This is a genomic window from Lysinibacillus sp. BSL11 (assembly GCF_052928325.1).
The window spans coordinates 1-57671 of record NZ_JAVGCX010000004.1 but is presented as its reverse complement, the minus strand read 5'-3'; the positions used below and the strand labels follow the sequence as shown (position 1 = coordinate 57671).

Sequence of the window (57671 nt, the reverse complement as noted above, 5' to 3'; positions counted from 1 at the left end):
CTTCTTTGAAAACAGGGGCATCATCTACACTTTTGCGAATCCAAAGTCCAATCAGTACAACAACTGCTGAGAACCAAAATGCTACACGCCAACCCCAATCCATAAATTGCTCAGGGCTTAAGTTTTTAGATAAAAGTAAAAGGATAATTGTAGCTATTAAATTTCCCAGTGGCACACCCGCCTGTGGCCAACTTGCCCAATAACCACGACGATTGTTTGGGCTGTGCTCAGATACTAAAATAACAGCACCACCCCATTCTCCACCAAAAGCAAATCCTTGAATTAAACGTAAAGTAACAAGTAAGATAGGAGCCCAATAACCAATACTATTGAATGTGGGAATACATCCCATTAAGAAAGTCGTTATTCCAACGATGATCAAGCTAATTTGTAATAAATTTTTACGTCCGATTTTATCACCATAATGACCAAAAACAAGTCCACCGATAGGTCTGGCTAGAAATCCTACTGCATAGAGTGCAAATGCAGCTAAGATGCCATCAATAGCATTCCCTGTTTTCTGGAAAAACAATTCTCCAAAAACGAGAGCAGATGCAGTACCATATAAGAAAAATTCATACCATTCAGCTACAGATCCAATCATTGATGCAGCAACAACTTTTTTTAGTTGCTTATTGTCTGTTTTCTCCATATACACTCCCCCATAAAGGCCGATTCAAATTATTATGACTGAACGTACCAAATTACTTTTGTTTGCACATATTGCTCAAGTGCTTCCAAGCCATTGTCTTTACCACCAAAACCTGATTGTTTAAAGCCTCCAAACGGGGTAGTGATATCGCCCTCGCTAAAGCCATTCACAGAAACAGTTCCTGCTTTTATCTCACGTGCCACACGCATCGTTCGCTGAACGTTTTGGCTATAAAAAGATGCAGCCAGACCATAGGTAGTGTTATTGGCAAGTTCAATGGCCTCTTCTTCCGTTTCAAATGTACTAACTGCTAAAATCGGACCAAATACTTCATTTTGGAACAAGGTCATGTTAGCGGTTACATTGTCAAATATAGTGGGTTCAATGTACCAACCACTGCCCATCTCACAGTGAATATTACCACCAGTAACTAAGCGACCACCTTCTTGAATAGTAATGTCGAGGAATGATTTTACTTTATTAAAGTGCGCTTCTTCAATCATGGGACCAATGGCGACCGACTCATCCATTGGATTTCCTACTTTCCAGCTCTTTAAGCCTTCCTTTAGTTTTTCTAATAACACCTCTTTAATAGATTCATGTACAATCAATCGAGAACCACAGCTACAGTTTTCACTCATATTCCAGAAAGCGGCTGATAAAATATGTGGAACTGCCGCATCCAAATCTGCATCTTCAAACAATACTTGTGGACTCTTACCACCGCACTCTAAAATGATTTCTTTAAGATTACTTTCTGCTGAATATTTTAAGAAATATCTACCCACTTCTGTTGAACCAGTGAACGAGACAACATCCACATCCATATGTCTTCCCAAAGGTTCACCTACTTTTTCTCCCAAACCACACACCAAACTTAATGCTCCTTTAGGCACCCCCGCTTCATAAGCAAGTTCAATCATACGGAATGCGCTAAGTGACGTTAATTCCGCCGGTTTTACAATCACAGAATTACCTACTGCCAAAGCAGGTGCTACTTTCCAAGCAAACATTTGCGCGGGGAAATTCCAAGGTAATACTGCACCAACTACGCCAATGGGCTCAGTGACAATCAAACCCAGAGCATCTTTACCTGTAGGAGCAACTTTGCCAAAGACTTTATCAATGGCTTCAGCATACCAATAAAATGTATCAATGGTTGCTGGCATATCAGTATTCAAACATTCTGTAATAGGTTTACCTGCATCTACGCAATCCAAGGCGGCCAATTCTTCACTGTGTTTTTCTAGTAATTGTGCCCATCTAATCATTACTTTTTTTCTCTCACTCGGGGATAATTTACTCCAAGTACCTGTTTCAAATGTTTCTCTAGCTACCTTAACAGCCGCCTCTACATCCTGTGAATTACCATCGGCTATATAGCCAATTATGCTGTTGTCGATTGGAGTACGATTTTCTATTTTACAGTCTGTAGTCGAAAAACCATCAATTAAGTTACCAGCCCAAAGCTTCCCTTCTTTAGCAAGGGCAAAGATTTGTTCTTTTGATACGGTCATTTTATCTTTCCTCCAATTTATTTATTAAAAAAAGCCAAAAACTCCTCTTTTTCCTCTTCTGACAAATCAGATAAAGGTAGGCGCACTGTACCAACTTTGATTTCACCTTTCAGGCAACCTAACTTGGCCTTTTGGTTGTAGTTACCAGATTCCATCGAGTGGATAGCAGGATAGATATCCCTCATGATTTGCCGTGCTTTGTCCCAATCCCCTGCTATGGAAGCATTGAACATAGCTACTTGCTCCTCTGGGAACACATTACCTGCTCCAGCAATCCAACTTTTTGCGCCCCAAAAGAAAAAGTCAATTGGCTGATCGTCACAACCACAAATCACTTCAAAATTCTCAAATGGAGTTTGTAGCAAACGTAATGCACGGCTAAAATCACCACTACTCTCTTTAATAGCAACAATATTCTGATTTTTAGACAAATGCACCACCGTTTCATACTCAATTTCAATGCCGATACGAGCAGGGAAATTGTACATGATAATAGGTAAATCAGTTGAAGCCGCCACTGTTTCGTAATGGGCAATCAAACCACTTTGGTCAGGCAAGCTATAAGGTGTGGGTGATAACATTAAACCTTCATACCCTAAATCTTTAGCCTGTTTGGCACGGTTAACTGCCCCATCAGTTGATAAATCATTAATACCTGCAATTAAGGATATTCGACCTTTAGCAACTTCCGACACCGTTCTTAAAACGGTTTCACGTTCCACTTCATTCAAGGCGTAATATTCACCAGTTGTGCCACACACCACTAAACCATTAACACCTTTGTCAATAAATGTGTTTGTCAATTGCTTTAAAGTTTCTAAATCTAGGCTTAAATCCTGTTTAAATGGAGTCACTATAGGAACCAAAATACCATGAAAATTCATCTTCATTCTCCTTTATTATTTAATAGAATACTTGATTCAACAAATACAATATTGAAGTACAGCTTCAATTATTGAAGATAATAGCACACCGAATTTTCTATGTAAACTAAATTTTCCGAATATTTTTAAATGAAATCTTCTTTTATTTATATATTACACATATTTATTTAAGTGACACTTAAACTCGAATGATCAATCTTTATTGATGATTTAGATTGATTTACACCCAAATTTTGTAACCGTTCTGAAATTAAAGCTTTTGTGTTATCCTTATCAACGTGGCTTCTTCTATTTGGTGAAATATGTAGATAAACGAACACTGCAATAAGAATCATGAGAAGGTAACTACTATTGTATGGTTACTTTAGGGTCTAATTAGTTCTCGGAGTTATTGTGACTAGTCAAATTACAAAATAATAAAATAACCCTTAACATACACCTATGAAATAAATTTACTTAATGAATTTCACCCAAAGATATTTTTCTTGAATAGTAAATAGAACTAATATTTGTACAGGAGTGGAGAACAGTGACTGATATAATTGGAGCAAAAATAAAAAGTTTACGAAAAGAACGGAAGTTAACATTAAAACAAATAGCTGATCAAACGAATCTTTCAATTAGCTTTTTGTCCCAGGTTGAACGATCAAAATCATCCATAACGCTAGAATCATTGAAAAAAATATCTGAAGCACTTGGTGTTAATCCGAGCTATTTTTTTTCAGAGTCTGATGAAAAAATCGCACCTACAGTTATGCGTAATATTATTAGTAAAACGAACACCATGAATAACCAATTTTTTTATAGAGATTTAGCAGGAAACATTGAAAATCCACTCTTTAATCCCATCTTAGTATTATTGAATCCAGGTGCAAATCGAGAGGATTCTTATTCTCATTCTGGCCAAGAATTTCTTTATGTTTTGGAAGGCATACTAACCATTGTCATTGACAAAGAGGAGCATGATTTACATCCTTATGATTGTGTTTTCTTAGATTCAGCCACCCCTCATAATTGGATAAATAAAACAGATTCAATTGTAAAGTTCCTTTGTATTTCAAGTATTCCGATATAATGTTTAGCAGGTTCGTAATACACTTTGCTTGATTAAAAAAATACTCACAGCGCATTGCACACTGTGAGTATTTTTCATGTATACAGTTAATTGCAGACAGTTAGTAATAGGCAAATTCACAATTAAAGTGAATTTGCTCTTTTATTATGCATACTCATCCCTTCGAAACATATCTTGAATTGACTGAATATTCTATATCGAGGGAGGTTTTTAATGGAAGCAAAAAATTTTAGGCCACGTAATGTGATTTTTATGACGGTTGTTGTAGGTGTTTCATTGTTAATTGGCCAAGCTATTTATGTCTTGTTTATTGATGTACCTTTTCCATAAGAAAGATTTATATCTTTAACTGACTAAGTAAATATTTTTCATTATTGATTATTTCTTGATGATTCGGTTTCCATTTTTGTGCCTCTAGATTATGCTGAAAGGCATTTTCAAATAACCGTAACTCCCTGTACAAAAGGCTTAATTGTAGATGTGGAATCCATGTTGAATAAGCACGCTTTTGGATAGTCATTGTATCGGCAGGAGCTTGTTGCAAGGCTTGAGAGTACCAGTAAATAGCCTCTTTATGTTTTAATTGCTCCATAAAAAATTGGCCCATTCGGCAACATGCTTCTGACTTTGGTCGATCATATAAGAAAGATTGCAAAACAGCTTGCTGTGCTTGTTGATCATCATGTAAACGTCGATAGCATTCCCCTACATGTAAACAAGCCTCAATGCGATTATCTGTAGTGCCTAAGTTGCTATCCAAAAATAGGTTGTATTGATTAATAGCTTCTAGGTAACGGTGATGTAATTTTAGTTCATTCGCATAATGAAATGTCTCAATTGCTGAAAGAGAATGTCCATTCTTTATTAATCCCTCATAAATATTTATATTGCGATGAATATCTTTCGTTAACGGTAAATGTGTGACAGCAATATCACTATGATAGAGCTGCCCTGACACCCTTAAATTCTCATGAACAGCACCCTCCCATTGAAAATGATTCGCCCTTTTTACTAGACGAAACTTTCGTTCACTACACTCCACTTCCCCATCACAATCAAGCGTCAAATAATAATCCATTGTTACAGCATCAATAGAGGGAAATAACGATTGCTTTAGTTGGCTGAACTTGTGCTGATTTTCCTTTGTCATAACATCATCAGCATCAAGCCATAAAATATAGTCTTTTGTTGCCTGCTGAAAGGAAAAATTTCTAGCTTTAGCAAAATGATCACACCAGGAAAAGTCATAAATTCGAGAGGTAAAATTTTGGACAATCTCTTTTGTACGATCAGTTGAACCAGTATCAATAATATTAATCTCATCCACGAGGTGCTGAACCGAATCTAAGCATCTTTCAATCGTACATTGTGCATTTCTAACAATCATACATAAACTAATCGTTAACATCTGTCCCCTCCTTAGCGATGGTTTAATTTGTGCTAATGCAGTATTTTATCGAAAAAATTTTTCGATTATCACCTAACTCTGTAAATTTATAATTAAAATAAAAAAACGAACGCGATTTACGTTCGTTTTTTCTAGCAATTGAAATTGAATCAAGATAAATATTGCTCACGCCATGTTAATTGTTCTTCGTCTGTAAGTTGTTGCTCTAAATGATAATCCCATTGATTGAGTAATGTATTCCAAACTCGTACAAATACTATATCCTGTTCCTTATCATAAAGAACAAACTCTAAACATGGGCTATCATTTATTTGCTGAGCTGCTGTTTGAACAATTTTTGCGATGACTTTCTGAGAGCTCCCTTCCTCTTCTTCATCCGATTCCTGTAAAGCTGCAATCACCATGGACTCCTCAAATTGTTCCTGTTGTTCTGCCTCTTTGTCAATATAACGATAAAGCTCTGGCAATTCATCATATTCATCATTCCTCGTATCGATAGTGAGAAACGATTGATGGCAGGGACTAAAGTAAAGCGTAGAGGTTTCTTCCTCTAGTTCTTCTTCAAAAATACCTCGTTCTAGCTGCTTCTGTCCTTTTTCAGTTAGCCTATAGAAATCATCTTCATTCTTCACAAGGTTTACTCGAATCATTAAAGAAACCAAGTCTTCAATAAATAATGAGTCTACCAGCAATAGCTCGCTCAATTCCTGTGCATTGCTAAAATCCGCCTCTTGAATACTAAGCAGAAGCATTGTCATTAAGACATCCATTGTTGAACGACGAACAGGCTCATAGGTCACATCAACTGTTCGAATGGGAATACACCATTCAGCCATTTTGACAATCTTAATATTACGATTCTGCTGAAGCTCACGCATTAGTCGTTGTTGTAATTTTGACAATCTATATCACCAATCCTTCATGATTACGTAAGCCATCGTAGGATTTTACTGTTTTTAATAAATTCGCATACATCTCTCTTGTTTCTTGATGTTTTGCACGTTTTGCAAACATTTCTGCACTTCCAACAAGCAGTAGTAACTCACGTGCACGAGATAGCGCGACATTTAAACGACGATAATCTCTGGCAAAGCCAATATCCCCGCCCTTGGGTGTATTACGAACCATGCTCACTAAAATGACATCCATTTCCATCCCTTGGAATTTATCAACAGTCCCTGTTCTAAATTGCAGATGTGGTAGCTGTAATTCTTGCTGAAGAAGGCGATTAATTTTCTTTACTTGCTCACCGTAGAAACTGATGACACCAACGCTTTTTTGAGCATCCTGCGGCATACGCCCTGCTTCTTTTGCTGCCTTCACCGCTTCATTGAGATCTAGTAAAATACGTCGAATTGTGAGCAATTCTCCTTCATTAAAACGACTCGTTCCGCCTTTTACTTGCTCCTCTAAATAAGGTTTTTCTGTTGGAATATCAATCCACAGTAAATGGTCATCACGTTTTATAAACTGCCCTTCTAAGCCGTGATCTCTTGCTGCATCCGAATCTGGTAAGCCACATTGCAAGCCATTTTCTTCTTCCGCATAAAATGGTGTGATACTTTGCATGATTTTCTCATGCATGCGGTATTGCAATGCTAGCATTTGCTTATGCGTTGGTGGCAAATTATTAAATAAACGCTCAAATAATGATTCACGCAACAGATTTTTTAATTCCTGTGCGCCTTCAAAGTTTGGATTTTCTTCTAGCATTGCCTTCAATGTTTCCTCCAGCGTATCATCCCCAAGTAATGGTGGTAGCTGATGATGATCACCTACTAAAATAACTTTTTTCCCCTTTAGCATTGGTAAGAGCAATTCTGGTGGTGTTGCCTTTGAAACTTCATCAATAATAACCACATCAAAGGTCGGATAATTTTCCATAAACTCCTTACTGGCAGAAGCTACGCATGTTGTACCAATAACGTTCGCATGACGTACATACAGTTTTCGAATTTCATCTAAATCATACTCTGTTGCGTTTTGTAATTTTTCACGCCATTGTTCTTGTAGTTTTTTGTGAAGAGGTAGCTGTTTTTCCTGACGTTGGAATGCTTCGATTGCTTGCTTTGCAGTTTGAATAGCTTCCTTCACCTCTTCAGCAGTTCGTTCTGGCATAGATTGTAAAAGCTTTGTATAGGTAGCTAGTTGCTTTTCTTTCTTCAATCCAGCTATATTAATATCTTTTATCTGTTCTTCTATAAGCGTTAGCTGCTGTTCTACTTCCTGCATGTTTGTTTGGACAGTCTGTAAAGAGGCTTGTTTAGGAACGAGTTGTACTTTAGCCTGCTCCACTGCCTCAAGCTGCTGCTTTGCTTGTAGAAGAGACTCTCTAGCTTGGGAGGCAAGAATTTTTAAATAGTCTACAGATTCTTCTGGTTCTTCAGTAATCTGAAAGGCGTTTGCTAATTGTTGTAACCGCTCTGTATGCTGTAAAAATGGTTGGAGCTGCCGCTGGTAACTTTGCACATCAAAGCTAGTTATTGCACACTCCTGATGAATTAAAGTTACAAGATTTTTACGAAAAGTTTCGTATTCCTGATCTTTATGCTCTTGCTGTTGCTTTAGTGCTATCCCCTTTTGCCAAACAAAATCACGACGCATATATAACCCGAGCAAATAACTTTCAATAACATCACTTGCGGGTGCTTGACCATCTTGAAAAGCCGTGTTTAATTGTGCGAATACACCAGTAAGGTTTTGCAAAGAAAACGATTGTACTGGTTGTAGTCTACTTTTAGCAAGGGCACGCTCCTTGACTTCATGCGTGACCAAAGCCTCTAGCTTCACAATTGCTTTTTGTAAACGAGCATTAATCGTTGACCATGCCTCTAAATCTTTCGCATCCTCTAAATGCTGCAAGCGACCTATTTGTTGCGAAAGTACATGAGAAGGGCGAATTTGATAATGTTGTAAAAAACGCTGAATAAGGTCAAATGAGGTTAAGGTGTATATATATTTTTGCGCTTCCTTCATGATTACTAGACGATTGCTTTCGATTTCATATTTCTGCTGTATCTCTTCAAATTGCTGTGTTAACTGGTGCTTTTGTTCTTGTAGTTCTTTATATTGAGCAGCAGCCTCTAGATGTTTCACTTTTTCAGTAGTTTTCTGAATCGTACCCTGTAGTTTCTCGACTGAAGGGTAATCAGCAAGTGTCTGTTCAAGCTGCTGTACAATTGGCTCAATTTGTGCGAGCTGTTTTTCATAATGCTCTTTTTGAGTCTCACATGTTTGTTGCTCTGTTTTAGCAACCTTCAATTCTTTTTTTAATGCTTGAATCTCCTGCTGTAAAATGGGTTCTTCAATAGCTGCCTGCTCTTTTGCAGCCATTTCCTGTGTTAATTGCTCAAGCCATTGCTCTAATTTCTCTAGCTCATCTTTTGCTTTTACAAGGTTTGCTTCTAGCTCTTGCTGACGTTCTGGAAATATTGTAATTGCTTCTTCAATCGCAGCAAGTGTCTGCGCACGCCACTGAAGCGCCACATTTTCCTCTATAAATTTTTTACCCTCTTCCTCAATACTTTCCGTTCTACCATAGCGTAAAATTCGAATTTCTTGATTGGACAGTAAGCGTCCTAATGCATTATCTACAGCTAAATTAGACTGTGAGGCAACAAGTGTTTTTAAGCCTGCTTTAACATTTTGCTGACAAATCTCTGAAATGACAGTTGTTTTCCCCGTACCAGGTGGACCCTGAATGACATACAAATCCTCAACTGATAGTGCACCTAAAACGGCTCGTCGTTGATATTCATTTAAATTATTATGAAATTCAATATCTTCGCGTAGCTTGGATGCACGAACTGTAGGGCGTCTCTCAAACAGTATTGTTTCTAAATTAGGGTTTACTGCCTCACCCTTTTCTAGCTTTGTAAAACCATTACGTAGTCGTCGAATTTGGCTTAATGTTGCAAAATTACTAAAGCTCGCTTGTTTTGAACGAAGATTCAGTCCGTCCTTACGAGCCAAATCCTGTATAAAAGGCTTTACATCAATTTCTACCGTTTGCTTTCCTGCATTAGCCTTTATAACCTGTCCTATTTCGCCTCGAATTCCTTGAATGCTAACACTTAACCCCTCTAGCTTTTTCCATTCTTTACTCTTTATGTAGGGACATACAATAGTTAAGCGTGTAAAGTCTTCATTGAAATAGCTTTGCTTAAATTCTGTATGAATATCATCAATGGTTGCATCTCGTTCTTGTATTTTTAAATAGCCTTCCCAGCTGGCTATACGTTTTTTTACATACTCTGTACGTTCTTCTGCAATCGGTAGCTGTCTTATTTTGGTGTGCAGCTCAAGTGGAATACCTGCTCCATTATTAGGCTTTGTCACAAATTGTAATGCGGCTGCTAAGCGACGATTTGTGTTAATAGGTCCACGCATATGGACAAATCGAATATTGGTTGCCAGCAATCCTTCCACCTTTAGCACACAATCCATAATAACCGTTTTCTCAGCAAGAAGATCGCTTAATTTTTCATTGTCCTCCGCATTAAAATAGATGGATAAAAAGGTTTCACCAACTGTTTTTGCTTTTCGTTTTTCAATATAGACAGTAAAAGATCTTTGTAACGCAAAAAAGGCATGCTCGTTTGCTGAGCATTCCTCTACCGCTTCCTTCGCCTTATTGGTCAAAATAAGATTACAGCGTTGTTTTTCTAGTAAAGCGATGTCCTGCATGAGCAGCCCTCCTTCCTGAGTCACTAAAGTTTTATTTTATCACATACTAAAACAATACTTACAAAGAAAAATCCCCTGCACAGTGATTTCTTACCACCGTACAAGGGCTATCTTAATGTTGGTCAATTGTTTCTTTGGGCAAGTTCTTGCTCATTTCACAGTATTGAACAAATACACGAGCTAATTCACGTAAACGACTATGAACGTCTGCGTCTACAATATTATTATCTGCATCAAAATGTGATGTATGTGTATACACATAGTTTGGCGTAACAAGCGCTCGGAAGTAGTCTAAAATAGGTTTTAGCTGATTTTCGACTACAAGGTGATGCTGATATGTGCCTCCATTTGCAACAATGGATACGGGCTTATAGCGCATTGTTTTAGGGTGTAAGAAGTCAAAGGCATTTTTCAAAACGCCTGGAATAGACGCTTGGAAAATAGGCGTTGCAATAATGTAAGCGTCTGCCTCCTCAAATTGTTGAATCATTTTTTTCATATCATCATTTAATGGAGAACCATCCACAATTTGATGCTTATATTGACTAAAATGCATCATTTCTAACTCGAAACTAGCATCTAATTCTTTAATATATTGCTCCACTTGCTCTAAAATAGCACCAGTTTTACGACCAAACATCGTGCCATCTACGAGTAAAATTTTCATCTTTACTTTGCCTCCACATTCATCTTCTACAATAATATTGTAACAAATGAAAAGTGGCTCGGAAAGGATTGTCATGACAATTGATATAAATTCAGTCTTTAGACGGAACGAGAATTTAATCCCTAAATTAATTATCCTGATCACGTTGTCGGAAATGGACTTCCTTATCAATGACCGTTTCCTCAAGTTTATATTTATCTCGATTAATGACAACCTCCCGATTAACTTTCTCGCCTTCATTCAGCTTATCCCAATTAAATAATGTTTCTCTTGAAATGTCCTCTTCTGGTACTTCCGGATAATCTAATGTTGCTAACTCATCTGATGGATAAATAGTGACTGGCTGTTGTTTACCATATAGGGCAATAATAATCATAGCCTTTGCCACTTGTGTAGCTTCAATTGCTCTAGAACGTTTTAAAGGTCCAATTAATAAAGGCTGTGCAAGCTTTAATAATTTTTCTCCTGCCTTTTCTCCTAATCGAAATTCATCACGGTTCCCTACTAAGAGTGAGGGGCGAATAATGGAAAGTCTTTGTAAGCCTAGTTCCTCTAAATCACGCTCAAGTTTGCCTTTAACTCGATTATAGTAAAATGGAGAATTCTCATTAGCTCCCATTGCCGTAATCACAAGAAAATGAGGGATTCCCCGTTTTTTTGCTAAAGATGCAATTGCTAACGGGTATTCAAAATCTACCTTTTCAAACATTTCACGAGAGCCTGCCTTTTTAATGGTTGTACCTAAGCAACAATACAATTCATGAGCAAATCCTATATCGTTTTCTTCTATTCTATCAAAATCACGAATTTTCACTTCTAACTTTGGATGCATATAAGTTAGCTTTCTTCGTGCAATAACTGTTACTGAAATATACTCATCATTTTCACATAATTGTTCAACTAGAGCGGAGCCGGTTAAACCAGTCGCCCCTACAACAATCGCTGCACGCATACTCATTTTTTCTCCCGTCCTTCTACTTATTGATAGTATATCAATTACGGCTCACTCTAAAAGCTCGCCTTCAAATTCTTGACACCCTGCGTTGACCTTATCTTGACACATCGGAGTTAAGCAAAACATGCCATCATCTCCATTTGTAAAGAGATTTTTCTGAACCAAGATAAAGACCTTCCAGTTGTTATGTATATTTCTACAATTCGCCTTTCTATATATATCGACCATTTTTTGGTGATTAAAACTGTTTAAAGATAGCTATTTTAGAAGATTCCTCTAGAGACATTCATGAGCAAATCCTAAATTTTACACATACTTGCTCTTTCTTCGCCATAATTTAAAGAGACAGAGGAAAGGATGGGATACATTTGCAAAACGAAACACACGCAATTGAACCAAAAAAAACGATTGTTTTCATTATTGAAAGCTGTATTGATAAAGGGCTGTATCCTTTTGAACGGGTTTCAACATTAGCTAAACTACTTTCGAATGAGAAGGTTTTTATCTTTGTAAAGACTCCTTCAAATGACGGAATCCAAATTTTAATGAATGAAGGAGTTTCTCCTATTCTATTTGATCACTTTAACGAATTACCTAAGCAAATCAAAGGACTTCAACCTGATTTAATTGTTAGAGATGGGCGAAATTCTGAAGGCTGGCAAGTAGAAGAATTACGACCTTTCTGCAAAACAATTATTCATTTTGATGATTTTGGTGAAGGTGGCCAAGCCTGTGATTGTGTACTACTAGCACTCTATCAAGAAGTGAAAGATTATTTACCAGCACATTATATTGGTGGAAGCTTTGTTTTTGCCCTGCCAGATGCTTATCAGCATTTCGATAATATATCTGATAGTAAAACACCTGAAAATCCGCCTCATATCGTTGTCGCTTTCGAGGATGGGGACGAGCATAATTTAACGTATCGAACACTTCGACACCTAACTCAACTACAAATACCACTACAAATTACAGTTATGATTGACGAAAGCTATCGCCATGCAACGGATGACTTGCAAATGATGGTACTTAGTCGTCGCAATACTGCTATTCTTCGAGATAAAAATGCACTCCTCAAACTACTACCTAAAGCAGATGTCATTATTTGTAATGCTAACTATACACCTTATAAGATTGCCTCTTTTGGCGTGCCATGCATTACACTTGCGCAAACTGAAGCTGAGCTTTTACATGCTTTCCCTCGTGAGCATAATGGCTTTATCCATCTAGGACTTGGTCGAAAAATGAAGCAATCACAAATCCAAAATGCTGTCATGGAATTTCTTTTACACGAAGCTCGCAGTGAACGAGCAGTGAGAAAACAGCGACAACTCAATCTTGCTGATAATAATGAAACACTTCAAGCATTACTCTTAGATTTTGCTTATGATCGTCATAATATCGCTTCTACTTAGTGCTACTTCCAAGATGATTATGATACAATATATAAGAATTTTTCACTCCAACACCTCTTACAGAAGTTGGACATAAGTAAATTCAACAAGTACCCGATTGATTTTAAAGAATAAGCGGTGGGGGATTCTTAAAACCTCCATCGCTTTTACACGCATTCACTATAAAAATAGTCTCAAAAGGAGTAGTCTTCATGCCAACAAAAAGTGATATTGAATACCAAATTAGAGAGTTAAAAATGGACTATATGAATTTACAAGGTGATATAGAAAAGTTGGAGTCTACTGGGCACAACGATCAGGTAGCTAAGGCAGAGCAACGTCTTGCGAATATGGAAGCTCAATTAGCAGAACTTAACAAGCAGCTTGCAGAACTATAAAATGTAAACAAGAAAGATAGTTGGAGGAACAGAAATGGCAATATTAACAGTAGAAAATTTAGGTCATTCTTTCGGTGATCGTACACTCTTTAAAGATGTATCGTTTCGCTTAGTGGAAGGTGATCATATTGGACTTGTAGGAGCTAATGGTGTTGGTAAGTCTACATTAATGGGCATCATTACAGGTCAAACGATCCACGATACAGGAAAAGTTGAGTGGTTGCCTGGTACGCACTATGGTTATCTAGACCAACATACCGTACTAACGGCTGGTAGAACAATGCGTGAAGTGTTACGCGATGCCTTTTTACCATTATATAAAAAAGAAGAAGAGCTGAATGAAATTACAGGCAAGATGGCAGACGCAACGCCTGAAGAATTAGAAGTACTTTTAGAACAAATGGCAGAAGTACAAGATGCATTAGATGCAGGAGATTTTTATACATTAGATATGAAAATTGAAGAGGTGGCACGTGGACTTGGACTTGATGCCATTGGCTTAGAGCGTGATGTAGCTGCTCTTTCTGGTGGACAGCGCACAAAGGTACTCCTCGCTAAGCTTTTATTAGAAAAACCTAAAGTACTTTTACTAGATGAGCCGACGAACTATCTTGATGAGGAACATATTACTTGGTTGAAAATTTATTTAAAGAACTATCCATATGCTTTCCTTCTAATCTCACATGATACAGAATTTATGAACGAAACAGTGGATGTCATCTTCCAATTGGAATTTTCAAAATTAACTCGTTATACTGCAACATACGAAAAATTCCTTGAGCTTGCTGAAATCAATAAACGTCAGCATATTGAAGCCTATGAAAAGCAACAGGAATTCATCAAGAAGCAAGAAGATTTTATAGCTAAAAACAAGGCACGTTACTCCACTACTGGTCGTGCAAAATCACGTGCTAAGCAACTTGATCGTTTAGAGCGAATTGATCGCCCAGAAACAGCTGTAAAACCAGAATTCGGTTTTAAAGAAGCCCGTTCATCTAGCCGCTACGTTGTAGAGGCTGAGAACTTAGTGATTGGTTACGATAAAGACAAGCCATTACTTCCTCCACTATCTTTTGCGATTGAACGAGGAGAAAAAATTGCTTTAGTCGGTATGAATGGTGTGGGTAAATCCACATTATTAAAAACAATGTTAGGTAAAATTAATGCGCTTGGTGGGAAAGTAGTCCGCGGAGACTACCTATATCCTTCCTATTTTGAACAGGAAGTAAAAGCTGAGAAAATCACGCCAATTGATGATGTTTGGAATGCTTTCCCTTCTATGGAACAAGCCCAAGTACGTGCAGCTTTAGCAAGAGCTGGCCTAAAAACTGACCATATTACACGTCCGCTTAATTCATTATCTGGTGGCGAGCAAGCCAAAGTGCGTTTATGTAAATTAATGATGGAGGAAGCTAACTGGCTTCTCTTCGACGAACCAACAAACCATTTAGATGTAGATGCAAAAAATGAATTAAAACGTGCCATGAAAGAATTTAAAGGTACCATTGTGCTAGTAAGTCACGAACCTGATTTCTATGAAGGACTCGTAACAAAAGTCTGGAATGTTCAAGATTGGTTTACTTCTGGACAACAAGGCCAAGACTAATTATTTCAAGGGCAGCCCAACATGTTATGGGGCTGCTCTTTTAAATTTTTTAACTTCGATGTATAAATAGCCTCATATAAACATACTATAATCAGTGGACTAACAATTTTACTCCTACTTCCAACTAACTCTCTCCTACGAGACAATTTAGAATTCTAGTAGTCCCTATTAACTCATCATCGATTTTATGCTTAAAAAGACAAATTCTAAAGAGTTAACATAAACTTACATCATTGTAAGCTGAATAAACGAAACTTTTTACGCTTATCTTCGTATATTTTAATATAACTGAAAAAATAATAATACGATTGAGAAATTTTTTCAATTAACTATTGATTTATATATAGCTTACTAGTAAGATATATATATAAACTATTAACTTACTAATAAGCTATTTGTAAAATATAATCTAAAAAAGAAAGCGAGGAATGAAGAATGACAGTTACAATTTACTCACAAGCGAGCTGTTCTTCATCCAGAAAAGCACTTAAATGGTTAAAAGATCACAACATAGAATATAAAGAAAAACGTATTACATCTCACCCACTTACACTTGCAGAATTCAAAGAAATTCTAAGCATGACTGAAGATGGCACAGATGAAATCATTGCAACAAACTCAAATGACTTTAAAAACTTAAATATCGACATCGACCAACTTTCTATTCAAGAGCTATTTGCTATCATTCAGGCACACCCAAGAATGTTGCGAAGCCCTATTATAATAGATGAAAAACGTATTCAAGTTGGTTACAATGAGATGGACATCCGTCGTTTTATCCCACGTAAAGTACGTGCTTACGAATTAAATGCGATGACAAGATTGGCACAAGAAAGTTAAAACAGTTTTGGAGATGACCTTCTATGGACCAAGAAAAACAAAAAGCCATTACCTCGTTGTTTGAAGTCGTTTCATCTATTGAGCGTAAGTGGGCAAACGAGTGGAATAATCATAATGTACTCGGCTTTTCAAAATCCCATATTTTAATTTTAGACTACTTATCGCAGGAGGGCCCAAAACGCCCTTCTGCTATTGCTGAGCGGTTAAAAGTAACTACTGGTGGCGTCACTGTTTTAACAACCAAGCTGATAAATGGTGGCTTTATTGAAAAAACACAGCATGCCACAGACCGCCGTGCTTCTCAACTAGTCATTACGGCTGACGGTGAAAACATATTAAAGGAATCTCGTCAACAAGTGAGTGAAATCATTAATAATATGTTTGGTATGCTAACAGCGGAGGAACTGCAAACCTTACGAACTATTTTTTCTAAATGTTTATTGGATGTGGAGACAAATCGGCCAGATTGAAGCACAATAAAAAGATGCATTTGCAATTATTTGCGAATGCATCTTTTTTGATTAGTCGACCAAATACTTCCGTCTAAGTACCGTGATGTGCGACCAATCTGCTTTATTAAGCTGGTAGCACAGATTCCACTATAGCTGTATCTGACATGAGCATTTCTTTTAATCGAGCCTTTGCACGGAATAAACGAGATTTCACAGTACCAATGGAAACTTTCATAATTGTAGAGATTTCTGCAAGTGAATATTGGTCTATGTAGAAATACCATAAAGTCTTTCTATAAATGGCATCTAATTGCTCCATTTTATCTTGGACTAGTTTTGTCACAATGTCCTTTTCAATTTTTTCTTCTGTAGAAATATCGTTATTGGGAACCAAATCTAGAATCGGTACGTCTAATGTTTCAGGTTGGTTCATCATATACTTGCTACGTCGTACTTTTTTACGATAGCGATCTCTAAATGTATTCATTGTAATAGTTGTCAGCCAAGCTTTAATATGCTCTACTTCGGCCACGCTATCTTCATAGCGTACAACCTTAACCCAAACTTCTTGCATTAAGTCTTCCGCTTCTATATTATTGCGAGTTAGTTTTAAACATAAATGATATATATAACGATTGTATTCCTCGTATACGCCTTCTAATTTTTCATTCATTGTGTATGCCTCCGCTTCTTGTTCTTGCTTCTATACACATTCTCGCAAAATAATGTATTACACTCTATCGCATTGGCTTTCAATTTCATTACAATCGTGTAAGCTTAATCGCTTTCACTTGTAATATTCGTAAAAATTGTTTTACTACTATACTGCTTTCCCTTCAAAAAAGCTTTTGATGACAATAGTTATCTATTAATTAAACTATATTTTTAATAGTATTTATTGTCTGAATATTAATTAGCATTTGAAGAAACAAAAAATGCACTCCTAATAGAAGTGCATTGGTGTGTTAGCTTAGCAGCCCTAGACGAAAGGCTGAGGCAACGACCTGTGTTCGATTCTTTGCTTTGAGCTTTGTCATCAGACTGCTTACATAATCCCTGACAGTATGCTCACTTAAAAATAATAAACCAGCAATTTTTTTATTATCATATCCTTCGGCAAGCAGGCCAAGTATCATCGATTCCCTGTCAGTTAAATGAAGCACTGTATTCTTTTCTACCTTCTCGACCTTACGTGATAAAAATAAACCTAAACGCTTCCCTACTTCCTCAAGGAGTGTTAATTCTTCCTTTGTACAATCAAATTCCTCCCCTAGCTGATCAAATGTTAGCCATCCAAATAATTGATCTTCACACAAAATGGGAATAAAAATAATCGAGGATAAATTAAATAATTGGATATGCTCTTCTTTCACGTAATTTTTAGGATTTTTTAAATAAATGGGTTTTCTTGAACTAAGTATCGTGTTTTCTCCAGTCAACTCCCCTTTCATGCTTTGCACCTTAGGTAGCTCTGCGCCAATAACTCCATAAAATTGATTGGACCATGGGACATATGCGTAAAATACACATCTTTTATAACTAAAATACTCTTCACATTTTTTTAAAATAAGGGCTAAATCCTGATAACCTGAAGAACTAATGAGCAATTTATCAAGCCTATCTAATAGCTGTAGATGCCTAATTTTTTGATTTTCAGTAGTTATGTTACCAGTTTGGTTATCTCCCTCACAGCCATAGTATAGCTCTACAAGTAACGTAAATGTCGATAATATATACATGAAGATGGCGTTCGTTCGACTACTCTTCTGTTGAATCATAAAAGTAATCAATGATTTCTCAAAAATTAATTGAAATAAATTAAAGCTCTTCCTATCAATAATGGACAACTGTGATTGAAGCCATGTGTTAAAAAAATACTTATCATCATTATTTAGTTCATCGATATTTGCATGTGTCATTAAACGCAAAAATGAATCTAATAGCATTGCTGCTCTTTTTCGATCTGCCCCAGTTATAGAAGGTTCTAGATTAAGGTAAATAATTGTATTCTCTTCAATTTGCTTATGATGAATTTTAATAAACAACACAAACTCTTGAATTGTTACTTCTTCAATTGATTGAAATGGATGCGTCATAGGAAATTCTTCTCCTTCACACTAAAAATACCCCTATAAATGGAGGATATTCATTCACTATATTATACAGCATCTTATAGGATAGTATTTCAAATTGAAAGGAGTAAGATGAAGGTATCGCTAGACAATGCGAATACTTTTGAATCCTCAGGCAACCATATAACCAGAAAAAATGAAAGGTGCGTGCTTGAAATGAGATTAGAAAACAAAGTGGCCATTATTACAGGTGGAGGTACAGGAATCGGGAAAGAAACTGCATTATTATTTGCTAAAGAGGGAGCAAAAATAGTTATACTGATATAAATGAACAATCTGGGAACGAAACAGTCCGTGATATTCAAACTATCGGCGGTGAGGCAGTATTTTTCCACCACGATGTAAGTAATGAAGAAGACTGGAAAAAGGTAGCAGATGAATCAATAAAAACATTTAATAAAGTGGATATTCTTTTCAATAATGCAGGTATCTATATCATAAAACCTCTTGCAGAAATCGAGCTTTCTGACTGGAACCGCTTAATGTCCATCAATGTGACAGGTGTGTTCTTAGGTATGAAGCATATTATGCCGCTTATGACAAAGCAACATAATGGTTCTGTTATTAATGCTTCCTCTATTGCAGGCTTAACAGGGGCAGCTGGTCACGTATTATACGGCGCGAGTAAAGGGGCTGTTCGCATTATGACAAAAGATGCTGCTATGGAGTATGCTCAATACGGCGTACGTGTCAACTCCATTCATCCCGGCTACATTGATACAGGTATGGCAGACTATGCATCAGCAACAACAGGAAGCTCAAAAGTTGAATTAGGTAAAAACTTATTCCCATTAGGACGTTTAGGCTCTGTAAAGGAAGTAGCGCAAACTGTATTATTTTTAGCTTCTGATGAATCTTCCTTTTCAACAGGTGCAGAATTCGTTATTGATGGCGGTGCAACAGCAAAATAACATTACTAAAGGTGGTCATTTATATGAAACTAAAAGATAAAGTAGCAATTGTTACAGGTGGAGCTAGTGGGATTGGTGAAGCCACAGTTCGTCTCTTTGTTGAAGAAGGAGCTAAAGTCGTTATTGCCGATTTTTCTGATCGTGGACAAAGCGTTTCTGAAGAATTAAATAACAATGGTTTTGATACACTCTTCGTGAAAACAGATGTAACAAATGAAGCGGACATTCAAAACATGATAAAGGAAACCGTTACTAAATACGGTAAACTTGATATTATGTATGCAAATGCAGGCGTAGCTGACGATGCACCAGCACACGAGCTTTCTTTTGAAAAATGGAAAAGAACAATTGATATTAATTTATCAGGTGTATTTCTTTCTGATAAATACGCAATTGAACAATTCCTTGCTCAAGGAACAGGCGGCGTCATTGTTAACGCTGGTTCCATTCATAGCTTCGTTGCCTTACCAAACCCTACAGCCTACTCATCTGCAAAAGGTGGCGTTAAATTATTAACACAAAACCTATGTACTGCTTACGCTAAACACGGTATTCGTGTAAATGCAGTGTGTCCTGGCTATATCGACACTCCCCTATTAGCTGAGGTCGATGCTCAGAAGAAAGAATATTTAGCTTCCCTTCACCCACAAGGTCGACTTGGTAAACCAGAAGAAATAGCTAAAGCCGTTCTCTTCTTAGCTAGCGATGACGCAAGCTTTGTTAATGGTACAACCCTTCTTGTTGATGGTGGTTATACTGCTCACTAATGAGGCTTTGAATAGACTTGCCTGATAGCTAGCGCATTTTAGTGATGCATTCTAGCTGTTAATAGTACGAAGCGATCTGGCTGTTGTATCTGAACACTTCACTGAAAAAATTTATAACCCACTCAAGTAATACTCAACCACAATTGCTATTTAGCACTTGTGGTTTATTTTGTAGGTGCTATGTGTAATCTTTCAAGACAATTTAAGTTTCCTAAAAGCAAATTATGCTATACTATTTCTATTATCGAAATATTAGAAAGAAGGATGCTAAATGACTAATTTACAGCAAATTGATGCTTATTTTGCAGAACATCGTGAGGCACATTTAAATGAACTGAATGAATTTTTACGTATTCCAAGTATCAGTTCTTTATCCGAGCATAAAGAGGATATTCAACATGCAGCTGAGTGGCTAGCCAGTGCGTTTGAAAAACTAAATCTTGAAAATATCTCCATTACACAAACAGCTGGGCACCCTGTTGTTTATGCAGACTGGCTACATGCTGAAGGTAAACCAACTATTTTATTTTATGGTCATTATGATGTTCAACCTGTTGATCCATTAAATTTATGGGACAGTGAACCTTTCAATCCTACAATTCGAGACAATAAATTATTTGCTCGTGGTGCAAGTGATGATAAAGGACAAGTCTTTATGCACTTAAAAATGATTGAGGCATTGTTTGCTACAACAGGGACATTACCAGTTAATGTTAAATTCATTTATGAAGGTGAAGAAGAAATTGGTAGTCCACATCTACCTGCCTATGTTGAGCAAAATAAAGAAAAACTAGCCGCCGATTTAATTTTAATTTCCGATACAGGTCTTTATGGTCCTGGGAAGCCTGCGGTATGCTATGGTTTACGAGGCTTAACGGGCATTCAAATTGATGTGCGTGGAGCTAAGGGAGATTTACACTCCGGTCTTTATGGTGGTGGCGTACAAAATGCTATTCATGCATTAGCTGAAATTTTAGCATCCTTCCGTGATGAGCATGGTACGATTCAAGTTGAAGGTTTCTACGACAAAGTGTTGCCATTAACAGAAGAGGAACGTGAGGCTTATCTTGCGCTTGGCTTCGATGAAGAATCTGTTAAACAGGAAGTTGGCGTAAAAGAATTATTCGGTGAACAAGGATATTCTTATTTAGAACGTACTTGGGCACGCCCAACCCTAGAGGTTAACGGTGTATTTGGTGGTTTCTCACGTGAAGGCATCAAAACAGTGCTACCCGCTGAAGCTGGCGCTAAAATCACATGCCGCCTTGTACCAAATCAAGAGCCAGATGAAATTGTAGCACTTTTAAAAGCACATGTTGAAAAGCACAAACCTGCTGGTGTGGAAATCAGCATTTCTGAATTCGATAAAGGCCGTCCATTCCTAACGCCTTTCGATCATCCATTTATCCAGGCTGCTGGACGCTCTTATGAAAAAGTGTATAATGTACTGACAGCATACACACGAGGCGGTGGATCCATCCCTATCGTCGCTGCGTTTGATGAAATTTTAGAATTACCTGTAGTGTTAATGGGCTTCGGTCTATCAAGTGAAAACTTCCATGCCCCAAATGAACACTTCCATTTAGAAAACTTTGATAAAGGCTTACGTGTTCTGAGTGATTATTTATATGAGGTTTCAGGATTACAAAAATAAATATCGATTAATAAAAAAATCCCCTCACTTTTAAAGTGAAGGGATTTTTTGTTTGATTACTCACCAAAAATTGTAACGATATCAGCTGCTTGTTTGCGTTCTTTGCCTTTTGGCACCTCATCAAAATAACCAACTTGTAGCATAGCAATGACACGCTCACCTGGCTGTACCTTTAAAGCTTCACGGAATTTTGGGTTATCTAGGAAGCCTGGTGTTTTCCAGCAAGAGCCTATGCCCCTATCCCATGCCAGTAACTGCATGTTTTGAATAAATGTACTTGCCGCTGCATAATCTTCTAAACGTTCTTTTTGACGCGCATCCTCTGGAACGATAACAAAGGCATAGCCGCCTGGTAATGTAAATTTCAACATCTGCTTCGCTAAATCTTCGCTTGAAAGCTCCTGCCATTTAGGAATTGTTAAGTCCCGTAATAGCTGATGAAGGCTTGTTAATTCCTTTCCACAGGCAATAACTAATCGCCACGGCTCGCGATTACCATGGTTGGGAGCCCATACTGCATCGTCAATAATAGCCATTAAATCCTCACGTTCTACTGGCTGGCCATTAAACTTTTTAATGGAACGGCGTTGAATAATTGCATCTCTAACAGATAAAATTTGTTCGCTCATATATCAATTCTCCTTCTACCATAAGACAACATATTAGAGTTTATCTCTTCTATCTTTCACATTATCATATATTTGTATGCTTTAAAACTACCTGTTCCTAAGCAAAACTGTCATCTATATGATAGAAAAAGTAGGTCATGCTTGGTGTATAGGCGGTGGAATCCTCGTAAAAATAAGGTCTATTAATACTATCTGAGGTATGGGCATTCACATAAGGAATACCATTTTGAATACTTGTAACAATAACGGAGTGGTCAATTCTCCCATTCCCTTGAAAATCATAAAAAATGACATCTCCAAGCTCTAGTTCCTCTGCATATTGAACACGTCTTCCCTTCAATCCAGTTGTAGATCCTTCTAAATACCATCGTAATGAATGGGCAACAGACCAGCTAAAGCTCCAATTCCCTTGCTGAATCCACCAGCCTTTCTCTCTACTTGGTGCACCTCGCATCGGTGCCCCCCCTGCAAGTAAACACTGAGATATATAGTTTGTGCAATCTACATCAAAATTTGGAAAAGCAGGATTGCGTCTGTTCCACCACAAATTAGCATATTGAACTGCAGCCTGCCTATTATACATTTTTGCCATACCATAACCTCCTCATGCCATCATATGTCTATTTAAGCATTTCTATTAGTTAGGTCCTTCCTCATAATTCTTATTGAAATCCATTATATTCAGCATGTTCCTTTCCAATTTCAAGAACATTTTTGCTACAATAGGGTTTAAAGATATGTCAATTTTATTTTATGACCAGAAGGGATGTTGAATGTGAGGCAGCATGCTGAGAAAGAGATTTTACAGCCAACTCTTTTATGCGACAAAAAAGGTAATTTAAATCCAGCAGCCATCGGATTTGCACGCAAACCACTTATTAATAGCAATTTAAGCGGCCATCTCATGCGCAAAAAGAAATGGAACTATTGGTGTGTCTACGGTGATGAAATCTTGTTTTCAGCTACGATTAGTCATCTAGATTACGCAGCAGTCTGCTTCGTTTATTTCCTTGAATATGAAACACAGCGCTATTTTGAAAAAACGATCACAATCCCCTTCGGTGGTAAACTAAAAATGCCTACACAGGTTTTAGAATCTGTTTCATTTAAAAATAGTGAAATGATGATTGATTTATTATATATACAAAATGAAACACATCTATCTGTTTCCATACCAAACTTTGACGGAGATGTTTTACGAGCAAAGCTTATCATTCAGCACCCACCAGCTGACGAAACCCTAAATGTAGTCATTCCTTGGAATCGGAAAACATTTCAGTTCACAGGCAAGCATCACATATTGCCAACATCAGGTGTTGTCACAATTGGTACTCGACGGTTTAATTTCTCAGCTGAGGAGAATTTTGCTGTGTTGGATTATGGACGAGGTGTATGGCCACGTGAAGCATTATGGAATTGGGGAATGGCCTCTCAACGAGTACGCGGACGACGGATCGGGCTTAATTTAGGAGGTAAATGGACAGATGGCACAGGCATGACTGAAAATGCTGTTTTTGTTGATGGTAAAATGACAAAAATACATGAGGATTTATTATTTCACTATGATTCCGAAGATTATATGCAGCGTTGGAAAGTAAAAACTAAATTTTCCAATCAGGTCTCCTTAACCTTTTCACCCTTTTTTGAGCGTATAGCCCAAACGAATGCCAAACTAGTTAAATCAGAGGTACATCAGCTATTTGGCTATTACGACGGTTCTATTTTACTCGACAATGGTGAAACACTGGTTATTCAACAAATGCTCGGATGTATTGAGGAGCATCGTGCAAAATGGTAAAAACCCTCTAGAAGACGTTGCTTTCCGTGGGTATTTTGAAAATGCAAATGATTCCACGGAAGCTTTTGTCTCTTAGCTGTCCACTTCTTCTCTAACTAAGGGCTCTTACTATTTTTTCTGGATCATCTGTAAATATCGCCTGTACACCGAGCTCTTGTAAACGTCGAGCATCACGTTGTTCATTGACTGTATACACACGGACAGTTGCGCCTTCAGCGAGAGCTAGTTTAACTGATTTACGAAAGGAAGTTGGCAAACTTACATGTAACGCCTTAGCGGGTATAAGAGCAATGTAAGTTGGGAAATCCACCAGCACCTCTGCAAACAATGCTGCACTTTCTATATAGGGCGCTATTTTTGATATTGTTTGCAATGATTCATGATTGAAAGATGAAATGATCACCCGCTCTGTCATTTGCTGTGCTGCTACTTCTTTGAGCACGAGCGCTTCTATTCCTTCATAGGCAATAATGTCTGTTTTCAGTTCAATGTTGATACGGTGATTGGTACCTGAAAATATCTCCAACACTTCCCCTAACGTAGGAATTACTTCATCTCCGAACTCCCGTGAAAACCACGAACCAAAATCAAATGTACGTAATTGCTGTAATGTAAAGTCTTTTACATAGCCTGAGCCATTGGAGGTACGATCAATGGTCTCATCATGAATCACCACTACCTCTTTATCTGCGGTTAAATGAACATCTAGCTCTATCCCTGCTATAGGGAGCTTTGATGCTGCTTGAAAGGCAGCCATCGTATTTTCTGGATAGTTTATCGAAACACCTCTATGTGCAAATATGTCCAAATTCAATAACCTCCTCTATTATTATCAAAGAAAAACCTTCCAGCCCCATGTAATAGTAGCACAATTAACTTTTTGCTTTCACTTGCTGGTAAATATTATATATAGTAGTATGATAATCTACTTTGAAATTGTAAGTACCTAGGAGGTGCTAAAAAATGACTGTACAACATCCAGATTTTCAGGCTGAAGTAGAGCGGTTAGCGTATACCCAGGGCTATATGCAACAAATATTAGACGAATCACAACGAGATTTAAAATCTGCTCAAGAAAATATCCGTAAATCTATGGCCGATCTTGATTACTTAGATTCGAGTTTAAGTTATTTAAATATCTTAACAAATGCCCGGTTTTTTGAAATGGCACGTAATCAAAAAGAAGGTCTAGAGGCCGTTCGCAAGAAGCCCTATTTCGCTAGAATCCATTTCCAAAAAACCGGTGACCCAGAAGAATTCCTTTATATTGGGAAGACATCACTATTTCATCGTGAAACCCATGAGCCCATTATTGTTGATTGGCGCTCACCCGTAGCTAATGTTTATTATGATGGACGTCTTGGTGACATGGAGTATGATGTCCGTGGTGAAGTTCATAAGGGACATCTCTATGCTAAAAGGCAATACAAGATCGAAAATGGCGAATTACTCGATATAAGAGATATTGATCTAACAACAAATGATGAACTACTCCAAGAAGCATTGGCTGGAAAAGCTGATGTTCGTCTAACTGAAATTGTTTCAACAATTCAAAAGGAACAAAATGAAATTATTCGAGCACATCTTCGTCAACCAATTATTGTGCAAGGTGCTGCTGGCAGTGGAAAAACAACCATTGCTCTACACAGAATATCCTATTTCCTTTATACAATGGGTGAACATTTTAATCCTGAACAGCTCATGATTTTAGCACCGAATAAGCTATTTATTGATTATATAGGCGATGTTTTACCAGAGCTTGGCGTCGATAAAATATGCCAAACTACTTTTACAGACTACGTTCTTTCTGCCACAAAGTTAAAGCTTAAGCTTCAAAATCCAAATGAGCAATTAGAGTTACTCGTTGCTGGAGGTAGTCATCAGCCTACTGCCTGGATTGCTGAAATGAAAGGCTCACTTTACTATCGCGATGTCATCGAACGCTACGTACAAAAGCTGGAACAAAAGATCGCAGAGCAATTCGAAGATGTCTATATTGAAAAATACTGTATCATGCGTGCTTCCCACCTGAAGAAGCTGTTTTTATATGAATTTTCATATATGCCTATCGAAAAGCGACTTGAGCATATTAAAAAGGTCTTAGCAAGCCATGTACGTCAAAAAAAACAGGCTGTTTTAACTACACTCCATAAAAAGTATGATGAGGCATTGGGTAAAGCCTTAAATGGAATTCGAGATGATGAAAAACGGCGACGTGTTGTCACAAAATTCATTGATGAGCGTGATGAACGAATTCCTGCCATTGAAAAAGAAACGAAGACAACGGCATCAGCTTATATGCGTCGCTTTCCAAAACATAATATTAAAACACTCTATCGTTCCCTTCTCACCGATGCAGAACTATTAGCAGAACTCGCCCCTGAATGGCATTACCTTGAACAGCAACAATTTTTGCAGGCACATCGTAAAGAACAATGGGCACTCGAAGATTTAGCTGCACTATACTATTTACAAGCACGTTTAAAAGGCATTGCAGATGAATGGAAGATGCGTGTTGTCTTTATCGATGAGGTCCAAGATTACAGTTTATTTCAGCTTGCTGCTTTAAAAGCAGGTCTTGATACAGATATGTTCACTATGGTCGGTGATTTAGCACAAGGTATCCATAGCTATCGCTCATTAACAGCCTGGGAGCCTGTCCAAAGCTTATTTCCCCGTGCAAGCTTCCGCACTTTGCAAAAAAGCTATCGAACAACAATTGAAATTATGGAAGTCGCGAATCAAATTCTAACACAAATGAATGAACAGCTACCTTTAGTAGAACCCGTTGTGCGTCACGGTAACGTACCAAGTTTTATTCAAGCGGAGCAATTCGATGCCTTTAAAATTAAAGAGATCTTTGAAGCCATTCGTCAAAATGGCCATCGATCCATTGCTTTAATTTGCAAAACTACTGCAGAAGCCATTACTATGCAACAGGCTTTAAAAGACAATGATATTGCTTCACAACTACTAACGGAAAATGAATCTATTAATCAAGAAATGTTACTTGTTGTTCCAAGTCACTTAGCTAAGGGACTTGAATTTGATGCCGTCATTGTAGCTGCCTATGATATACCATTTTACGATACACCAATTGACCGAAAGTTACTTTATGTAGCTCTTACACGAGCCATGCACGAGCTATACTTAATCGGACCATCCAAAAAAACATTTTTATTAGAAAATTAAAAAGTCGCTAAAAGGCGACTTTTTTCTTTGCATTATTAATTTCTTGGTGGTAACTTATAAAACTTTCCTTTGGATAAATAAGCTTTAACAACTTTCCACCATGAACTAGGGGCTTCCTTTGGAGGCGACTTCTTTTTTGGCAATGCTGGCATGCGCATGATCACGACTCCTTTCTTAAAGCTTATTAATATTATATGAAGATAGTAGGTGATTATGATAAAAAAGGGCGATGAGTTAATATTAAATACCACTCATCACCCTTTTTCTATTGTTTTACATAATAATCAATTTGCTGTGCTTTCATAAAGCCTGCTTTTTCATAGACAGAAAGTGCTTTTTTATTGTCTACTTCTACATCTAGCATGACAAACGCTGCACCAACCTTACTCGCATAATCCTTTGAAAAGGAAAGAAGGGCTGTCCCAATACCTTGTCCTTCACAATTTGGATGTACAGCAAGTGCTGTTACCCACTGGATTTCATTTTCCTTAGCTGTAGTCACTGTTCCAACAACTGCACCATCTCTGTAAGCAATCCAAAGCTCTCTTCCATTTGTTGATGTATTAAAAGCAATAAGCTCTTCTGATTCTTCGGGTAGATCCCCAAAAGCCTCACAATAAATAGTAATCAGTTCAGCTTGCTCTCCGTTATAGGCTTGAATATTTATATCACCTCGCAATGTAACGGGCTCTGCTTTTGTTTCTAGAGTCGTTTCTGAAAAACTATAGGTAAACCCTTTGTTTTCAATAAATGTGTGCCCATAAGGGGAACCATCAATTACTACAGCTAATTGACCCTCTGCCCCTCTTTCTTTTAGCCCTACTTGTATACCCTCAACTAACGCAGTTCCAATACCCTTTTGTCGATATGCAGGTGTCACCACTAATGACCACTCATATGTATGAAGCCCCATTAAGTCGATAGCACTAGCAGCACCAACTAGTAAATCTTTATCATCCTCATACGCTAGTACCATAAAGCCTTTATTCTCGAAAGAGCTAGCCATTGGTACATTCATAATGGTTTCATATACTCGATAATCTTGAACTGTTGCTTCTTCACATAATAACTTTACTTCTTTCAATGTTTCTCCATCTAATGGAAAAGACACTGTCATCACTGAAATATTCATCATTTACTCCGTTCCTGTAACAGACTATTGCCCTATTGTAGCAAGAATGAAAATAAGCTGGCAACAAAATATATTAATACCCGCTATTAATCAGAATTTTACTTCAAATATTGGAAAAATAAAAGGATTTATACTATAAAAATTCAGTAAAATGACTGAAATTTACTAGAAATAATAGCTATAAAATAATATACTAATTTTTCGAAAATAGAGATATTTATTCTGTTGCAACCTGTTACTTTTTAACTATATACCACTTCCTGATTTAATAAAAATTTTACTAACTATTCAAATTAATAATATTTTAATTCAATAAAAAAGAGCAACTTCAAATGAAATTACTCTTTTTCCATCTATTCCTCAAGATGGTGTGAGGATGAATGCAGCATTTGTGCATAAAGACCACCTGATTCGATTAGCTTTTGCTGAGGTCCAGCCTCCACTAATTCTCCTTTATGCATAACTAAGACCATATCAGCATTATGGACAGTATTTAAACGATGTGCAATCACAAAGCTGGTACGCCCTTGCATTAACGTATCGAGTGCCTCTTGTATGGCTAGTTCTGTCACAGTATCGATACTGCTTGTGGCTTCATCCAATAGTAAAATTTTCGGATCAGCAATAAGTGCCCTTGCTATAGAAAGTAATTGCTTTTGGCCTTGGGAAATCTCGCGTCCATCCGCAGCAAGAATAGTATCATACCCATCCTTTAGTTTCATAATGAAATCATGTGCATTAGCTCGCTTGGCCGCTTCCTCAATCTCTGCATCACTCGCATCAAGTCTACCATATCGGATATTCTCGCGAACAGAAGCCTCAAACAAAAATGGATCCTGTAAGACAAAAGCCATCTGTGAACGAAGGGATTGTCGATCAATTTGCTGTACATTTATACCATCAAATAATACCTCTCCCTTTGAGACGTCATAAAATCTTGCAATAAGTTGAAGGATTGTCGTTTTACCAGCCCCAGTTGCACCAACAAGGGCTACCGTTTGACCAGGTTCCACTTTAAAGTTTACATTTTTTAGTGTGTACCCTTCTTCTTCTAGTTGATATTTAAAGTACACCTTTTTAAACGTTACATGTCCCAATAGTTGATGCTTTTGTGCTGACACATTTTCTGCCTCTGGTTGTTCATCAAGCAAGGCAAATACACGTTCTGCACCAGCAATAGCTGACAGTACCGTATTAAACTGGTTTGCTAAATCATTTAAAGGACGTGTAAATTGTCGTGCATATTCAGTGAATATAACAATTACCCCTATCGATACATGTCCATATAACGCAAGGACTCCTCCTACACCTGCTACAATGGTAAAGCTCATATTATTTAAGAAGTTCATAACTTTAGGAATATAACCTGAGTATGTCTGTGCCCAAAAACCAGTTCTTTTTAAGCGCAAACTTTTTTCACGAAATTCTGTTTTCATTCGCTCCTCTTGTGAAAATGCCTTCACAATCCGCTGTCCTGAAATTGTTTCTTCTATCATCCCATTTAAAGCGCCAATAGCTGCCTGCTGTTCTTTAAACAGTGGTGCTGTACGACGTGTAATCCATCGCATCGCCCAAAACATCATTGGAATAATGATCATCGTCAGAACTGTCAGCAATGGGCTTAAACTGAGCATAATAATGACGGTTCCCCCAAGCGTAAGTACACTTGAAAATACCTGAATAAAGGAACTGTTCAATGTTGAGCTGACAGCTTCAATATCATTCGTCATTCTACTCATCAATTCGCCATGCTGACGACGATCAAAGAATGCCACTGGCAGTCTTTGAAAATGAGTGAATACACTTGTCCTTAATCTATAGATCGTTTGCTGGGCGATGCCAATCATCCAATAGTTTTGTAGGAAAAGTGAAACAGCTAATAACACATAAATACCAATTAATAAGCCAATCCCCTTACCTAAGCCTGAAAGCTTGCCATGCATAACATAGTGATCAATCATTTGACCGATTACATAAGGGCCAACTAAAGCTAATATGGAGCTAATCATCACTAATAAGAGCACCACAATGAGCAGTGCACGTTGTTCGTCGACAATTTTCCATAACCGCAGCAATGTACTTTTCCAATCAGCTGCACGTGGCCCCTTCTTTTTCTTCACAGCCTGTTTCAGATCATCTTTTGTCAAAAGCGGTTCATAGCCAAAAGGTTTCTGGAAAAATCCCATTTTAATCCTCCACCTCCTGTTGAGAGATAGCTATTTTTTTATAAAGCGAGGAAGTCTCTAATAGCTCTTCATGTGTACCATAAGCAACTACTTTTCCAGCATCAATCAGTAGAATGCGATCCGCACCTTTAGCTGTACGTATTTTTTGCGTCACAACAAGCATCGTTGCTTTTTCGTCACTCAGTGCCTCCCACAAAGACTGTTCAGTTTTAACATCTAAAGCACTAGTGCTATCATCAAGCATTAAAATATGTCCTTTTCTCAAAAGAGCTCTAGCTATAGATAACCTCTGTTTTTGCCCCCCCGATAAATTAACACCTTTTTGCCCAACCTTTGTATCATAACCATTTGGAAAATCTTCAACAGATGCATGAATTTGCGCTTGCATTGTAGCCTGTAATACAGCATCCATTTTAGCCTGTGTATCTCCCCAACGCACATTATCTGCAATACTTCCTGTAAATAACAATGACTGCTGAGGGACATAGCCAATCACTTCCCGCAACTCTTGTAAATCCCAATGTTGAACATCCTGACCTTCCACAAGTATTCGGCCTTGCGTTACTTCATAGAACCGAGGAATGAGCTGTAATAATGTTGATTTCCCTGCACCAGTTGCCCCCATGATCGCTAGTTTCTCGCCAGACTTAACTTGAAAGCTTACATCTGACAGAACAGGAACATCTCCTCCTGGATAAGTAAAACTAACATGGTCAAAGGTTAATTCTCCATATTGTGTTGCATGATCTACTTCTTCTAAAAGGGACGTATCTTCAACCTCATTTTCAATGGAAAGGATTTCAGCCATACGTTCTGCAGATGCCTTCGCACGTGCATAGAAGATAATAATAAAAGCGAACATTGAAAATGAGCCTGTCATACGCATTGCATAATTCACAATAGCCACAATATCACCAAGTGGCGTTGTTCCTGTAGCAATTTGTTTTGTACCAAACCATAAAACTGCTAGCAGGCTCATATTCATGATGAACAAAAGAACAGGCATAATATATTCCATTATGCGTAAGGCCTTCACAGTATCAACCTTTAACCGTGATGCAACTTCATCAAAGCGTGTAGCTTCATATGCCCCTCTTAAGTAAGCCTTTACTAATCGTATCGCCTGTAAATTCTCCTGTAAAACTCTGTTTAAACGATCCACCCTCTTTTGTACACGCCCAAAATAAGTCACACCTTTTGCCACCATAAAAAGAAGAAAAATAAAAATGATGGGTGCACCTATAACTAAAAATAATGCTAATTTCGGATTTACGACAAAAGCCATAATAATGCTTCCTATCACAGCAAGTGGCGCTCGAAGCATTATACGCAAGCTCATAAACAGCACCGTTTGTACTTGTGTGACATCATTTGTTAATCGAGTAATAAGCGATGCAGTGGAGAATTTTTGATAGGTTGCTAGCGTAAAGGATTGAATCCTAGCAAACATGGCATTTCGAAGATCATACGAAAAGCTTTGAGCTGTATGGGAAGAAAAATAAGAATTGATAATGCCCGCCAGAAAGGCAACGAAAGATAGCCCAAGTAAAACAGCCCCCCATTGCAAAACCATTCCTTGATTTTGTGCCCTTACTCCCTCGTCGATTATTTTTGCCATAATGAGTGGCTGCACAAGCTCAACAAATAACTCTAAAAGCATTAAACATAAAGCAAAAATAGCTGTCCATTTATATGGCTTTACATAGGAAAAAACTTCTTTCATATTCTTTCCCCCTTGTTGGTAGATAAAATTTAAAGATAGTCAAAAACTACTAACACTATAGTATATTTATGCTTTCTCTCCCGCTATTGAAAGCCACGTTACACAAACAAGCATAACGAATACTCCTATTAGTTGCCAAAAACCTAAAGAAGTACCGAAAATAATAACAGAAATAACCATTGCTGTTAATGGCTCAATACTAGAAAGAATGCTCGTTTCAACTGCTGTAATGTATTTCATGCTACTTAAAAATAATATAAAAGCTACTGTTCCAAAAAATATTAAAGCAACTAATAACATTAAAATTTTAAAATCTACTAGAACAACCCATTGAGTGGACTGCTGCCAAACACGGCTTACTAAGCCTAAAGTGAAGCCACCCACCAGCATCCCCCAGCCCACTACTAAAAGCACACTCCACTCCTTCATTAAGCGTGCAGGATACAAGGTGTAAAATGCAAATGTTAAGCCTACTCCTATTCCCCATAACAAGGCTTTTGAACTAATAAGCAAACTTTCAAATGATGCATTCGTTAGTAACAGAAATAACCCTATAAGGGTACCAATAATACCTAACACTTGATATTTTGGTGGCCATTTCTTTAAACTAAGAGAGACATACGCGACAACAAATATTGGCGCTAAAAACTGTAGTAAGGTAGCAAGCACAGCATTACTTTCATTAATTGCAGCAACAAATGCAAATTGTACACCAAGCATACCTGCAATACCAAAAACGATGAGTTGCCTCCCCCATAGCTTGTGCTGCCAAATTCCAAAAATATTTTTTCCTGTTAACAATAAATATGTAAGTAGTAATATACCTGCAACCGATAAACGAATTGTTAACATAAAGGATACTGTCAAAGGTGTATGATTAAGCAACCACTCCATTAAAGGGCCAGTTGCTCCCCATAACATAGCACCTGAGACGATAAATATTATTCCTTTTAAACGTTTCATACCAATCCTGCTTCCTATATACGTACTAAAAATTGTTACTTTTCTTCAAATCATTTCTTGTATTTCACTAGAAAAGTCCTATTATTTTTTACTATCAAATATTTACAAATATATTCATAATGACTAATTCCCGATTATTATCTATAATATTAGTATATATTGATTACCCAAGGAGATCGAATAATCATGAGTCATATGCATAAATCATTTACGATTGATGAACATTATTTAAATTCACTTCCTTTTCCTGCAATTATCATTAATCAAGATGGACAAGCAACAGTCTGGGGAAAGAATGCTGAACATCTGATTGGCTTATTAGCTAATGATATTAAAGGAAATACTACTCCATCTATACACGAAAATCTACTGCGTCAGCTTCCTGTCGAAACATTTCAATCTATTTTACAAAATGAGGACAGTACGTATCTAGAAAAAATTCAAGTACACACAACTTCAAATGTAGAAATAACAACCGCTCTGCTAGCTAAACCTTTTACAGATGAGGGAGAGCGTTTTATTCTATTGATTTTTATGCTACCAGAATTAATGACGCAGGCTATCTCTCAATGCAATACCTTTGTAAATCTTAAGCAAGGTTTAGATGCGACCTTTATGACTGTTACACTCGATCACGATGGATTTATCTTGGAATGTAATAATGAATTTCTAAAAACAAGCCAATGGACACCAAAGCGTGTTATCGGCAAAACCTTTTGGCAACTGTTCCCTGATAATGAAGTGAGTGAAAAAATAACACATACGATCTGGCGTAATTTAAATAATGGTCATACATGGCAGGGAGAAGTTGAAAAAATCACAAAAACGGGGCAATCCTATTGGGTGCTACTAACGGCTATCCCCCTCGTTAATCTTGAAACAAATGAACAACAATTTATCCTAATTGAAAAGGATGTAACGAAATCAAAAACGATTCAACACCAACTTGAAAAAATTGCTTACATCGATACAGAAACTGGTTTGATGAATGCACATCGACTTGAAAAAGTAATCACCAATATGATTGACGATGAGAGACACTTTTCATTTGTTTATCTAAGTATTGATAAATTTTATACACTTAAAGAATTACATGATCAACAAATCGATCAAAGCCTGATTGTTGAATTTACAAATCGTATAAAAATGTATTTCCAAGATAGCACGATGGCTCGTATAAATGAAAATGATTTTGTTGTCATCACGCCTTTAAGTGAATGGTTTATTCAAGGCTTTTTATCTTACTTACAACAACATCCGATTTATAGCGACAATATTGCTGTACCAATTTCTATTAGTGGCGGCATAACTAGATATCCTGAGGATCAATCAACATTCTCACAGCTTATGAAGGCATCCATTGCTACTATTTCAACAGTACGTGAGGCTGGCGGAGATAAAATTGTTTCTTTATCAACAGCAACACATAAAGCTTTAAATCGTAAAGCATTAATTGAAAAGCGCTTACTCCAAGCACTTGACCAAAAGAACTTGAAGGTACTCTATCAGCCACAAATCGACGTGTATTCTGGAAAAGTTACTGCTGTTGAAGCACTTGTACGTTGGGAAGATGAGGTAATAGGTGTCGTAACGCCTGATGAGTTAATTCCTATCGCTGAAGAAACAGGTTTAATTAATAATATTGGGTCCTTCATGCTGGAAAAGGCTTGTGAACAAGCCTTACTTTGGAAAAAGGCAGGCTATGATTTAAAAGTATCTATTAACTCTTCTGTACGCGAATTCCGTGATAAGAATATGGCAAAATCTATACTTGAAATGATTACAAAAACAGGTTGTCCAGCGAACCTATTACAAATTGAGATTACTGAAAAATTTGCTTTAGAAGCTGAAGCCGCAACGTCTATTGCACAGCAAATGCGTAAGCTTGAAAACGAAGGCATTTCCTTTGTTTTAGATGATTTCGGTACTGGCTACGGCTCATTTAGATATATGCAAATTTTACCAATAAGTACATTAAAAATCGATCAAACGTTTACAAATTCACTCTTGAAATCCGAAAAGAGCCAAAAGCTTATGAATGGTATGGTACAACTAGGTAAATCCATGGAATTGAAAGTAGTCGCTGAAGGTGTAGAAACAGCTGAACAAGCAGATCTATTAATCACTTACGGCTGCGATGCCATTCAGGGCTATTATATTAGCAAACCTGTTACACCTGAAGAGATTGAACTATTACTGACTAAACAATAATAAATGAAGAAGGAGGCTGCGTTTATTTTACACGCAGCCTCCTTCTATTTTTTATAAACCTTTTGTAATTTTACTTTACTTGAACGAACTGAGCGGAATATGAGTTGAATAATTACTTCTGCAAAAACTAGTCCAATCACAATAGCACCTGTAATTAAAAATGCCTTTAAGCCATATTGCAGGCCTTGTAAGTAATCATCTTCTACCACATTTCTCATTGCATTATAAGCCATGCCCCCTGGCACTAATGGTATAATTCCACCAACAATGAAAATAATCATGGGTATTTTAAAGCGTCGGGCATATAAATGAGCAACAATGGCAATAACAAATGAGCCAAAGAAAGAGGCTTTGACAACATCCATCCCTTGCTCTGTTAGAACATAGTATATAATCCAGCCAATTACCCCAACGAGTCCGCAATGAAGTAGTGTTTTTCTAGGAACATTAAAAATAATGGCAATCCCAGCTGTCGCAAAAAAACTAACTATTAATTGTATAATAATGTCCATCATCTGCATTTTGTCCGCCTCCTAAAATCCTAGTGTGACGGCAATTGCTGCACCAATAGCAAAGGCTGTTAAAAAGGCCTCTGCTCCCTTTGCCATCCCTGACATAAAATGACCTGCCATTAAATCACGAACAGCATTTGTAATCAAGATACCTGGTACGAGTGGCATGACGGAACTAATAATAATTTTATCAAGTTCAGTACCATAACCATACTTTACTGCAAAGAAGGCAACAAAGCCGAGGACGAGTGATGCTGTAAATTCAGAAAAAAACTTTACCCTTGTTAAATGATTAATGATTACAAGTACTAGGAAACCTAGCCCGCCTGCTAAAAAAGCTATCGGAAAATCCGACCATCCACCCTTAAACATAATAAGGAAACAACCACTAGCAAGCGCAGCTGCCAAAACTTGCAAATAAGTTGGTAAAAAATAATTTGTTTTTTGTATCGACTTTAACTCGTCATAAGCTTCTTCTAATGTTATGATTTGAGATGTGAGTCTACGAGATACTGAATTTACCAAGGCGATTTTTTGCAAATCTGTAACCCTACTGGGAATTGATGTAATTCTTGTTGGCTGTGTCTTGCCTAACGAAAAAATGATGCCAGTTGGTGTGGCATAACATTGAGCATTTGGCATATTTTGAGAATGTGCCATACGCAGCATCGTATCCTCTACGCGGTATGTTTCTGCACCACTTTCAATCATAATGCGTCCTGCAAGCAACAAACAGTCAATCGTAAGTTCATTATCCGCATCTTGTAAGACCATTGCAGCTATCTGCCTCCTTCAAAAGGTTCCTTGCCAATATTAACGAACTGCCAATAAAAACTCAACTGAAAATTTTTCATAAGCAATGGATTATCTTTCAATTTATTTTTACAGTTACACTAATATTACGCATGTGTTTTTTCTATTTTAGTAGGTATTTTACAACCTCTTAAATAGAAGTACAACTACAATTAATTCGCTGATTCTTGAAGAAAAAGTGATCTTAATAAATTTCCACAAAGATACATACAAAGATTCTAGATTTGTATAACTTTTTTAATGACTGGCACGTCTGATTGTATAGAAAATAAAAAAGAGGGGAGCGTATCCAAAACCATGCAGGAACGCAGAAAAAGACGCGGTCCAATAATTGATTTCTTATTACTAAGCCTTATTGTGACCTTAACAACTATTATACTTTTTATTATCCTTTCAAAGGATGACTTCAAGTTTCAAAAGATTAGTGCTTCAAAAGAATCCGAGACGGAATCGGTGAATAGTCATTTATCGACCGAAAGTTCTGCGTTTCCAGGCATACGTATTGTTACAGACGTTTCAAATGACAAACGAACACCATTTGCTATTCATTACCCGCAAACAGATAACGAGGTTTTTAATGATGCCGTATTACAGTACATATCGGATTCAAAAGAAAACTATCTAACATCGATGAAGAAAAATAAAGATAAAGAAGCTATGGGTGAATTAAATATTAGTCTTGAAACTTTTCCATACCGAGAGCATTACTATTCCTTTGTGCTAACAAAAATGCTATATGTAGGTGGAGCAAATCACGAAGTCTCCACAAAAACATTCTTCATTAACAACGAAACGGGCGAACAAGTTACGATCCAAACGCTCTTACAAAATGATGAGAATAACTTATCTACGTTGGCTGTAAACGTCCGAAAAGATTTGCAAAAAAACCTCCAATTAAAGGATGAGCTTTTCAACGATGAATTATTAAAAGCTACAGAACCAAAATGGTCTAACTTCAATCGCTTTGCTATTGTTGACGATTCATTACAAATCTATTTCGATGAATATGAGATTGCTAGTGGAGCAGCAGGTACCCCAATAGTGAAACTACCCCTTTCGCTTATTAACCCATTGTTAGCCTCCGAATTTCAAATCGCAATGGAAAATGTAAAACCCATTAATCCACCACCAACTGGTGATCCGAATAAAAAACGTATTGCTTTAACATTTGATGATGGTCCACATCCAAAAGTGACGGAGCAAATTTTAAATATTCTTGATAAGTATCATGCAAAGGCTACTTTCTTCATGCTCGGTAGTCGTGTACAATACTATCCTGACATCGTAAAGGATGTTCTTGCGCGCGGTCATGAAATTGGAAACCATTCGTGGAACCACCCTGTCTTAACAAAGCTTACGCAGGAACAAGTGATGAAAGAATATAACACTACTGCCACTGAAATTGAGAAGGCAATCAATCAAGGTGCCACAGTTTTTAGACCACCATACGGTGCAACTAATGACACCATTAATGCTGAGATTCCTATCCCTGTAGTGCTATGGTCAATCGACACATTGGATTGGAAACATCGAAATGCACAGCAGCTATTGCCACACGTGAAAAATAATTTACACAATAATGCCATTGTCTTAATGCATGATATTCATCAATCTACTGCAGACGGACTTGACGCTGTTCTCTCCTATTTACAAGAGCAGGGCTATGAATTTGTGACTGTATCCGAAATACTGCCATATCGCCAATAGTATTTACAAAGAAAAGTCCAATGAATTTCGATATTCATTGGACTTTCCTTTTTGTTGAAAAAAGATGATGTCAACGGTAGAAAAAGCAACTTTGCAAGGTGAGAGGTTGATTTCCGTTCCGCCAGCGTCCTTTACAGGGGGCGTCCGATGAGCCGCTTCACTCACTTACGTTCACTCCAGGGTCTCATCTGTGACGCTACCCCTAGGAGTGACGCTGGCTCCACTCCAATGAACCATTCTGCAAAAGACTTTCCTTTTCAAAGTAGCATAGTGATCAAATAGCCCATTATCTGTATTCTTAGCGTGAATAAACTCTTATTTTCAATGCAGAGAAGTGATGGGTGACAACATCTCTTCATAAAGAATAATGAACACCTTCACTATCGTTGAAAACCGTTGCTAAAAAGATAACAGGATTAGAGTAGAAGGCTACTTGATACCTTTCAATTGACTGTTTTGTTTTTCTTATTATTTTATTGTTAGTGTATCTAAAGGCTTGAAGTCACTTAACTGATAGCTCTTTACTTCGTTACGTGCTATTGTATATAGCGTATCATCTATATAGACAACGCGTTGTACAACCTGCTCCCAACTTTCATAGGACTCATTATTATTACGATTGATTATATTTCCTTTCAATACAATTCCTTTCTCTGCAGTAATCTCATAAATTTGAGCACCATGACCTTGATAGACAACTTCGTCTCCCTTACCTGCCTCATACAGTACTACAGGGAAGCCAAAATAGTTGAATTCCTTATTGCGGAATAGCGCTTTAGGATTGTATTGCACTTCAGAGGAAGAACCTTTCCCACCAATTTTTACGGTTGATTGCTCTTTTGGATTTCGGAAGTCTGATACATCGAATAGGGATATCTTCATATTGGTTGTCACAGTAAAATTACGTTTCGTATACGAATCATAGCGTTGCTCCGTATCATAACCAATACCAATTAAATGCGTATCATCTAATGGATGCAGGTAATTACTGAAGCCAGGAATCTTCAATTCCCCTAGTACAGCAGGCTTTTTCGGATTCGCTACATCAATGACAAATAGTGGATCCACTTGTTTAAATGTCACCACATATGCTTTTTCTCCCATAAATCTAGCTGAATATATCTTTTCTCCAGGCGCCATATCTTTTACTGAACCAAGCGTTTTCAAATGTTCATCCAAAATAAAGAGATGGTTATAGGAAGTACTTTTCTCATTCCACGTATTACCTTCTGTTGTAAAGATTCGGAAGTTCCCCTTATATTCATCCATTGAATACTGATTTAACACAGTTCCCTTTACTTCCGTACTTCCGACAAAGTTCAAAGTCGTTCCATCTACATTCCACTTGAAAATTTGAGTGTCGGCTGATCTCGGTAACCAAATCATATCCATGGCGCGCTTTTCTGATGAAACATCAATATTACTTTCATACATTGGTGTCGTTAAATACAGGGCATTCTCTGACATATAAAGACCACTACTTCCACCTAAGTACCCTTTCGTATTGGCCGTTGTCTTAGCTCCATTTTTTAAATCGACAGCTGTAATTAAACTATAGGTACCATCCATCGTATTTGGTAAGATTGAGATTTTTTCTAAAGGCAGACTTTTGTACTCTGTTCCTGCTATACTATCAAATGTTTTAGGCTTTAAATCGGTTTTCTTGTCTTCTTGTAGCATCCAATAATTAGGATACATATTACCAATTAAATATAATGTGTCTTTTGTTATGCGAATATCCTGCAAGAAGCCTTCCTGCCCAACATCACGTACATGCTTTGGATTGCTTGGATTTGAAATATCATAAATTGAGGCTGTTACCATAGCTGTTCCAGCTTTTTCAATATATTGATCCCCGATGGCAATTAATAGATTGTCATATAGCGCAAGCTTAGAAATATATTGGGAATGTTTTAATTTTATATTTGTAGCCATCTTTAAATTCTTAGGATCTTTAGCATTCACAACTGTAATGCTCTGATCTTTTGCAGTGTAAATAAAGCCATCTTTTACAACTACAATGTCTCCCTCTTCTACCCCCTCTACTTGATTATTAGTTGTAGATTCATTATTAGCAGTTGCTTTATCTTCACTTGCCGCACTTTGTAAGCTCTCGTCTTCTCTAATTTCTACTCTTTGAGTTGTCAACAACTTTTTAAAATAGTGCTGTAACTCTTTCTCCGTTTTAACGGCTGTTAATGTCTCGATAATTGTAAATGGAATTGTCTGTGAAGCTACATTCAGACCGCCTTGTGCAAAGGCCTCCTTTTTTACATGCAATTGATAACTACCTGGTGCTAACTTTTTCACCACTACCGTTTTCTGATCTTCCAACAATTCAATTTTTGCAGGTACTTTGTGTCCTTTTTCCGTAGTGATATAGACATATTCTTCAGTTATTTTGTTTTTCTTTAAAGCAACTGAAAAAGATGCTTGCCAGTTTTGTGTTGCCATACTTGCGCTAGCCGCCTTTGCCGTCACATCTGTATTCACTATCCATGTAAAAATACCAGGCACGATAGCTAGAACGATAATCAGCATAATTGCGAACCATTTACTTTTCATCATTTTTCCTCTCCTTCATATACTTGTTTATTAATTAGACTAGTAAAAAAGAGGAAAGTTACATTTTTCTGAAATTTTCTAAGTAAGTTAAGGCACTACAAAAAACGAGAGGGAAACACTTCCCTCTCGTTTATTCTTCAAATGGCCATTTAGGCAACATATTTTTTAAAGGCTTATCTTGGCGTCTTCCCAATACATAATCCGCCTGCATAATCGTATGAATTTCGCGAGTCCCTTCATAAATAACTGGTGCTTTGGAGTTTCTTAAATAACGGGCAACTGGATACTCGTCTGAATAGCCATAGGCTCCATGAATCTGTACCGCATCATCCGCAGCCTTATTGGCAAAATCACAAGATTGCCATTTTGCCAATGATGTCTCTCGAGTATTTCGAACACCTTTATTTTTCAATTCTCCTACACGATAGACAAGGAGACGACTCATTTGATAGCCTGCTTCCATATTAGCTATCATACGTCCTACAAGCTGGTGCTCACCAATAGGTTTGCCAAATGTTTCCCGTTCATGACAGTACTTCACACTAGCTTCTATGCAAGCTTGGATCAAACCAACAGCACCTGCCGCTACTGTAAATCGACCATTATCTAGCGCAGACATGGCAATTTTGAAGCCCTCGCCCTCTTCACCTAGTCGGTTTTCAATTGGCACGCGTAAATCTTCAAAAAAGAGCTCACCTGTATTACCAGCACGAATACCATATTTTCCTTTAATCGCTTTAGATGTAAAGCCAGCCATGGAACGTTCTACAATAAACGCACTAATCCCATGATGTTTCTTCGATTTGTCAGTATAGGCAAATACGATAAAGTGGTCTGCAATATCACATAAGGAGATCCACGTTTTTTGCCCATTGAGGATATAATGATTACCATCACGTACAGCAGTTGTTGACATGGCAGCTACATCAGACCCAGCCCCTGGCTCTGTGAGACCAAAAGCTCCAATTCGTACACCTTTAGCTTGTGGAACAAGGTATCGCTGCTTTTGCTCTTCAGTCCCCCACTGCATTAGGGTCATGCTATTTAAACCTGTATGGACAGATACGGCTGTGCGAAATGCTGTATCTCCCCGTTCAAGCTCCTCACATACGATAGCAAGTGCATTATAATCCATGCCACTACCTCCGTATTGTTCAGGAACACAAACCCCCATTAAGCCAAGCTCAGCCAGTCTGGACCAAATCTTAGCATCAAAGCCACCTTCAGCATCCCATTTCGCAATATAGGGAATGATTTCCTCATCAACAAACTGTCTTACTGTTTTTCTTAGCATTTCCTGCTCAGTGGACATTTCAAAGTTCATGGTTAGCACCTACCATTTCACAATCATAGCAGACTTGTGTGATGTCTCTTTAATGACCACACCTCGTTTAGCCATCTCTTCAATATACGTATCACCTGGCACGATTGCTTCAGGCGGGAATACACCATGCTCTGTAATAGCACCGGCACCAATCATTTGAGCAACAACTGATATCGTATTAGCGGTAGCACGTGCCATAGCTGTTTCATTAATTGTCATGTCTTTCCGTACAACCATTTCATATTCATATGTCACCTGCTGTTGGGCCTTTTCACCCGCTACAATAACACGTAACAATACAGCATCAGGTTTTGTGCCCAATTCAAGTTTCTTTTTGAGTGCCTCTCGTACAACTGCACGAACAGGCACTTCTTGATTATCCACTTCTACCTTATTCGCAGAATCAAGGAAGCCTAAGTCTGCTAAAAGTTTAAATTTCTCAGCATGGCCTTTATAACGGATGGTTTTATATTCTAATGTGCGGACATTCGGGAATGTCTTATACAATGTGGAGATACCACCAGATGTATAAAATGCCTCAAGCACACCGAAATCATCAAAATAAATAGGTTCAACGCCTGATAGGGATGGAACTTCTTCAAGCTTGCCCTTCTGAATCGTTTTTGAAGGCTCAGTATAATGATCGAATACGCCATCTAAAGAAAATACGCGTGTATAATGAAGCGGAGGTTTTGGCTCAGTTGGAATACCACCAACAAATAGTTTAATAGATTCTACTTCATCTAATTTTGAAGCACCATAGCCCGCAAGAATATTGACCATGCCAGGAGCAACACCTAAATCAGGGATAATTGTAACACCCTTCGCCTTTGCTTCCTCATGTAAATCTAATATCTTCTCTGTAACGCCACCAATATGACCACCTAAATCAACAGAATGGACACCTGCCTCAATAGCTGCTCTTGCTACTCGTTCATTGAACGAATAAAACAATGCATTGACGGCAACATCACCCTTCGAAATAACGTTCATTAATGAATCGTCACGTTCTGCGTGTAGCTCTACCACTTCTACCTTATTTGTATCTAGCGTATCTACAAAGTCCTGTGCAACTTTCACGTCGATATCACCTAAATACACACGCTCCACTTTATCGTTTTTTATTAAATCACGAGCTACCTCTTTCCCCATTAAACCTGCACCTAATACAACAACTTTCATCAAGAACATCCCCTTTCGTTGATCTGTTACTCTGTATCGATTTGTGCTCTTTGTAATTTACCGCTGTAGTCTACATAAATACTTTTCCACTCTGTGTATACATCTAGGGCTGCTACACCTGAATCACGGTGCCCATTTCCTGTCCCTTTAGTACCTCCAAATGGCAAATGGATTTCAGCACCTGTTGTGCCAGCATTTACATAAACGATACCTGTGTCTAAATCACGTTGTGCGCGGAAAATTGTATTGACATCCTGTGAGAATATTGAGCTAGATAAGCCAAATTTCACACCATTATTTACTTCAATTGCTTCTTCCAAACTTGCCACTTCAATTAGAGATACGACTGGACCAAAGATTTCTTCTTGGGCAATAATCATGTCAGGCTTCACATTCGTAAACAATGTTGGCTCATAATAGAACCCCTTATCATAAGGTGGTTCATTTAGTATCCTGCCACCTGCTAATAATGTAGCACCCTCTTGTTTACCTATTTGTACATAGTGATTAATTTTTTCCAATGCTGCTTTATTAATCACTGGCCCGATTTTTACTCCCTCGTCTAGACCATCCCCAATTGTGAGCTTTTGCATTTCATCTAAGAGACGTTTCTCTAATTGTTCTTTTACATCTTTATGCACAATGACTCGGCTACATGCTGTACACCTTTGCCCAGCAGTACCAAATGCGCTCCATAAAATCCCTTCTGTAGCTAGCTGTAAATCAGCATCATTCATGACAATAACAGCATTTTTGCCACCCATCTCTAAAGAAACCTTTTTCAAATGCTTCCCGCCAAGCTCAGCTACTTTACTGCCGGTTGTTGTAGAACCTGTAAACGAAATAACCTTGACGTCAGGGTGTTCAATTAATGCTGTGCCAACTGTAGGTCCTGTACCAAATACGATATTAGCAACACCATCTGGTAAGCCTACTTCCTCAAAAATTTTACCCATTTCATAGGCCATCATTGGAGTCTCATTAGACGGTTTCCAAATGAATGTATTCCCTGCAACAATGGCAGGAAATGACTTCCACGTGGCGATAGCAACAGGGAAATTCCAAGGTGTAATGAGTGCTACAACGCCTATAGGTGCCCTTACACTCATAGCAAATTTATTGGCAAGCTCAGACGGTGTTGTTTCACCAAATAATCTACGTCCTTCACCAGCCATATAGTATGCCATATCAATTCCTTCTTGCACTTCTCCTCTAGCCTCTTCAATGACCTTGCCCATCTCTTTTGTTAAAACGGTCGCCAAATGTTCTTTTTTCTCTTTCATTTTTTGACCGATGGCATATAAATAATCTGCACGTTTTGGTGCTGGTATAAGTGCCCAGCTCTTTTGTGCTTGTTTAGCAACAGCTACAGCCTCGCCTACCTCATTCGAAGTAGAACGTGGAATGGTAGCAAGCTGCTCACCGTTTGCAGGGTTCGTCACTGCTATACTTTGTAAATGTGAATGTGTGATCCATTTACCACCGATATAGTTTTTAATCTCCACTACATACACCCCCTGAAATACTCTATGATGCCTCAGCTGTTGTACCAGTCGTATCCCATAGGTATAAGTCTATGAATTTAACCAGAATCCATTTCGCCTTTGGATAATTGCGTTCGAAACAGTGGAATGTGCTTGCACATTGCACTATTCGTGACAGTTACCAGTGGCTTTATCTCCATACAATCTATAATTGCTCCCACCAAAAGAATAAATGTCTCATTAGGAATCTTGGAGTGAATGGAGATAAAATATGTCAAAATTCCGAATTTTCAATATACACCACACCCTGTAATACTAGCATTTCCATAATAATCGGTGACAACTGCCAGAGGCTTTATTTCCACTTAACTTCCTTACCTCAATATAAAGGATGACTTCTAATTTTAGAAGCCTCTTAAGGTTATGTATATTCACAATACCCTTAGTTAAATGAAAATAAATAATACACATTCTAGTTTTTTATATTCGACATTTTCTAACTAATTCCCTTTTTTTCTAAAATATTTAATTTTCTATTGAAACCAATGTAGCTTATAATCGTATACAATACCATTAAATTTATTTTTGGAGGAATCCCTTTATGAATAATCATGAAATTGACTACAAGTTATTTGGTGACGACATGCAATATGTGCAAGTTGAGCTTGACCCTCAGGAAACAGTGGTTGCAGAAGCAGGAGCGTTAATGATGATGGATGATTCGATCCATATGGAAACTATTTTTGGTGACGGCTCGCGAGGTGGCTCACAAAGTGGTCTAATGGGTAAATTATTAGGTGCCGGAAAACGCCTAATAACAGGTGAGAGCTTATTCATGACAACATTCACAAACGTTGGCTCAGGTAAGAAGCATGTTTATTTCGCATCACCATACCCAGGGAAGATTATTCCGATGGATTTAAGCCAATTAAACGGTAAAATTATCTGTCAAAAAGATGCATTCTTAGCTGCTGCTAAAGGGGTCTCTGTTGGCGTTGAATTTCAGAAAAAAATTGGAGTAGGCTTCTTCGGTGGTGAAGGCTTCATTATGCAAAAGCTAGAAGGTGACGGCATGGCGTTTGTTCATGCAGGAGGAGCCATTCACGAAAAAACATTACAACCAGGTGAAGTTTTACGTGTGGATACAGGATGTCTTGTAGCAATGACATCCAATGTGGATTACGATATTGAAATGGTTGGAGGCGTAAAAACAGCCCTGTTTGGAGGCGAAGGAATCTTCTTTGCTACATTACGTGGCCCTGGAACAGTGTGGGTACAATCATTACCATTTAGCCGTTTAGCCAGTCGTGTCTTTGCAGCTGCACCTATTTCGCAAGGTGGAGGCGGTCAATCTAAAGGTGAAGGCGGTATTGGCGGCTTATTCGATTTATTCAATAGATAAAAAAATGGAGCATATCTTTCACCGATATGCTCCTCTTTTTAATCAATTCGATTGGATATTGCCTTTCCTTGTCCATAAGCAGTCAAGGCTTTTACATTTAACATTAGCATAGCCGTTCTCGTTTCTAATGATGCGCTACCGATATGTGGCAGAGCTACTACATTTGGAAGTGTTAATAAAGGATGATCCATCGCAATCGGCTCTTGTTCAAACACATCTAGTCCTGCAGCCCAAAGCTTCCCATTTTTCAGAACATCGTACAGCGCATCCTCATCAATAATTCCACCACGTGAGGCATTAATTAATACCGCATCTTCTTTCATCAAAGCAAGTTCCTTTGCACCAATGAGTCCTTCCGTATCACTATTATAAGGTGTCATAATCACAACAAAATCAGATTTCTTTAATAGATCCTCCAGCGAAACATACTGGAAGCCATACATTTCTTCTGCTTCATGACGACGTCTGCGATTATTATACAAGATTTTCATATCAAACCCTTTTGCTCTTCTAGCAACGGCTTGGCCAATTCTCCCCATGCCAATAATGCCAATTGTAGCTCCTGAAACATCCTTGCCAACCAGTTGCATTGGATACCAGCTTTTCCAGTTACCCTCACGTAAATATCTTTCACTTTCTGGAATTCTACGAGCAGTTGCAAGCAGTAAGCCAAATACTAAATCAGCAGTCGTATTAGTTAGAACACCAGGCGTATTTGTCGCCATAATGCCTCGTTTTTTTAAAGCCTTCACATCGATATTATTATATCCAACTGCTAAATTCGTCACTAATTTTAAGTTGGGTGCATGCGAAAGTAATTCTTCATCTACTTGATCGGCTATCGTTACCCACAGTACCTCACAGTCAGCGACAGCTGCTAGCAATTTTTCACGTGGAATCACAATTTCTTCCTCATCCCATTGTGAGATTTCATAAAATTCCTGTAGCAGTTCAACAATATGTGTAGGAAACTTACGTGTTATAAATAATTTCTTTTTCATGCTCCAAACACCCCTCTACTCAATTCCCTAATTCGCCTATAGCGTAACACTTAAAACAAGCATTTTCTAGGGTTTTGTAATCTTCCTCTTTCTATAAAATTTGTTATTAGCTAATTCATCAGCCTATTAGTTGATTTATCCGTAAAATAAGACCTTTTATCCTAATTCACATACAAAAAAACTATGCATAGATAGTTATGCATAGCTATGTTTCTTTTAAAACTCTCTTATAGTTGTATTCAAGCGATTAGCCACCCTCTCTAACTCTTCCGAAGATTTACCAATCGATTCAATAATAGTAGCTAATTCAGATACTTGATTATCAACTTTTTGGAAATTTGAGATCGAATTTTCTACAGAACCAGAAATCGCATCAAAAGCTTTTAGGGATTCAGCATTACGTTCAATACTACTATTTACAAGCTCCTGTATGTCCTGAATAGCTTGTACAACTTGTGTTGTGATACCATTTGACGTCATGATTAACTCAGCAATCTGCTCAACAGAGCTTTTCGTTTGCTCCGCAAGCTTGCGTACTTCGTTTGCAACAACTGCAAATCCTTTACCATGCTCACCAGCACGTGCCGCCTCAATTGCAGAGTTTAACGCAAGTAAATTTGTTTGGCCAGAAATACTTTTCACAATTTCTACAACGGCATTTATTTTAGAAGAGGATGCATCTAATTGCTCCACCATATTTCCCATTTCTACAGTCTTATAATGAATCTTCCCTGTTTGCTCATTAATAGATAGTATTTTACTATAGCCTTCACTAGAAACTTTTTGCATTGATTCTGCCTCATACATACTTTCCTTCAAAGAAGCGTTGACACGCTTGGCGCTATATACAAGTTCTGTTACTGTTTCAGTCGTAGTTTGTGATTGAACCTCTAATTGTGTAGAAATTCCGCCTATAACATCCTTTACATGGTCCCTAACATTATTGCGTTGTGTTTCAATTAGTATACTTGCGTAGCTATCGTATTCTTCTAAAACGATTTGTTGTTCAAAATTACATATTTTACTGATAGCATCACAAAACTTCTCTTCTTCGCCCTTTGGTAATCGTAGTTCATACACTATTTTGCGAAGTGATTTCTCAAGTATTTGAAAAGCAGCTAAATACCATTTCGGATATAAATTAATCTTTACATGCATTTTTGCCACACGTCTTCGCTTCTCTAAAAAGGCTTCATCTATTCGCCCCTCAAACATTTCAATAATATGGTGACGTAATGTCTGTCTTAAACGTTCGCTGGAGCTATGTGATTGAATAACCTTTTGTAAGGAAGGAACACTTTCTATTGCATGATAAAATGCAGCTACCACTTCTACTACATTTCTTTCTACATATGGTTTTAAACTATTAATTAGCTGAAGATCATGCACACTTAACCCTACAAGATTTAATTGTAGTAAACGGTCTGGATCCTCTATAAAAATACCGATTGTTGCTTCATTGCTTATTTCAATTGTATTTTTCTTAGATCTATTAATAAGTTGAAACATTTTCTCCACCTCATATATTTAATCATATATTTTAATAAGTCTATATTCCTACTTTTTATAAAAAAACAACAAATAATTAGACACTTTATGTATCAATTATAATCTCAAAACAGTTAAATGAACAATATGTAGGTAAATGTTGTCTAATATTATTATAATTCGCTTTTAATTTATGCATTAAAATGATTCTTTATACTCATTTTCCTTCACTTTATTGAAAAAACGGATGGATGATTCAATAATTTTAACGCAAAAAAAAAGCCACTGCTTCTTAAAGAAGAAGCGTGACTTATTGTTTACATGAAAATGATAACGCAAAGAACTGCGGCTAAAACTAAACGATAAATGGCAAAAGGCATTAATTTTACCTTTGAAATAAGCGCTAAGAAAAACTTAATGGACAGTAATGCAAAGACGAACGAACTAATAAATCCTACAGCATAGAAGCCAAAATAGTCCATTGATAAAGTATCCCAGTTTTTCAAAACGGATACGAGGCTAGCTCCTGCCATGATTGGCACAGCCATAATGAATGTAAAATCAGCTGCAACACGGTGACTCATACCAAATAGTACCCCACCCGAAATCGTTGCACCTGAACGAGAAAAACCTGGCCATAGAGATAGGCATTGTACTAGCCCTACCTTAAATGCTAAACCATAAGAAATCTTATCTAAAGAATCTACTTTTGGTTTTCTCGGTGCCAACTTATCTGCAGCAATCATTAGAATTGCTCCTGCCACGAGTGCATAAACAACATGCTCTACTTTAAAAAGATGGTCGTCAATAAAATCCTTGAATGCAAAACCTAAGACAACTGCTGGTAGCATACCAACAATAACATGCAATAAGTTAAAGCGGCCATTTATGGACTTAGCTTGACCTTCAATTTTATATAAACCAACTAAGCTTAGCATACGTTTCCACATAACTACGATAACCGCTAATATGGAACCAAGTTGTACAACAATTTTAAATGTGTTGGCAGGATATTTCCCTAAAAACTCCTCAGTCTTTAACCACATATCATCCACGATAATCATATGCCCCGTAGAAGATACTGGTGCAAATTCTGTCATACCCTCGACAAAGCCTAATATTAATGCTTTTAATAATTCTATAATTTCCACCATGTCACCTTACCTTTTTTAATCAAATACCCACTTATTATAAAATACTACGTTTTTATATACTACTGCCATTTCACCTAAGAAGCCGATTGTTAGATTATCACATACTATTTAAATGTTATATCTACTACCCAAAGCTCTGATCTACTGCCAATTCGCATTGGTGGGCCCCAGAAGCCATAGCCTGATGAAACAAGTGTATGCATCTGTTCCTTCAACTTATAACCATAATCCAGTTCAAATACACGAGCTGTTATATACTGATTCGGCCACAGTTGTCCCTTGTGTGTATGACCAGACATATGTAAATCAACGCCCATTTCGGATGGCGTGATCAAGTCGTCAGGTGTATGATTCATTACAAGCCATGGTAAATTAGCAGAAGGCTTTAGTACCTCAAGTGGTTTTCTTTCTTTATTCGTTCTGTCCTCTTGCCCTGTTAATATAAACGCATCTTCTATAAGAATTGTTTCATCTAGGAGCATTTTCACATTGGCATTTTCCATTTCCTTAATAAATTCAGGAATTTTTTTGCCATAATATTCATGGTTACCTAATATACCATAGGTTCCATATGTAGATGTTAATTGTTTCATGACATCTGCCATACCCTCTTGAACAAACCATTTAGGGTCATCGTCCACAATATCCCCAGCTAACAACACGATATCTGGTTGTGCCTCATTAGCTAAACTGACAAAACGTTGTAAATGTCGTTTATGTGATAAAACACCTAAGTGAAAATCAGATGCCACAACAGCTCTTAGTGTGTTTAACTCACTATCTTGTTTATCAACTGTTATTTCTAAATGACGAACAACTGGAGAGTAGGCTAAATAGGAGCCAATGATACTTAACAAGAATAGGATTGCTACTGCTATACTACCTATTATTTGCACGTTTTTAAAAGGTGTGAGCCAAATAATGAATTGTGCAACTAAACATAGCAATAAGCCATATTCAAAGATAAACATCCAATAATTACTGATTACAGAAAACACTCGTAATGACTCATGTAATCTTCCAATTATTATACTAAAAGCAACCATATACAGCATTATCCAAAATAATACTGGAAAACGAAACCACCCCATTGCTACAAGCCACTGCTTTACTCCCCACCCTAAATAGAAAGTCAAAGCACTATAAATACTAATTAAAAGAACAGCGCCGATTACTTTTGGCATAACCAAGTCCTCTACTTTCTTCTTTCTATAATTTAATTGATTATATCATTATACTTATCAATCATATTGCTTAAAGCACTTGAATAATCTTCTAGAGAAAGTAGGAACTTGTCCCTTTATTCTATGACAAATTTAAGTCTACCTTTTCATATCATTAGTTACTCTCGTTTTACATGACATTTCACTGTATATAGATGACATTTTCGTCATTTACATACTAAATGCCACTTTTATTTTCTCATTTCTTCCAGTAACATAATAGATGAACGAGCAAATTCGCGTATTTACGAAGAAAAAGGGGTGCTATTTCAAATGACACGTTATAAATTTGAAACAACAGAGCATGAGTTATTTCGCAAAACCTTTCGTAAGTTTTTAGCTGAAGAAGCTGAACCGCATTATACACAGTGGGAAAAGGATCATCTTATTCCGCTTTCTTTTTGGCGTAAGCTTGGTGATATGGGGTATCTTTGTCCACAAGTAGAAGAACAATATGGCGGGCTGGGCTTGGATTTCAGCTTTGGCGTCATCATACAAGAAGAACTTGAGCGTATAGGCTCAAGTCTTATCGGGGTTGGCCTGCATAATGATATTGTTGTCCCATATATCGAAGCATATGGTACACACGAACAAAAATCTCGTTGGCTGCCAAAATGTGTTACAGGCGACTATATAACAGCTATTGCAATGACGGAGCCTGGTACAGGTTCAGATTTGGCGAATATCAAAACATCAGCTATTCGCGATGGGGACCATTATATTGTAAATGGTCAAAAAACCTTTATCACAAATGGTATCCACACAAACTTAGCGGTTGTCGCAGTGAAAACAAATCCACAGGCTGAGAAAAAACATCGTGGTATTAGCCTACTTGTTATTGAAGAGGGTACACCTGGCTTTACAAAAGGAAGACAGCTCGAAAAAGTTGGTATGCATGCCCAAGATACAGCTGAACTCTATTTTGAAGATTGTCGAGTGCCTGTTCAAAACCTACTTGGAGAAGAAGGCAAGGGCTTTCATTATATGATGGAAAAACTGCAACAAGAGCGATTAGCAGTAGCGATTGCCGCACAAACAGCCGCTGAGGATATGCTTGCATTAACGCTAGACTATGTGAAATCACGTCAGGCTTTTGGCAAAACAATCGGTGACTTCCAAAATACACAATTTAAAATAGCTGAAATGGCTACTAAAATCGAGCTTGGTAAATCATTTTTAGAATCCTTGATTGAAGAGCATATCGCAGGGAATGATGTTGTGACAAAAGTTTCTATGGCAAAATACTGGATTACTGAAAATGCACGTGACCTTGCAACGCAATGCATGCAATTGCATGGTGGCTATGGCTATATGGAGGAATATAAGATCGCTAGAAGATATAGAGATATACCTGTTATGTCGATCTATGCTGGTACTAATGAAGTCATGAAGGTTATTATCGCCAAAAATTTAGGCCTATAATAAAAAAGGCGGCAGAAGTTTGCCGCCTTTTTACCATTAAACTGCTGGAATTCGAACGATTACTTTAAATAAATCGCCATCTACATCAATGCTCATTCTTGCTCCATGTAAATCGACAATGGATTGTGCAATGGCTAATCCAAGCCCAGAGCCCTCTGTATGACGTGAGGCATCTGCACGTTTAAAGCGTTCAAATAATTCCTCAGCATCTTCACTAATTTCATACTTCGCTACATTTTTCACCGTAAATTCAGCATCGCCATCTGCCGTACGCTTAAATGTCACATAAACACGCGTTCCCTCTAGCGCATACTTCAAAACATTGACAATTAAATTATCAATAAGTCTCCACCATTTTTGACCATCCACATATGCAAAGATTGGATCATGAGGCATGGTCATTCGTAAATCTAGTTGTGACTGTGTTAAATCCTCTTTATGCTCCCCTACAGCTTGCTGGATAAGCTGTGTTAAATCTACTCGACTGCGGTGAAGTTCAATATTACCACTTGCCATTTTCGATACTTCAAAAAGGTCTTCAATCAGTACTTTTAAACGTTCAGACTTTTTATCCAGTATATGAATGTATTGTTTCCGTTCTTCCTCTGTAATATTTGGCTTCTTCAGTAAATCGGTATACGTAATTATAGAGGTTAAAGGAGTACGTAAATCATGACTCACATTTGTAATCAGCTCTGTTTTTAACCGTTCACTTTTAGCCTGCTCATGCATGGACGTACGCACACCTTCTCGTAAATGATTAAGGTTTTCTGCATGACCTGCAAGCGGTGATTTCCCTTTTACCTTTACATCACGATTTAAACGCCCATCAGCCATATCCTTTGTATCCTTCATAATACGGTTTAAATAACCCATTCTTGATAGGAAAACAATCATAGCAGGAAATCCTATAAGCATACAAATACCAAGCACAAGGACTGCAAAGCCCCCTACTCCAGTCATGAATGCGACAAGGCTACCTCCTCCAAAGAATGCTGCGGCTAGCATTACAATTGAATGTAATGCGATCGAACGATTAATAAATAAGTCAGTCAACGAATCCCCAAGTGACCATAAATAGCTCGATTTCACATTCTCCTCTAGCTTTTTCAAAGTATCTACTCTTGTATACAACCAAATTAATTGCACGAAGAAAGCACTACCAATTACCATTAAAACAACTATTTTAAAGGCAATATCGAGTATAAAACGGACATAATTATTATTATATATTGAATTATATTCTATAGATTCAAAAACAACTTGTGCTGAAAAGAAATACATAAAGGCTGTTATTAATAAAAGAATAATTTGAACATCAATTTTATACTTCGTTAATAGATCTTTTTCCTTCATGCTCATAACTATCTGTAATAAGTCCTTACGCCCCCTCCATACAAAGACGGCCATTATAATACTTGTGATCCAAATAAAGTAATGGGTATATTGATTGCGCTGAAACTGTTGAAATTGTTGGTATCCTCCTTGTATCAAATCTTCTGATATTACTGCTTTTTTAGAGATAGCTATTACACCTGTATATTCTGTCGTTTCGTAAAGGTCATCTACATTCACATACGTTTCTGTACGGTAAAAAATATCTCTTAAATTATCACTGATATTCCATGCATATAGCGGTTTTCGATCAGTATACTTTATTTTATAGGCACTACTTTCAGAAACATCACCAGAACGGTAAATTTTACCAGTTTCTGTATTTGTCAACTCATATGACCAATAATCATAGGTTTTACTAAAGCTTTTGGATTCAGTTTGAGCGGCTTTGATATATTTATCAATAAGTTCTTCTTTTTCTGCAAAAATCTTCTTTCGTACATGCTCGTCATCTTCAAAATTTGCGGTAATATCTTTAATTTTAGTATCCCGTTCAGTCTCTAGTTTTGTCTTTAATTCTGTAGCATTGGCATCTACAGCTTCCTGAATGCGCTGTTCATATTGTGCTTTAATATTTTCGATTTGCTGCCCTAATGTACCATAGTAATTACGATGATCATCTATTTCAGTTTGGGTAATCTCAATTTTATTTTTCAATTCCTCTGCATTCGGTACATTAATTACTAACGGTCCTAGTTCTGCAGTGAAATTATCGATTTCATGCTGGAAATTTTCCGATTCGAAATATGATTTCCCAATATACTGGTACCCCACATGATAAAAAGTAAAGATACCGAAAACTGTCCAGATTAAACACATTAACACGAGAAGAGATTTCCATTTTTTCACCATAAGTCTTTACACTCCTCTAAAAAATTCTTTCTAGTAACTGTAAAACCTCTGAGGAGCGAGAATTGACAATTTGATAGGCATAAACACCAAAATAAATGAGTCCAACAACGCCTGCTAGAAATCCTGCAATTGTCATATACTTCTCTAGTTTATTTTTCCATTTTATAGCCAACGCCCCATACCACCTTTAGATAGCGTGGATTTTTCGGATCAGCTTCAATTTTCTCACGTATTTTCCGAATGTGAACAGCTACAATATTTTCAGCATTATAAGCTTCCTCATTCCAAACACGTTCATAAATTTCACGAATCGAAAACACACGCCCTGCATTTTTCATTAATAGTTCTGTAATTTTATATTCTATCGGGGTTAGTCGAACTGGTTCTCCTTCTAGTACAACTTCTTTTGCCTCTTCATCAAGAACTAGTCCGTCTATTTCCACTTTTGTAGCTCCCTCACTATAAGTTCCTAGCTGCACATAACGGCGCAGCTGTGATTTTACACGTGCCAATAGCTCTAATGGATGGAATGGCTTTGTCACATAATCATCAGCTCCTACCGATAATCCATGAATCTTATCGCCATCCTCCGCCTTTGCACTTAGCATGATAATGGGGATATTGCGCTCTTCCCTAATTTTAAAGGTTGCTGTAATTCCATCCATATTTGGCATCATGATATCTAAAATTATTAAATGTACTTCATTGTTCTCTAGCTTTTTTAATGCGTCTAAGCCATCTGCTGCTTTAATGACATGATAGCCTTCATTTTTTAAATAGATTTCAATACCATCACGAATATCTTGATCGTCATCTGTAACAAGAACTGTTAATTTCGTCATGATATACACCTCGCTCTCAAATATAAGTGTATCTTCTAAATCTTAAAAACCAGCTATTATAAAAATGAAGAATTTCTTAAGGTTTTAGCTTTTTTCTCCCACCCAATGTTAAAACAACAATGCCACCTAACAGCATCGCTACTCCAAGCCAGGAAACTACACTTAAGTGTTCTCCAACTAAAAACACACCAAGAATTGCAGCAGTCAAGGGTTCTGCTAATGAAAGTGTTACAGCTGAGGATGAACTAATTTTTTGTAGTCCACTTAAAAACAGGAAATACGCTACGCTTGTACACATAATCCCCATAAATAACATTGTCCATAAGTTGTGCACATTTACTAACCAGGAAAATCCACCTTGTAAAGAAAACGGCAGTAAAAACAAAGCGCAAATGGAGAATGTCATAGCAACTGCGGGTAATGCCTCTTCTTGTGCCATTAATTTTTTACTTATGTTTGTGTAAAATGCAAAGGATAAACCTGCACAAAGCGCTAATATGAATCCGCCAACGTGAACAGAATCTTCTCCATTATTCATAAACAATAAAAGACATCCGATAATGGCCATCAATGTAGCAAGTCCCCATACCGCTGTGGGACGTGTTTTCCATACTAGCCACTCTAAAACACCAGAAAACACTGGTGCACTACCAATAGTAGCAACAGTTCCAATGGCTATACCTGTTAGGCGAATGGATGAGAAGAAAAGACCTTGGAAAAGCGCAATACTAGCCGCAGCTAAAATTGTCCATTTCCATGACCACCTTAAAAAGTTAATTTTCCTCATTATAATCGTAATAACTAATAATAAACTGCCACCAATTGCAGAACGAATCATGGCCACTGCTATTGGAGATACCCCTTGATCCAAATATGTTTGGACAGTACCTGTCATTCCCCATAGAATAGCTGCTAGTAATACAAAAAATGAATTTAGCATTTATCAACTCATCCCCGCTTCACTACGTTATCAATACTAATCATACATATTTATCCAAAATCAAACAATTATCATTTTTACTTTTCTTTTAATTCCAATAGTATGTTTTCTCATGAATGGACGTTATAATAAAAACAGTAAAAGGAGCGAATCGTATGTACAAATCAATTGAAGAGACAGCTATTGATCTTGGTATGCCTGAGGATCAAGTTATGCGTCTAATTTATGAAGGACGCATCCGTTCTGTTTACGATGGCCAACAAATTTTAATCAATAGCGGACAATTCAGCACTTATTTTAAACAATTGGAACGTATAAAAGAGGAAATTGAAATTTGGCGAGCTACTCCTATTCCAGAGGACATAGACGTCAAAGATGAAGACTAAAAGCCCACCATTCATACAATTGAACTGCACCCCAATTGTTAGACACATCTAACAATTGGAGGTGCATTTTTTTTATGGCTAAATATAGTGCAGAGGAAAAATTACAAGCAGCTTTACGATACTTAGAAGGCAAAGAAAGTTCACATG

Annotated in this window: 47 protein-coding genes and 1 pseudogene (1 of these 48 running past the window's edge); 16 read left to right on the top strand and 32 right to left on the bottom strand. The window is 37.4% G+C overall.

The features are described from left to right. The 3 genes in view from abaF to dapA are tightly spaced (at most 32 nt apart) and all read right to left on the bottom strand, a layout consistent with a single transcriptional unit that may run on beyond the window. Positions 1 to 652 carry the 5' portion of a fosfomycin efflux MFS transporter AbaF gene (abaF, locus tag RCJ95_RS05900; protein WP_221679107.1) on the bottom strand. It extends 656 nt beyond the left edge of the window, so 652 of the gene's 1308 nt are visible here — the first part of the coding sequence; it begins with the start codon at positions 650 to 652; its stop codon lies off the left edge, out of view. Between the two features lie 32 nt (positions 653 to 684). Then, a complete protein-coding gene (locus RCJ95_RS05895) occupies positions 685 to 2169 on the bottom strand; it encodes an aldehyde dehydrogenase (RefSeq protein ID WP_221679106.1) in 1485 nt (494 codons plus the stop codon). Positions 2170 to 2186: 17 nt separating this feature from the next. After that, positions 2187 to 3053, bottom strand: a complete 867-nt coding sequence (gene dapA / locus RCJ95_RS05890) for a 4-hydroxy-tetrahydrodipicolinate synthase (protein WP_221679105.1) — start codon at positions 3051 to 3053, stop codon at positions 2187 to 2189. Between the two features lie 529 nt (positions 3054 to 3582). Here dapA and RCJ95_RS05885 point away from each other — a divergent pair. Beyond that, entirely contained in the window at positions 3583 to 4128 is a 546-nt protein-coding gene (locus tag RCJ95_RS05885; protein ID WP_446722018.1) for a helix-turn-helix domain-containing protein, read from the top strand. Between the two features lie 337 nt (positions 4129 to 4465). Here the strand turns inward: RCJ95_RS05885 and RCJ95_RS05880 are convergent, their stop codons facing one another. The 5 genes from RCJ95_RS05880 to RCJ95_RS05860 form a co-directional block, all read right to left on the bottom strand. Then, positions 4466 to 5536 carry a glycosyltransferase family 2 protein gene (locus RCJ95_RS05880; RefSeq protein ID WP_257521061.1) on the bottom strand — a complete coding sequence of 357 codons (1071 nt, stop codon included), beginning with the start codon at positions 5534 to 5536 and terminating at the stop codon, positions 4466 to 4468. A 149-nt stretch (positions 5537 to 5685) separates the two neighbouring features. Then, positions 5686 to 6438 (bottom strand): hypothetical protein, encoded by a 753-nt coding sequence (locus RCJ95_RS05875; RefSeq protein WP_221679102.1) that lies wholly within the window; start codon positions 6436 to 6438, stop codon positions 5686 to 5688. A gap of 1 nt (position 6439) precedes the next feature. After that, on the bottom strand, positions 6440 to 10222 hold the full coding sequence (locus tag RCJ95_RS05870; protein ID WP_320940037.1) for a DEAD/DEAH box helicase: 3783 nt from the start codon (positions 10220 to 10222) through the stop codon (positions 6440 to 6442). 112 nt (positions 10223 to 10334) lie between these two features. Further along, positions 10335 to 10889, bottom strand: a complete 555-nt coding sequence (locus tag RCJ95_RS05865; RefSeq protein WP_221679100.1) for an NADPH-dependent FMN reductase — start codon at positions 10887 to 10889, stop codon at positions 10335 to 10337. Between the two features lie 127 nt (positions 10890 to 11016). After that, entirely contained in the window at positions 11017 to 11847 is an 831-nt protein-coding gene (locus tag RCJ95_RS05860) for an oxidoreductase (protein WP_221679099.1), read from the bottom strand. Between the two features lie 365 nt (positions 11848 to 12212). Here RCJ95_RS05860 and RCJ95_RS05855 point away from each other — a divergent pair, with 365 nt between their 5' ends. The 5 genes from RCJ95_RS05855 (at position 12213) to RCJ95_RS05835 (ending at position 16552) form a co-directional block, all read left to right on the top strand. Next, the gene (locus RCJ95_RS05855; RefSeq protein ID WP_221679098.1) at positions 12213 to 13259 is read left to right on the top strand and encodes a PseG/SpsG family protein; all 1047 of its coding nucleotides are present in this window, start codon (positions 12213 to 12215) and stop codon (positions 13257 to 13259) included. A 191-nt stretch (positions 13260 to 13450) separates the two neighbouring features. Continuing rightward, complete coding sequence (locus tag RCJ95_RS05850; RefSeq protein ID WP_004225556.1) at positions 13451 to 13636, top strand: SE1832 family protein; 186 nt, start codon at positions 13451 to 13453, stop codon at positions 13634 to 13636. A gap of 34 nt (positions 13637 to 13670) precedes the next feature. Continuing rightward, a complete protein-coding gene (locus RCJ95_RS05845; RefSeq protein WP_004225557.1) occupies positions 13671 to 15242 on the top strand; it encodes an ABC-F family ATP-binding cassette domain-containing protein in 1572 nt (523 codons plus the stop codon). Between the two features lie 435 nt (positions 15243 to 15677). Then, positions 15678 to 16082 carry a transcriptional regulator Spx gene (gene spx / locus RCJ95_RS05840; protein WP_004225558.1) on the top strand — a complete coding sequence of 135 codons (405 nt, stop codon included), beginning with the start codon at positions 15678 to 15680 and terminating at the stop codon, positions 16080 to 16082. Between the two features lie 23 nt (positions 16083 to 16105). After that, complete coding sequence (locus RCJ95_RS05835) at positions 16106 to 16552, top strand: MarR family winged helix-turn-helix transcriptional regulator (protein ID WP_009371643.1); 447 nt, start codon at positions 16106 to 16108, stop codon at positions 16550 to 16552. A 106-nt stretch (positions 16553 to 16658) separates the two neighbouring features. On the opposite strand, the gene RCJ95_RS05830 is transcribed toward RCJ95_RS05835, so the two are convergent. Both RCJ95_RS05830 and RCJ95_RS05825 read right to left on the bottom strand, forming a co-directional pair. Beyond that, entirely contained in the window at positions 16659 to 17207 is a 549-nt protein-coding gene (locus tag RCJ95_RS05830; RefSeq protein ID WP_036078118.1) for an RNA polymerase sigma factor, read from the bottom strand. 292 nt (positions 17208 to 17499) lie between these two features. After that, complete coding sequence (locus RCJ95_RS05825; protein ID WP_446722017.1) at positions 17500 to 18630, bottom strand: LuxR C-terminal-related transcriptional regulator; 1131 nt, start codon at positions 18628 to 18630, stop codon at positions 17500 to 17502. Between the two features lie 192 nt (positions 18631 to 18822). On the opposite strand from RCJ95_RS05825, the pseudogene RCJ95_RS05820 reads away from it, so the two are divergent. From RCJ95_RS05820 to RCJ95_RS05810, 3 genes and pseudogenes are all read left to right on the top strand, one after another. Beyond that, positions 18823 to 19577: pseudogene (locus tag RCJ95_RS05820) on the top strand (SDR family NAD(P)-dependent oxidoreductase). Between the two features lie 23 nt (positions 19578 to 19600). Continuing rightward, positions 19601 to 20344 carry an SDR family NAD(P)-dependent oxidoreductase gene (locus tag RCJ95_RS05815; RefSeq protein ID WP_257521057.1) on the top strand — a complete coding sequence of 248 codons (744 nt, stop codon included), beginning with the start codon at positions 19601 to 19603 and terminating at the stop codon, positions 20342 to 20344. Positions 20345 to 20615: 271 nt separating this feature from the next. Then, positions 20616 to 21998, top strand: a complete 1383-nt coding sequence (locus RCJ95_RS05810; RefSeq protein ID WP_446722016.1) for a dipeptidase — start codon at positions 20616 to 20618, stop codon at positions 21996 to 21998. 56 nt (positions 21999 to 22054) lie between these two features. Here RCJ95_RS05810 and RCJ95_RS05805 read toward each other — a convergent pair whose 3' ends face one another. After that, positions 22055 to 22627 carry a nitroreductase family protein gene (locus RCJ95_RS05805; RefSeq protein WP_221679095.1) on the bottom strand — a complete coding sequence of 191 codons (573 nt, stop codon included), beginning with the start codon at positions 22625 to 22627 and terminating at the stop codon, positions 22055 to 22057. Positions 22628 to 22724: 97 nt separating this feature from the next. Then, the gene (locus RCJ95_RS05800) at positions 22725 to 23219 is read right to left on the bottom strand and encodes an amidase domain-containing protein (protein WP_004229655.1); all 495 of its coding nucleotides are present in this window, start codon (positions 23217 to 23219) and stop codon (positions 22725 to 22727) included. 183 nt (positions 23220 to 23402) lie between these two features. On the opposite strand from RCJ95_RS05800, the gene RCJ95_RS05795 reads away from it, so the two are divergent. Then, the gene (locus RCJ95_RS05795; RefSeq protein ID WP_004229659.1) at positions 23403 to 24425 is read left to right on the top strand and encodes a DUF2804 domain-containing protein; all 1023 of its coding nucleotides are present in this window, start codon (positions 23403 to 23405) and stop codon (positions 24423 to 24425) included. A gap of 91 nt (positions 24426 to 24516) precedes the next feature. Here the strand turns inward: RCJ95_RS05795 and RCJ95_RS05790 are convergent, their stop codons facing one another. After that, a complete protein-coding gene (locus tag RCJ95_RS05790; RefSeq protein WP_312128658.1) occupies positions 24517 to 25233 on the bottom strand; it encodes a glycerophosphodiester phosphodiesterase in 717 nt (238 codons plus the stop codon). A gap of 155 nt (positions 25234 to 25388) precedes the next feature. Here RCJ95_RS05790 and helD point away from each other — a divergent pair, with 155 nt between their 5' ends. Further along, on the top strand, positions 25389 to 27617 hold the full coding sequence (gene helD / locus RCJ95_RS05785; protein ID WP_369354270.1) for an RNA polymerase recycling motor HelD: 2229 nt from the start codon (positions 25389 to 25391) through the stop codon (positions 27615 to 27617). 35 nt (positions 27618 to 27652) lie between these two features. On the opposite strand, the gene RCJ95_RS05780 is transcribed toward helD, so the two are convergent. The 5 genes from RCJ95_RS05780 to RCJ95_RS05760 form a co-directional block, all read right to left on the bottom strand. After that, positions 27653 to 27775: a hypothetical protein gene (locus RCJ95_RS05780; protein ID WP_004229664.1), complete on the bottom strand. Its 123-nt coding sequence runs from the start codon at positions 27773 to 27775 to the stop codon at positions 27653 to 27655. A gap of 107 nt (positions 27776 to 27882) precedes the next feature. Then, positions 27883 to 28752: a GNAT family N-acetyltransferase gene (locus RCJ95_RS05775; RefSeq protein ID WP_446722015.1), complete on the bottom strand. Its 870-nt coding sequence runs from the start codon at positions 28750 to 28752 to the stop codon at positions 27883 to 27885. A 350-nt stretch (positions 28753 to 29102) separates the two neighbouring features. Further along, positions 29103 to 30935 (bottom strand): ABC transporter ATP-binding protein, encoded by a 1833-nt coding sequence (locus RCJ95_RS05770; RefSeq protein WP_221679092.1) that lies wholly within the window; start codon positions 30933 to 30935, stop codon positions 29103 to 29105. Position 30936: 1 nt separating this feature from the next. Beyond that, complete coding sequence (locus RCJ95_RS05765) at positions 30937 to 32658, bottom strand: ABC transporter ATP-binding protein (RefSeq protein WP_221679091.1); 1722 nt, start codon at positions 32656 to 32658, stop codon at positions 30937 to 30939. A 66-nt stretch (positions 32659 to 32724) separates the two neighbouring features. Beyond that, a complete protein-coding gene (locus RCJ95_RS05760; RefSeq protein ID WP_221679090.1) occupies positions 32725 to 33621 on the bottom strand; it encodes a DMT family transporter in 897 nt (298 codons plus the stop codon). A gap of 186 nt (positions 33622 to 33807) precedes the next feature. Between RCJ95_RS05760 and RCJ95_RS05755 the strand changes: the two genes are divergently transcribed. Beyond that, on the top strand, positions 33808 to 35832 hold the full coding sequence (locus tag RCJ95_RS05755; RefSeq protein ID WP_221679089.1) for a GGDEF domain-containing phosphodiesterase: 2025 nt from the start codon (positions 33808 to 33810) through the stop codon (positions 35830 to 35832). Positions 35833 to 35876: 44 nt separating this feature from the next. On the opposite strand, the gene RCJ95_RS05750 is transcribed toward RCJ95_RS05755, so the two are convergent. Then, the gene (locus tag RCJ95_RS05750) at positions 35877 to 36353 is read right to left on the bottom strand and encodes a threonine/serine exporter family protein (protein WP_081010948.1); all 477 of its coding nucleotides are present in this window, start codon (positions 36351 to 36353) and stop codon (positions 35877 to 35879) included. A gap of 12 nt (positions 36354 to 36365) precedes the next feature. Beyond that, positions 36366 to 37118, bottom strand: a complete 753-nt coding sequence (locus RCJ95_RS05745) for a threonine/serine exporter family protein (protein WP_009371811.1) — start codon at positions 37116 to 37118, stop codon at positions 36366 to 36368. A 336-nt stretch (positions 37119 to 37454) separates the two neighbouring features. Between RCJ95_RS05745 and RCJ95_RS05740 the strand changes: the two genes are divergently transcribed. Next, complete coding sequence (locus RCJ95_RS05740; RefSeq protein WP_257521050.1) at positions 37455 to 38864, top strand: polysaccharide deacetylase family protein; 1410 nt, start codon at positions 37455 to 37457, stop codon at positions 38862 to 38864. 468 nt (positions 38865 to 39332) lie between these two features. On the opposite strand, the gene RCJ95_RS05735 is transcribed toward RCJ95_RS05740, so the two are convergent. From RCJ95_RS05735 to RCJ95_RS05720, 4 genes are all read right to left on the bottom strand, one after another. Then, entirely contained in the window at positions 39333 to 41432 is a 2100-nt protein-coding gene (locus RCJ95_RS05735) for a beta-propeller domain-containing protein (protein WP_446722014.1), read from the bottom strand. A 127-nt stretch (positions 41433 to 41559) separates the two neighbouring features. After that, on the bottom strand, positions 41560 to 42753 hold the full coding sequence (locus RCJ95_RS05730) for an acyl-CoA dehydrogenase family protein (protein ID WP_257521047.1): 1194 nt from the start codon (positions 42751 to 42753) through the stop codon (positions 41560 to 41562). A gap of 9 nt (positions 42754 to 42762) precedes the next feature. Further along, positions 42763 to 43935 (bottom strand): saccharopine dehydrogenase family protein, encoded by a 1173-nt coding sequence (locus RCJ95_RS05725; protein ID WP_004229703.1) that lies wholly within the window; start codon positions 43933 to 43935, stop codon positions 42763 to 42765. 26 nt (positions 43936 to 43961) lie between these two features. Further along, positions 43962 to 45440 carry an aldehyde dehydrogenase family protein gene (locus tag RCJ95_RS05720; protein WP_004229708.1) on the bottom strand — a complete coding sequence of 493 codons (1479 nt, stop codon included), beginning with the start codon at positions 45438 to 45440 and terminating at the stop codon, positions 43962 to 43964. Positions 45441 to 46020: 580 nt separating this feature from the next. Between RCJ95_RS05720 and RCJ95_RS05715 the strand changes: the two genes are divergently transcribed. After that, a complete protein-coding gene (locus RCJ95_RS05715; RefSeq protein WP_004229711.1) occupies positions 46021 to 46821 on the top strand; it encodes a TIGR00266 family protein in 801 nt (266 codons plus the stop codon). 38 nt (positions 46822 to 46859) lie between these two features. Here the strand turns inward: RCJ95_RS05715 and RCJ95_RS05710 are convergent, their stop codons facing one another. The 4 genes from RCJ95_RS05710 to RCJ95_RS05695 form a co-directional block, all read right to left on the bottom strand. Then, a complete protein-coding gene (locus RCJ95_RS05710; protein ID WP_221679082.1) occupies positions 46860 to 47822 on the bottom strand; it encodes a 2-hydroxyacid dehydrogenase in 963 nt (320 codons plus the stop codon). Positions 47823 to 48038: 216 nt separating this feature from the next. Next, complete coding sequence (locus RCJ95_RS05705; RefSeq protein ID WP_221679080.1) at positions 48039 to 49331, bottom strand: globin-coupled sensor protein; 1293 nt, start codon at positions 49329 to 49331, stop codon at positions 48039 to 48041. Positions 49332 to 49627: 296 nt separating this feature from the next. Continuing rightward, positions 49628 to 50464, bottom strand: a complete 837-nt coding sequence (locus tag RCJ95_RS05700; protein WP_175400802.1) for an undecaprenyl-diphosphate phosphatase — start codon at positions 50462 to 50464, stop codon at positions 49628 to 49630. Between the two features lie 104 nt (positions 50465 to 50568). Further along, a complete protein-coding gene (locus RCJ95_RS05695; protein ID WP_313150883.1) occupies positions 50569 to 51648 on the bottom strand; it encodes a metallophosphoesterase in 1080 nt (359 codons plus the stop codon). A gap of 312 nt (positions 51649 to 51960) precedes the next feature. Here RCJ95_RS05695 and RCJ95_RS05690 point away from each other — a divergent pair, with 312 nt between their 5' ends. After that, entirely contained in the window at positions 51961 to 53109 is a 1149-nt protein-coding gene (locus RCJ95_RS05690; RefSeq protein WP_446722013.1) for an acyl-CoA dehydrogenase family protein, read from the top strand. Positions 53110 to 53145: 36 nt separating this feature from the next. Here the strand turns inward: RCJ95_RS05690 and RCJ95_RS05685 are convergent, their stop codons facing one another. The 4 genes from RCJ95_RS05685 to RCJ95_RS05670 form a co-directional block, all read right to left on the bottom strand. Continuing rightward, on the bottom strand, positions 53146 to 55356 hold the full coding sequence (locus RCJ95_RS05685) for a sensor histidine kinase (protein ID WP_221679074.1): 2211 nt from the start codon (positions 55354 to 55356) through the stop codon (positions 53146 to 53148). A 16-nt stretch (positions 55357 to 55372) separates the two neighbouring features. After that, complete coding sequence (locus tag RCJ95_RS05680; protein WP_004229738.1) at positions 55373 to 55528, bottom strand: hypothetical protein; 156 nt, start codon at positions 55526 to 55528, stop codon at positions 55373 to 55375. Beyond that, positions 55506 to 56198, bottom strand: coding sequence for a response regulator transcription factor (locus RCJ95_RS05675; RefSeq protein WP_004229740.1), 693 nt, complete (start codon positions 56196 to 56198; stop codon positions 55506 to 55508). The genes RCJ95_RS05680 and RCJ95_RS05675 overlap by 23 nt, the downstream gene beginning before the upstream one ends. A 76-nt stretch (positions 56199 to 56274) precedes the next feature. After that, the gene (locus RCJ95_RS05670; protein WP_446722012.1) at positions 56275 to 57138 is read right to left on the bottom strand and encodes a DMT family transporter; all 864 of its coding nucleotides are present in this window, start codon (positions 57136 to 57138) and stop codon (positions 56275 to 56277) included. Between the two features lie 155 nt (positions 57139 to 57293). Here RCJ95_RS05670 and RCJ95_RS05665 point away from each other — a divergent pair, with 155 nt between their 5' ends. Next, complete coding sequence (locus RCJ95_RS05665) at positions 57294 to 57524, top strand: hypothetical protein (protein WP_004229745.1); 231 nt, start codon at positions 57294 to 57296, stop codon at positions 57522 to 57524. Positions 57525 to 57671: the final 147 nt, after the last annotated feature.

Bases quoted from the DNA above. Each gene is read 5' to 3' on its own strand.
- RCJ95_RS05695 (WP_313150883.1), bottom strand. From the start codon at position 51,648: ATGCCAAAAGTAATCGGCGCTGTTCTTTTAATTAGTATTTATAGTGCT.
- RCJ95_RS05800 (WP_004229655.1), bottom strand. From the start codon at position 23,219: ATGGCAAAAATGTATAATAGGCAGGCTGCAGTTCAATATGCTAATTTG.
- RCJ95_RS05670 (WP_446722012.1), bottom strand. From the start codon at position 57,138: ATGCTAAATTCATTTTTTGTATTACTAGCAGCTATTCTATGGGGAATG.
- RCJ95_RS05755 (WP_221679089.1), top strand. From the start codon at position 33,808: ATGAGTCATATGCATAAATCATTTACGATTGATGAACATTATTTAAAT.
- RCJ95_RS05880 (WP_257521061.1), bottom strand. From the start codon at position 5,536: ATGTTAACGATTAGTTTATGTATGATTGTTAGAAATGCACAATGTACG.
- RCJ95_RS05845 (WP_004225557.1), top strand. From the start codon at position 13,671: ATGGCAATATTAACAGTAGAAAATTTAGGTCATTCTTTCGGTGATCGT.
- RCJ95_RS05765 (WP_221679091.1), bottom strand. From the start codon at position 32,658: ATGAAAGAAGTTTTTTCCTATGTAAAGCCATATAAATGGACAGCTATT.
- RCJ95_RS05865 (WP_221679100.1), bottom strand. From the start codon at position 10,889: ATGAAAATTTTACTCGTAGATGGCACGATGTTTGGTCGTAAAACTGGT.
- RCJ95_RS05735 (WP_446722014.1), bottom strand. From the start codon at position 41,432: ATGATGAAAAGTAAATGGTTCGCAATTATGCTGATTATCGTTCTAGCT.
- RCJ95_RS05850 (WP_004225556.1), top strand. From the start codon at position 13,451: ATGCCAACAAAAAGTGATATTGAATACCAAATTAGAGAGTTAAAAATG.
- RCJ95_RS05780 (WP_004229664.1), bottom strand. From the start codon at position 27,775: ATGCGCATGCCAGCATTGCCAAAAAAGAAGTCGCCTCCAAAGGAAGCC.
- RCJ95_RS05760 (WP_221679090.1), bottom strand. From the start codon at position 33,621: ATGAAACGTTTAAAAGGAATAATATTTATCGTCTCAGGTGCTATGTTA.
- helD (WP_369354270.1), top strand. From the start codon at position 25,389: ATGACTGTACAACATCCAGATTTTCAGGCTGAAGTAGAGCGGTTAGCG.
- RCJ95_RS05710 (WP_221679082.1), bottom strand. From the start codon at position 47,822: ATGAAAAAGAAATTATTTATAACACGTAAGTTTCCTACACATATTGTT.
- RCJ95_RS05870 (WP_320940037.1), bottom strand. From the start codon at position 10,222: ATGCAGGACATCGCTTTACTAGAAAAACAACGCTGTAATCTTATTTTG.
- RCJ95_RS05825 (WP_446722017.1), bottom strand. From the start codon at position 18,630: ATGACGCATCCATTTCAATCAATTGAAGAAGTAACAATTCAAGAGTTT.
- RCJ95_RS05725 (WP_004229703.1), bottom strand. From the start codon at position 43,935: ATGAAAGTTGTTGTATTAGGTGCAGGTTTAATGGGGAAAGAGGTAGCT.
- RCJ95_RS05690 (WP_446722013.1), top strand. From the start codon at position 51,961: ATGACACGTTATAAATTTGAAACAACAGAGCATGAGTTATTTCGCAAA.
- RCJ95_RS05835 (WP_009371643.1), top strand. From the start codon at position 16,106: ATGGACCAAGAAAAACAAAAAGCCATTACCTCGTTGTTTGAAGTCGTT.
- RCJ95_RS05715 (WP_004229711.1), top strand. From the start codon at position 46,021: ATGAATAATCATGAAATTGACTACAAGTTATTTGGTGACGACATGCAA.
- RCJ95_RS05770 (WP_221679092.1), bottom strand. From the start codon at position 30,935: ATGGGATTTTTCCAGAAACCTTTTGGCTATGAACCGCTTTTGACAAAA.
- RCJ95_RS05750 (WP_081010948.1), bottom strand. From the start codon at position 36,353: ATGCAGATGATGGACATTATTATACAATTAATAGTTAGTTTTTTTGCG.
- RCJ95_RS05895 (WP_221679106.1), bottom strand. From the start codon at position 2,169: ATGACCGTATCAAAAGAACAAATCTTTGCCCTTGCTAAAGAAGGGAAG.
- RCJ95_RS05830 (WP_036078118.1), bottom strand. From the start codon at position 17,207: ATGAATGAAAAATTAGAAGGCGTATACGAGGAATACAATCGTTATATA.
- RCJ95_RS05805 (WP_221679095.1), bottom strand. From the start codon at position 22,627: ATGAGCGAACAAATTTTATCTGTTAGAGATGCAATTATTCAACGCCGT.
- RCJ95_RS05860 (WP_221679099.1), bottom strand. From the start codon at position 11,847: ATGAGTATGCGTGCAGCGATTGTTGTAGGGGCGACTGGTTTAACCGGC.
- RCJ95_RS05675 (WP_004229740.1), bottom strand. From the start codon at position 56,198: ATGACGAAATTAACAGTTCTTGTTACAGATGACGATCAAGATATTCGT.
- spx (WP_004225558.1), top strand. From the start codon at position 15,678: ATGACAGTTACAATTTACTCACAAGCGAGCTGTTCTTCATCCAGAAAA.
- RCJ95_RS05815 (WP_257521057.1), top strand. From the start codon at position 19,601: ATGAAACTAAAAGATAAAGTAGCAATTGTTACAGGTGGAGCTAGTGGG.
- RCJ95_RS05740 (WP_257521050.1), top strand. From the start codon at position 37,455: ATGCAGGAACGCAGAAAAAGACGCGGTCCAATAATTGATTTCTTATTA.
- RCJ95_RS05745 (WP_009371811.1), bottom strand. From the start codon at position 37,118: ATGGTCTTACAAGATGCGGATAATGAACTTACGATTGACTGTTTGTTG.
- RCJ95_RS05700 (WP_175400802.1), bottom strand. From the start codon at position 50,464: ATGGTGGAAATTATAGAATTATTAAAAGCATTAATATTAGGCTTTGTC.
- RCJ95_RS05665 (WP_004229745.1), top strand. From the start codon at position 57,294: ATGTACAAATCAATTGAAGAGACAGCTATTGATCTTGGTATGCCTGAG.
- RCJ95_RS05730 (WP_257521047.1), bottom strand. From the start codon at position 42,753: ATGAACTTTGAAATGTCCACTGAGCAGGAAATGCTAAGAAAAACAGTA.
- RCJ95_RS05810 (WP_446722016.1), top strand. From the start codon at position 20,616: ATGACTAATTTACAGCAAATTGATGCTTATTTTGCAGAACATCGTGAG.
- RCJ95_RS05775 (WP_446722015.1), bottom strand. From the start codon at position 28,752: ATGATGAATATTTCAGTGATGACAGTGTCTTTTCCATTAGATGGAGAA.
- RCJ95_RS05685 (WP_221679074.1), bottom strand. From the start codon at position 55,356: ATGGTGAAAAAATGGAAATCTCTTCTCGTGTTAATGTGTTTAATCTGG.
- RCJ95_RS05705 (WP_221679080.1), bottom strand. From the start codon at position 49,331: ATGTTTCAACTTATTAATAGATCTAAGAAAAATACAATTGAAATAAGC.
- dapA (WP_221679105.1), bottom strand. From the start codon at position 3,053: ATGAATTTTCATGGTATTTTGGTTCCTATAGTGACTCCATTTAAACAG.